Origin of the sequence: Streptomyces sp. SJL17-4, from assembly GCF_036826855.1 — a bacterium.
GTDB lineage: Bacteria > Actinomycetota > Actinomycetes > Streptomycetales > Streptomycetaceae > Streptomyces.
Genome location: NZ_CP104578.1, coordinates 2,297,247 through 2,354,917, shown reverse-complemented (window position 1 = coordinate 2,354,917; position 57,671 = coordinate 2,297,247). Strand labels below are relative to the sequence as shown.

Annotated in this window: 48 protein-coding genes (2 of these 48 cut by a window edge); 34 read left to right on the top strand and 14 right to left on the bottom strand. The window is 71.9% G+C overall.

Going from position 1 to position 57,671, the window contains the following annotated elements:
- From N5875_RS10120 to hemL, 10 genes are all read left to right on the top strand, one after another.
- Positions 1 to 880: the 3' portion of a DMT family transporter gene (locus N5875_RS10120; protein WP_338493215.1), read on the top strand. It extends 50 nt beyond the left edge of the window; 880 of the gene's 930 nt are visible here — the last part of the coding sequence; its start codon lies beyond the left edge, outside the window; the stop codon is at positions 878 to 880.
- A 105-nt stretch (positions 881 to 985) separates the two neighbouring features.
- On the top strand, positions 986 to 1,618 hold the full coding sequence (locus tag N5875_RS10115; RefSeq protein WP_338493212.1) for a LuxR C-terminal-related transcriptional regulator: 633 nt from the start codon (positions 986 to 988) through the stop codon (positions 1,616 to 1,618).
- Positions 1,619 to 1,738: 120 nt separating this feature from the next.
- A complete protein-coding gene (locus tag N5875_RS10110) occupies positions 1,739 to 2,158 on the top strand; it encodes a hypothetical protein (protein WP_318207539.1) in 420 nt (139 codons plus the stop codon).
- A 171-nt stretch (positions 2,159 to 2,329) separates the two neighbouring features.
- Positions 2,330 to 3,202 carry an arylmalonate decarboxylase gene (locus tag N5875_RS10105; RefSeq protein ID WP_338493210.1) on the top strand — a complete coding sequence of 291 codons (873 nt, stop codon included), beginning with the start codon at positions 2,330 to 2,332 and terminating at the stop codon, positions 3,200 to 3,202.
- Entirely contained in the window at positions 3,199 to 4,533 is a 1,335-nt protein-coding gene (locus N5875_RS10100) for an FAD-dependent oxidoreductase (RefSeq protein ID WP_338493207.1), read from the top strand. Before N5875_RS10105 ends, N5875_RS10100 begins: the two co-directional genes overlap by 4 nt.
- On the top strand, positions 4,502 to 5,302 hold the full coding sequence (locus tag N5875_RS10095; RefSeq protein ID WP_338493204.1) for an aspartate/glutamate racemase family protein: 801 nt from the start codon (positions 4,502 to 4,504) through the stop codon (positions 5,300 to 5,302). The genes N5875_RS10100 and N5875_RS10095 overlap by 32 nt, the downstream gene beginning before the upstream one ends.
- A gap of 163 nt (positions 5,303 to 5,465) precedes the next feature.
- Positions 5,466 to 6,485 (top strand): porphobilinogen synthase, encoded by a 1,020-nt coding sequence (hemB, locus tag N5875_RS10090; protein ID WP_318207535.1) that lies wholly within the window; start codon positions 5,466 to 5,468, stop codon positions 6,483 to 6,485.
- Positions 6,486 to 6,489: 4 nt separating this feature from the next.
- Positions 6,490 to 7,974, top strand: coding sequence for a glutamyl-tRNA reductase (gene hemA, locus N5875_RS10085; RefSeq protein ID WP_338493201.1), 1,485 nt, complete (start codon positions 6,490 to 6,492; stop codon positions 7,972 to 7,974).
- Complete coding sequence (locus tag N5875_RS10080) at positions 7,971 to 10,115, top strand: acetate--CoA ligase family protein (RefSeq protein WP_338493198.1); 2,145 nt, start codon at positions 7,971 to 7,973, stop codon at positions 10,113 to 10,115. Before hemA ends, N5875_RS10080 begins: the two co-directional genes overlap by 4 nt.
- On the top strand, positions 10,112 to 11,413 hold the full coding sequence (gene hemL, locus N5875_RS10075) for a glutamate-1-semialdehyde 2,1-aminomutase (RefSeq protein WP_338493196.1): 1,302 nt from the start codon (positions 10,112 to 10,114) through the stop codon (positions 11,411 to 11,413). The genes N5875_RS10080 and hemL overlap by 4 nt, the downstream gene beginning before the upstream one ends.
- A 90-nt stretch (positions 11,414 to 11,503) precedes the next feature.
- Here the strand turns inward: hemL and N5875_RS10070 are convergent, their stop codons facing one another.
- Positions 11,504 to 11,923, bottom strand: coding sequence for an organic hydroperoxide resistance protein (locus N5875_RS10070; protein ID WP_338493193.1), 420 nt, complete (start codon positions 11,921 to 11,923; stop codon positions 11,504 to 11,506).
- A gap of 150 nt (positions 11,924 to 12,073) precedes the next feature.
- Here N5875_RS10070 and N5875_RS10065 point away from each other — a divergent pair, with 150 nt between their 5' ends.
- Positions 12,074 to 13,183, top strand: a complete 1,110-nt coding sequence (locus N5875_RS10065) for a CaiB/BaiF CoA-transferase family protein (protein ID WP_318207530.1) — start codon at positions 12,074 to 12,076, stop codon at positions 13,181 to 13,183.
- 62 nt (positions 13,184 to 13,245) lie between these two features.
- On the opposite strand, the gene N5875_RS10060 is transcribed toward N5875_RS10065, so the two are convergent.
- The 3 genes from N5875_RS10060 to N5875_RS10050 all read right to left on the bottom strand — a co-directional run bounded on the left by N5875_RS10060 (position 13,246) and on the right by N5875_RS10050 (position 15,871).
- The gene (locus tag N5875_RS10060; RefSeq protein ID WP_318207529.1) at positions 13,246 to 13,890 is read right to left on the bottom strand and encodes a response regulator transcription factor; all 645 of its coding nucleotides are present in this window, start codon (positions 13,888 to 13,890) and stop codon (positions 13,246 to 13,248) included.
- Positions 13,854 to 15,011, bottom strand: coding sequence for a sensor histidine kinase (locus N5875_RS10055; protein ID WP_338499134.1), 1,158 nt, complete (start codon positions 15,009 to 15,011; stop codon positions 13,854 to 13,856). Before N5875_RS10055 ends, N5875_RS10060 begins: the two co-directional genes overlap by 37 nt.
- 188 nt (positions 15,012 to 15,199) lie before the next feature.
- On the bottom strand, positions 15,200 to 15,871 hold the full coding sequence (locus N5875_RS10050) for a DedA family protein (protein ID WP_318207528.1): 672 nt from the start codon (positions 15,869 to 15,871) through the stop codon (positions 15,200 to 15,202).
- 236 nt (positions 15,872 to 16,107) lie between these two features.
- Between N5875_RS10050 and miaB the strand changes: the two genes are divergently transcribed.
- The 3 genes from miaB to N5875_RS10035 all read left to right on the top strand — a co-directional run bounded on the left by miaB (position 16,108) and on the right by N5875_RS10035 (position 19,020).
- Positions 16,108 to 17,637, top strand: a complete 1,530-nt coding sequence (gene miaB / locus N5875_RS10045) for a tRNA (N6-isopentenyl adenosine(37)-C2)-methylthiotransferase MiaB (protein ID WP_318207527.1) — start codon at positions 16,108 to 16,110, stop codon at positions 17,635 to 17,637.
- 27 nt (positions 17,638 to 17,664) lie between these two features.
- Positions 17,665 to 17,943 (top strand): hypothetical protein, encoded by a 279-nt coding sequence (locus N5875_RS10040; RefSeq protein ID WP_318207526.1) that lies wholly within the window; start codon positions 17,665 to 17,667, stop codon positions 17,941 to 17,943.
- A gap of 327 nt (positions 17,944 to 18,270) precedes the next feature.
- A complete protein-coding gene (locus N5875_RS10035; protein ID WP_338493189.1) occupies positions 18,271 to 19,020 on the top strand; it encodes a class III extradiol dioxygenase subunit B-like domain-containing protein in 750 nt (249 codons plus the stop codon).
- A 99-nt stretch (positions 19,021 to 19,119) separates the two neighbouring features.
- Here N5875_RS10035 and N5875_RS10030 read toward each other — a convergent pair whose 3' ends face one another.
- Entirely contained in the window at positions 19,120 to 19,467 is a 348-nt protein-coding gene (locus N5875_RS10030; RefSeq protein ID WP_318207524.1) for an antitoxin, read from the bottom strand.
- A gap of 51 nt (positions 19,468 to 19,518) precedes the next feature.
- Positions 19,519 to 19,776 (bottom strand): gliding motility protein, encoded by a 258-nt coding sequence (locus tag N5875_RS10025; RefSeq protein ID WP_338493187.1) that lies wholly within the window; start codon positions 19,774 to 19,776, stop codon positions 19,519 to 19,521.
- A gap of 244 nt (positions 19,777 to 20,020) precedes the next feature.
- Between N5875_RS10025 and miaA the strand changes: the two genes are divergently transcribed.
- The 6 genes from miaA to hflX all read left to right on the top strand — a co-directional run bounded on the left by miaA (position 20,021) and on the right by hflX (position 28,680).
- A complete protein-coding gene (miaA, locus tag N5875_RS10020; RefSeq protein WP_338493185.1) occupies positions 20,021 to 20,959 on the top strand; it encodes a tRNA (adenosine(37)-N6)-dimethylallyltransferase MiaA in 939 nt (312 codons plus the stop codon).
- Positions 20,960 to 21,067: 108 nt separating this feature from the next.
- Positions 21,068 to 21,568 (top strand): hypothetical protein, encoded by a 501-nt coding sequence (locus tag N5875_RS10015; RefSeq protein ID WP_318207939.1) that lies wholly within the window; start codon positions 21,068 to 21,070, stop codon positions 21,566 to 21,568.
- A 147-nt stretch (positions 21,569 to 21,715) separates the two neighbouring features.
- A complete protein-coding gene (gene dapF / locus N5875_RS10010; protein WP_338493183.1) occupies positions 21,716 to 22,594 on the top strand; it encodes a diaminopimelate epimerase in 879 nt (292 codons plus the stop codon).
- Positions 22,595 to 22,799: 205 nt separating this feature from the next.
- Positions 22,800 to 25,190: an HD domain-containing protein gene (locus N5875_RS10005; protein ID WP_338493180.1), complete on the top strand. Its 2,391-nt coding sequence runs from the start codon at positions 22,800 to 22,802 to the stop codon at positions 25,188 to 25,190.
- Between the two features lie 246 nt (positions 25,191 to 25,436).
- Positions 25,437 to 26,927: a M1 family metallopeptidase gene (locus N5875_RS10000; protein WP_338493178.1), complete on the top strand. Its 1,491-nt coding sequence runs from the start codon at positions 25,437 to 25,439 to the stop codon at positions 26,925 to 26,927.
- 259 nt (positions 26,928 to 27,186) lie between these two features.
- Positions 27,187 to 28,680, top strand: coding sequence for a GTPase HflX (gene hflX, locus N5875_RS09995; RefSeq protein ID WP_073906265.1), 1,494 nt, complete (start codon positions 27,187 to 27,189; stop codon positions 28,678 to 28,680).
- 139 nt (positions 28,681 to 28,819) lie between these two features.
- Here the strand turns inward: hflX and N5875_RS09990 are convergent, their stop codons facing one another.
- A complete protein-coding gene (locus tag N5875_RS09990) occupies positions 28,820 to 30,001 on the bottom strand; it encodes a hypothetical protein (protein ID WP_318207518.1) in 1,182 nt (393 codons plus the stop codon).
- A 267-nt stretch (positions 30,002 to 30,268) separates the two neighbouring features.
- Complete coding sequence (locus N5875_RS09985; protein ID WP_318207517.1) at positions 30,269 to 31,447, bottom strand: hypothetical protein; 1,179 nt, start codon at positions 31,445 to 31,447, stop codon at positions 30,269 to 30,271.
- Positions 31,448 to 32,050: 603 nt separating this feature from the next.
- Here N5875_RS09985 and N5875_RS09980 point away from each other — a divergent pair.
- The 5 genes from N5875_RS09980 to N5875_RS09960 all read left to right on the top strand — a co-directional run bounded on the left by N5875_RS09980 (position 32,051) and on the right by N5875_RS09960 (position 40,378).
- Positions 32,051 to 33,409 carry a diaminobutyrate--2-oxoglutarate transaminase family protein gene (locus N5875_RS09980; RefSeq protein WP_338499133.1) on the top strand — a complete coding sequence of 453 codons (1,359 nt, stop codon included), beginning with the start codon at positions 32,051 to 32,053 and terminating at the stop codon, positions 33,407 to 33,409.
- Between the two features lie 38 nt (positions 33,410 to 33,447).
- Positions 33,448 to 35,679, top strand: coding sequence for an IucA/IucC family protein (locus N5875_RS09975; protein ID WP_338493172.1), 2,232 nt, complete (start codon positions 33,448 to 33,450; stop codon positions 35,677 to 35,679).
- A gap of 55 nt (positions 35,680 to 35,734) precedes the next feature.
- Positions 35,735 to 36,421: a GNAT family N-acetyltransferase gene (locus tag N5875_RS09970; RefSeq protein WP_338493169.1), complete on the top strand. Its 687-nt coding sequence runs from the start codon at positions 35,735 to 35,737 to the stop codon at positions 36,419 to 36,421.
- A gap of 178 nt (positions 36,422 to 36,599) precedes the next feature.
- Complete coding sequence (locus N5875_RS09965) at positions 36,600 to 38,354, top strand: IucA/IucC family siderophore biosynthesis protein (RefSeq protein ID WP_338499131.1); 1,755 nt, start codon at positions 36,600 to 36,602, stop codon at positions 38,352 to 38,354.
- Positions 38,355 to 38,404: 50 nt separating this feature from the next.
- Positions 38,405 to 40,378, top strand: coding sequence for an ATP-dependent DNA helicase (locus N5875_RS09960; protein ID WP_338493167.1), 1,974 nt, complete (start codon positions 38,405 to 38,407; stop codon positions 40,376 to 40,378).
- Positions 40,379 to 40,484: 106 nt separating this feature from the next.
- Here N5875_RS09960 and lexA read toward each other — a convergent pair whose 3' ends face one another.
- Complete coding sequence (lexA, locus tag N5875_RS09955) at positions 40,485 to 41,273, bottom strand: transcriptional repressor LexA (RefSeq protein WP_030325322.1); 789 nt, start codon at positions 41,271 to 41,273, stop codon at positions 40,485 to 40,487.
- 433 nt (positions 41,274 to 41,706) lie between these two features.
- Between lexA and nrdR the strand changes: the two genes are divergently transcribed.
- Together nrdR and N5875_RS09945 are read left to right on the top strand one after the other, a co-directional pair.
- Positions 41,707 to 42,216 (top strand): transcriptional regulator NrdR, encoded by a 510-nt coding sequence (gene nrdR, locus N5875_RS09950; RefSeq protein ID WP_073819696.1) that lies wholly within the window; start codon positions 41,707 to 41,709, stop codon positions 42,214 to 42,216.
- Positions 42,217 to 42,387: 171 nt separating this feature from the next.
- Positions 42,388 to 45,279 carry a vitamin B12-dependent ribonucleotide reductase gene (locus N5875_RS09945; protein WP_318207512.1) on the top strand — a complete coding sequence of 964 codons (2,892 nt, stop codon included), beginning with the start codon at positions 42,388 to 42,390 and terminating at the stop codon, positions 45,277 to 45,279.
- A 78-nt stretch (positions 45,280 to 45,357) separates the two neighbouring features.
- Here the strand turns inward: N5875_RS09945 and N5875_RS09940 are convergent, their stop codons facing one another.
- Complete coding sequence (locus N5875_RS09940) at positions 45,358 to 45,888, bottom strand: TerD family protein (protein WP_338493163.1); 531 nt, start codon at positions 45,886 to 45,888, stop codon at positions 45,358 to 45,360.
- Positions 45,889 to 46,189: 301 nt separating this feature from the next.
- On the opposite strand from N5875_RS09940, the gene N5875_RS09935 reads away from it, so the two are divergent.
- The gene (locus N5875_RS09935) at positions 46,190 to 46,795 is read left to right on the top strand and encodes a YdbC family protein (protein WP_318207510.1); all 606 of its coding nucleotides are present in this window, start codon (positions 46,190 to 46,192) and stop codon (positions 46,793 to 46,795) included.
- Between the two features lie 60 nt (positions 46,796 to 46,855).
- On the opposite strand, the gene N5875_RS09930 is transcribed toward N5875_RS09935, so the two are convergent.
- Positions 46,856 to 47,485, bottom strand: coding sequence for a TetR/AcrR family transcriptional regulator (locus tag N5875_RS09930; protein WP_318207509.1), 630 nt, complete (start codon positions 47,483 to 47,485; stop codon positions 46,856 to 46,858).
- A 92-nt stretch (positions 47,486 to 47,577) separates the two neighbouring features.
- Between N5875_RS09930 and N5875_RS09925 the strand changes: the two genes are divergently transcribed.
- Genes N5875_RS09925 through N5875_RS09915 form a run of 3 tightly spaced genes read left to right on the top strand, consistent with a single transcriptional unit; the run spans position 47,578 to position 50,802 of the window.
- On the top strand, positions 47,578 to 49,188 hold the full coding sequence (locus N5875_RS09925) for an ATP-binding cassette domain-containing protein (RefSeq protein ID WP_318207508.1): 1,611 nt from the start codon (positions 47,578 to 47,580) through the stop codon (positions 49,186 to 49,188).
- A gap of 33 nt (positions 49,189 to 49,221) precedes the next feature.
- Complete coding sequence (locus N5875_RS09920) at positions 49,222 to 49,881, top strand: histidine phosphatase family protein (protein WP_318207507.1); 660 nt, start codon at positions 49,222 to 49,224, stop codon at positions 49,879 to 49,881.
- Between the two features lie 12 nt (positions 49,882 to 49,893).
- Complete coding sequence (locus N5875_RS09915) at positions 49,894 to 50,802, top strand: ADP-ribosylglycohydrolase family protein (protein ID WP_338493158.1); 909 nt, start codon at positions 49,894 to 49,896, stop codon at positions 50,800 to 50,802.
- Between the two features lie 54 nt (positions 50,803 to 50,856).
- Here the strand turns inward: N5875_RS09915 and N5875_RS09910 are convergent, their stop codons facing one another.
- Positions 50,857 to 52,410 carry an MFS transporter gene (locus tag N5875_RS09910; RefSeq protein WP_338493156.1) on the bottom strand — a complete coding sequence of 518 codons (1,554 nt, stop codon included), beginning with the start codon at positions 52,408 to 52,410 and terminating at the stop codon, positions 50,857 to 50,859.
- Between the two features lie 133 nt (positions 52,411 to 52,543).
- On the opposite strand from N5875_RS09910, the gene N5875_RS09905 reads away from it, so the two are divergent.
- The 3 genes from N5875_RS09905 (at position 52,544) to N5875_RS09895 (ending at position 54,753) form a co-directional block, all read left to right on the top strand.
- The gene (locus N5875_RS09905) at positions 52,544 to 53,161 is read left to right on the top strand and encodes a TetR/AcrR family transcriptional regulator (protein ID WP_318207504.1); all 618 of its coding nucleotides are present in this window, start codon (positions 52,544 to 52,546) and stop codon (positions 53,159 to 53,161) included.
- Between the two features lie 126 nt (positions 53,162 to 53,287).
- Entirely contained in the window at positions 53,288 to 53,998 is a 711-nt protein-coding gene (locus N5875_RS09900; protein ID WP_318207503.1) for a ribonuclease HII, read from the top strand.
- A gap of 116 nt (positions 53,999 to 54,114) precedes the next feature.
- Complete coding sequence (locus N5875_RS09895) at positions 54,115 to 54,753, top strand: hypothetical protein (protein ID WP_338493154.1); 639 nt, start codon at positions 54,115 to 54,117, stop codon at positions 54,751 to 54,753.
- 59 nt (positions 54,754 to 54,812) lie between these two features.
- Here the strand turns inward: N5875_RS09895 and N5875_RS09890 are convergent, their stop codons facing one another.
- Together N5875_RS09890 and N5875_RS09885 are read right to left on the bottom strand one after the other, a co-directional pair.
- Positions 54,813 to 55,442 carry a hypothetical protein gene (locus N5875_RS09890; protein WP_338493152.1) on the bottom strand — a complete coding sequence of 210 codons (630 nt, stop codon included), beginning with the start codon at positions 55,440 to 55,442 and terminating at the stop codon, positions 54,813 to 54,815.
- A 228-nt stretch (positions 55,443 to 55,670) separates the two neighbouring features.
- A protein-coding gene (locus tag N5875_RS09885; RefSeq protein ID WP_338493150.1) for a RecQ family ATP-dependent DNA helicase crosses the window boundary here: on the bottom strand, positions 55,671 to 57,671 show its 3' portion. Its footprint extends 183 nt past the window's final position; only the last 2,001 of its 2,184 coding nucleotides appear in the window; its start codon lies beyond the right edge, outside the window — the gene reads right to left on this strand; its stop codon occupies positions 55,671 to 55,673.

The window sequence follows — 57,671 nt, the reverse complement described above, 5'->3', positions numbered from 1 at the left end:
CTCCGTCTTCCTGTGGATCAAGATCGCCGGGTACGGCTTCTCACCCGTGCAGATGGTGCTGATCCGGCTGGCCCTCGGGGCCGTCGTCATCCTCGCCATCGGGTACGCCAAGGGGCTGCGGCTCCCCAAGGAAGCCGCCACCTGGGGGCATCTGACCGTCGCCGCGCTGCTCGGCAACGCCATCCCGTGGACCCTCTACGCCGAGGGGGAGATCGAGGGTTCGAGCAGCGTCGCCGCGGTCGTCAACGGCAGCGCGCCGATCTGGACCCTCGCCGCCGCCCTGCTGCTCGGCCAGGAGAAGCGGGTCTCCGGCTTCAAGGCCGGCGGCGTGCTGCTCGGCCTCGGCGGCACCGCGCTCATCGCCTCGCCCTGGAACTCGTCCTCTGCCGGGACCGGTTGGAGCATCCTCTGCTTCGTCCTCGGCTCCATCAGCTTCGGTGCCAGCTTCGCGTACATGGGCAAGTACCTCGTGGGCAGGGGCATTCCGCCGCTGATGCTCGCGGGCGGCCAGCTCGGCGCCGCCACCGTCCTCCTCCTGGTCGCCTTCCCCTTCCTGGGTCTCCAGACCGTCACCTGGCGCACCGACTCGGTGATCTCCGTCCTCGTCCTCGGCGTGGTCTGCACCGGCTTCGCCGCGCTGCTCAACTTCGAGCTGATCATCAAGGACGGGCCCACCGTGGCCTCCACGGTCACCTATCTGATGACCGCCGTGGCCGTCGTCCTGGGTGCCGTGGTCCTCGACGAGCCCCTCGGCTGGACCGTCTGGCTCGGGGCGGTCGCGGTGCTCGCGGCCACGGGTCTGCTCCGGCGCAAGCCGCGGCCGGCGTCCGAACCGGCGCCCGAGGCCACCCCCGTACCGACGACGACGGCGGCCGATTAGCTGCTCCATTCCCTCAGGAAATGCCGGGCCGCCGCCCGCAACATTGTGTTCATTCATGGGGCGGGTGATGGGTGGTAGCGTCACGAGTGGAAACACCCGGCCTTTATGGGGGAGTCGTACGTGGCTTTTGTGGTCGAACTCGTTTTCCGTGGCAAAGAGACGGACCGGTTGAGTTTCGGAGAGGCCCACCGGACCTATTGGAAAAGGATGGTAGCGCGCGGCATCCTGCTCGGCGGCGGGCCCTGGCGGGACGGTACCGGGGAACTCCTGGTCTGCGAGGCCAGGGACCGCCGCACCCTCTTACGGGTTCTGTACGCCGATCCGTACGCCCAGGCGCAGGTCATCGGAGAGTTACGGGTCCGTGAATGGAACGCCGTCATGGGGCACGTGGTGCTCGCCGGTCTTGAGCGGTCCACCGGTGGCGCGGGGACCCATGAGCGAATACGCGGGGGCGTCGCGGCGCCCGCCCCGCCGGCCGTCCGTGCGGTGGCCGCCGTAGGCGCGGAGGTCGCCGCCCGCGAGGAGGGCGCCGTCCGTGAGGAACTGACCGCCCACGAGCGGCGCATCGCCACGATGATGCTCGACGGCCTGACCAACAAGCAGATCGCGGAGTCGTTCACGGTGTCGACCCGGGCCGTGGAACTGCACATCACCCGCATCTACCGCAAGCTCGACATCCGTCGGCGCGCCCAACTGGCCGCTGCCATCGACCGGTTCGAGGCGGCGCTGGCCTGCTGATCCTTCCGCCGTACCGGAGCCCGATGCCGTTCCCTTCCGGTTCCGGTTCACGTTGCTGTTCGCGTTCCCGCTCCTGTTCCCGTTCCTGTTCCCGTACTGATCCACTTGGGGGAGTTCGTCATGCCGCTTGTCGAGATAACCGTTCCCGAGGGCACCCTCTCCGAGGCCGCCGCGGAGATCCTGCGGCAGCAGGTCGCCGACTCCGTGCTGACGGCCATGGAGCTGCCCCGCACCGACTTCTTCGCCGCCGCCACCTGGGTGTACGTCCGTGAAGCCGCCAAGGGGTCCGCGGCCACGGGCGCCGGCACCGTCCCGGGCGTCCTCGTCGTGGTCACGCCGCTGGAGGGCTTCCTCACCCCCGAGCGCAACGAAGCCCTCTCGGTCGAGGTCACCCGGCACGTCCAGGAGGCGACCACGCCCGACACCGTCGTCTGGCTCGTCGTGAACGAGATCCCGGAGGGGAACTGGGCCGTGAACGGCGGGCTGACCCGACGGGCGAAGATCGACGAATTCGTCGCCGAGGCCGCCCGGGCCCGCTGAATTCCGTTTCCGTATTTCGGCTGCCACGGCGCCGCACCGTATTCACGGTGCGGCGCCGTGCTTTTGTCGGGTGGCGAATCCGGCCACGGGTGCGGAATCCCGTATCGATGTGCGGTGCGTTCCGCTCGTACGGTGATGTCAATGGCACCGACGGATGGGAGTGACTCGTTCATGGCTCTGCATTCGGCGCCGCGACTCGGTGTGGTGGTTCCTTCGGGAAACGCCGCGGCCGAACCCGAGATCGGCAGCCTCGTCAGCCCCGCATTCAATGTCCACACCGCACGCTTCCCGGTCCTTCCCGGAAAAGACCTCCGCGGTCGGCTGGAGAAGTACAACGACGTACTCCCCGACGTCCTGGGGAGTTTCGGCGGTCTGCGTCTCGACGCGGCCGTCGTCTCCTGCACCGGCTCGCACTACCTTCTGACGCCGGACGGCGACCGGCCCCTCTGCGCGGAGCTCTCCGAGCGCGTGGGAGCACCCGTACGGTCCGCGGCGCTCGCCATCCTCGACACGGCGAGGGCGGTGGGCGCCGAGCGGCTGGTCCTGATCTCGCCGTACGAGCCCTGGCTCACCGAACTGTCCCACACCTACTGGGAGTCGGCCGGACTCGCCGTCGACCGGGTGGTCAAGATCCGGGCCGGCGCCCGCTTCTCCCCCTACGACGTGACCACCGAGGAGCTCGTCACGCAGGTGCGTGAGGCGGAACTCCCGGAGGACGCCACGCTGTTGTTCACCGGAACCGGCATGTTCACCTTCGACGCGCTCGCCGAGCTCGGCCGGGACAGCGGACGCACCCTGCTCACCTCCAACCTGGCGAGCGCCTGGTGGGCCCGGGACGCCCTCGGCCTGCCGGCCGACGGACCGGACGCGCATCCCTTGCTGCGCCGGCTCGCCGAGCGGACCGGTACGAGGGCGGGTGCTCCGGGTGCCGGTCGTGATGCTGCCGTGGCAGGTCGTGATGCTGCCGTGGCCGGTCGTAGCGCCGCCGTGACCGGTCGCGACGCTGCCGCAGCCGGTCGCGATGCCGCCGTGGCCGTGTCGTGAGCGGCGATCCCGCCTCCCACGGGCCGGTCGCCGTCGTCGGCGCCGGGCCCGTGGGGCTGACCGCCGCGCTCGTCCTCGCCCGGACCGGTGTCCCCGTGACGCTCCTGGAGTCCCGGGAGACGCCGGCCACCGAGTCCCGCGCGTCCACCTTCCACCCCTCCACCCTCGACCTCCTCGACGAGCTCGGCGTCGCCGCCGCGCTGCGCCGCCAGGGCCGTACGGTCGACCGAATCCAGTGGCGCGACCTGGACGGCGTCGTCCACGCCGAGCTGGACTACTCCCTGCTCGCCGGGCACACCGGTCACCCGTACCGGCTCCATGTCGAACAGGCCCGGCTCACCCCGCTGTTGCTCGCCGAGCTGACGGCCACCGGTCTCGCCGACGTACGGTTCGGCACCACCGTCACCGAGGCCGAGCACATCGGTGGCGGGGACGGCGGCGAGCACATCGGTGGCGGGCGCAGCGGCGGCGGCGGAACCGGCGGCGGGATCGGCGGCGGCGGGGTGCGGCTGCGCACCGAGGACGCGGCGGGCCGGATCACCCTCACCCGCCACCCGTACGTCCTCGCGGCCGACGGCAGCCGCAGCCGGCTGCGCGAACTCGCCGGGCTGCCCGGCACCGCCGAGGAGTACCCGGACTACGCGCTCCGCGTGGTCACCGGGACGCCGCTCGACGAGCTGGTTCCCGGGCTCGCCCCGCTGTCCTACGTCCGCGACGCCCGGGCCTCGTACAGCGCGCTCGGCATGCCCGACCACTGGCGGCTGATCTTCCGGATCCCGCGCGGGACGGACCGCGACGCCGTCCTCGCGCCGGAAGCCGTACGGGCCAGGGTCGAGCAGGCCCTGCCGGGCGCCGCAGGGCGGGCCGTCCGGATCGCCGACGCCCACACCTACCGGCTCGCCCGGTTCCTGCTGCCCCGCTACCGGGCGGGCCGGGTGCTGTTCGCCGGGGACGCCGCCCATCTGACGTCCACCGCCGGCGGCCTGAACATGAACTGCGGGATCCACGACGCCGTGGAGACGGGCCGGGCCCTCGCCGCCGTCCTGCGGGGCGACACCCAGGGCGGGCCGGCGCTCGACGCGGTCCTGGACGCGGCCCTCGAACGGCGCCGATCGGTCGTCGAGACGGCGGTCCTCCCACGCAGCGAGGCCCGCACGGCCGGACTGGACGACGCGGCCGAACTCCCTGCCCGACTCGCCTCGTTGAGGCACACCGCCGCCGACCCCCGCTCGGCCGTCGACTACCTGCTCAAGGCATCACTTCTCGACGTCGCACCACGACCACTGAAAGGTGACGCACATGCGGATCTGGTTCCACAAGCACACCGTTGAGGGACGTCTGCCGCTGCTCGACCAGTGGTACCGCGAACACCTCGACGCGATCGCCGCACCCGGCACCACCATCGACATCAAGACCCTGCCGGCCGACACCTACCCCGACGCCACACCCTTCGGGCTCGTCGGCCACCACTCCGCCCAGGTGCTCTTCAGTCGCCACTTCTCCGAGTCCGCGCTCGTCGCGGAGCGGGAGGGCTACGACGCCTGGGTGATCGCCGCCGGCCAGGACCCCGGCCTGCGCGACGCCCGCCACCTCGCCTCCATCCCGACCCTCGGCTACGGCGAGACGGCCTTCTTCCTCTCGGCGCTCACCGGGCAGCGCTTCGGCGTCCTCGGCTTCATGCCGCCCCTGGAGGAGCCCATCCGGGCCAACATCCGGCAGTACCGCCTGGAGTCCTCGCTCAGCTCGTACGAGGTCGTACCCGGCGGCTGGGACTCCGTACACCGTTCCCTGGAAGGGGACTTCGACCAGTTCGTCGAGGTGTACTCGGCGGCCGCCGAGCGGGCCGCGCGGGCCGGGGCCGAGGTCATCATCCCCGCCGAGGGCATCCCCAACGAGATCCTCTGGCACCTCGGCATCCACGAACTCCACGGCCTGCCCGTCGTCGACCCGGCCGGGCTTGCGGTCAAGGTCGCCGAAACCCTGGTCCAGCTCGGTGAGTTGAAGCTCTTCCAGCGCAGTGAGCACGGCTACTGGTTCAGCCGTCCGGACGAGCCCGTCGCCAAGCACCTGGAGCAGGTGTTCCTCGGCGAGGCCCTCTAGGAGATGCCGTGTCCGCAGCCTCACGCGCCCTCCTCGCCCCGCACTTCGCCCCGCCTTCGCACCGCGCCCCGTCCGCGCACAGCTCCACGTCTCCGCACTGCGCCCCGCTCCCGTCCCGCTCCCCGTCTCCGTACGCCGCCACGCCCTCGAAGGAGTCACGCTCATGACGTACGACACCTACGGCCGCAACACCGCGGCCACCGACCCCGCCGCCCCCTACTACCGCCCCCGCCGGCTGCGCCGCACGCCCGCGCTGCGCCGGTTCGCCGCCGAGACCCGCGTCGGTCCCGCCAACCTCGTCCAGCCCCTCTTCCTCCGCGAGGGCCTGACCGAGGCGCGGGAGATCCCCTCGATGCCCGGCGTCTTCCAGCACACCCGTGACACCCTCCGCAAGGCCGCCGCCGAAGCGGTCGCCAACGGCGTCGGCGGACTCATCCTCTTCGGCATCCCCGAGCACAAGGACCCCACCGGCACCGGTGCGGTCGACCCGGACGGCATCCTCCAGGTCGCCCTCCGCGACGTCGTCGCCGAGGTCGGCGACTCCTCCGTGATCATCGGCGACATCAACCTCGACGAGTACACCGACCACGGCCACACCGGAGTCCTGGACGAGAACGGCGACGTCGACAACGACGCCAGCATCGAGCTGTACGCCCGGGCCGCCGTCGTCCAGGCCGACGCGGGCGCCCAGATCGTCGCCCCCAGCGGGATGATGGACGGCCAGGTCCGCCGTATCCGCGAGGCACTCGACCGGGCGGGCCACCAGTCCGTGGCGATCCTCGGCTACTCCGCCAAGTACGCCTCGCACTTCTACGGCCCCTTCCGGGACGCCGTCGAGTCCACCCTGCGCGGCGACCGCAAGGGCTACCAGCAGTTCCCCGGCAACATCCGCGAGTCCCTCCTGGAGGTCTCGCTGGACGTGGCCGAGGGCGCCGACCTGGTGATGGTGAAGCCCGCGCTCGCCTACCTCGACATCGTCCGGCTGATCGCCGACCACGTGCAGGTGCCCGTCGCCGCCTACCAGGTCTCCGGCGAGTACGCGATGGTCGAGGCGGCCGCCGCCAAGGGCTGGATCGACCGTGACCAGGTCGTCCGCGAGAGCCTGGCCTCCATCCACCGCGCGGGCGCCACGCAGATCATCACCTACTGGGCCTCCGAGTTCGCCCAGACGCTGGACCGGTGACCCGGTGAGCCCGTCCTCCACCATGCTGGTCCTCGGCATCAGCCACGCCAGCGCCCCGCTCGACCTCCTGGAGAGACTCGCCGGCACCGACCGGCCCGCCGAGGACCTCGTCTCCGACGTCACCTCCGTCGACGGCATCGACGCCGCCGTCGTCGTCTCCACCTGCAACCGCCTGGAGATCTACGCCGAGACCCGGGGCGGCTCCACCCCCTTCGGGGATACGGGAGAAACGGACCGGCCCGGCGAACTGACCGGCCTCGGACGGCTGTTCGCGGAGCACACCGGCGTCGACCACGACGAGATCGCCCCGCACCTCTACAGCCACCACGCCGACGGCGCCGTACGCCACCTGTTCGCCGTGGCCTCCGGACTCGAATCCGTCGTGGTCGGCGAGGACCAGATCCTCGGCCAGGTGAAGCTGGGCCTCGAACGGTCCCAGCGGCTCGACCGGACCGGCCGGGTCCTCGCCAAGGCCGTGCAGACCGCCCTGCGGGTCGGCAAGCGGGCCCGTAACGAGACCGGGCTCAACGAGGCGGGCCGCTCGCTCGCCACCGCCGGACTCGGCTTCTTCGAGCGCCGGGTCGGCTCCCTGCACGGCAAGACCGCCCTGGTCATCGGCGCAGGCGCCTTCGCCGGGGTCGTCGTCGCCGCGCTGCGCCGCTCCGGCCTCGAGCGGGTCCACGTCGCCAACCGCACCCCGGAGAAGGCACAGCGGCTCGCCGAGACCACCGGGGGAGTCGGGTACGACCTGACGGACCTGCCCCGGCTGCTCACCGAGGTGGACGTGGTCGTCGGCGCCACCGCCGCGACCGGCCACCTCGTCACCGCCCGGGACGTCGAGGCGGCGCTCGCCGGCCGGGACGGCCGCGAGCTGTTCCTGCTCGACCTGTCCCTGCCGCACAACATCGCGCCCGGCGCCGCCGAGCTGCCCGGCGTCACCTTCGTCGACCTCCGCCGGATCGCGGAGGAGGGCCAGGAGGACGAGATCTCGGCGGCCAGCGTCCAGGCCGCCCACGAGCTGATCGACGCGGAGGTCGAGCAGTTCCGCACCGGACTGCGGCTCGCCGGCGCCAAGCCGGTCCTCACCGCGCTGCGGAACGCCGCCACCGAGGCCGCCGATGCCGAACTCGACCGGCTCGCCCGCCGGTTGGACCGCATGGACGGCATCGACGGGTTCGACGGCACGGTACGACGGGAGATCGACCGCAGCGTACGGCGCATCGTCGACAAGGCCCTGCACCAGCCCACCGTCCTGGTACGGGAGTTGGCGGCCGACCCGGACGGCGCCCGGCACATCGCCGCCTTCACCCGCCTCTTCGCGGCGGCGGACGCAGAGGACGGCGCCGCGAGCACCACCCCGAACACCCCGAACACCCCGAACACCCCGAGCACCCGGAACACCCCGAACACCCCGAGCACCCGGAACCACCCGAACGACCCGAACGACCCGAACGCACAGAACGAGACGAAGATCGAGGCCATCGCATGAGTGACATCTCGGCTCTCTGGGAAGCCGAATCCATCGCCGTCATCGGCGCCAGCGAGCGCCCCGGGGCCCTGGGCCGCAAGCCGCTCGACTACCTCCTCCGGTACGGCTACAAGGGCCGCATCCTGCCGGTCAACCCGCGCTCCCCGGAGATCCTGGGCGTCCCCGCGTACCCCAGCGTGAAGGACGCCCCGGGCCCCGTCGACCTGGCGCTGATCATGGTCTCCGCCGAGCGGGTCGCCGGCGCCGTCGACGACTGCGTGGCCGCCGGCGTCAAGCTCGCCGTCATCGCCTCCTCCGGCTTCGCCGAGACCGGCGAGGAGGGTGCCCGACTCCAGGAGGAGATCGTCGCCAAGGCCCGCGCCGGGGGCCTGCGGATCATCGGCCCGAACTGCATCGGCGCCGTCGGCTACGAGAACCGCGTCCTCGCCACCTTCAGCCCCCTCTTCGGCGCCGAGTCCGTGCCCTTCGAGCCCGGCACCCTCGCCTTCGTCAGCCAGAGCGGCGCCCTCGGCTTCGGCGCCGCCAGCCTCGCCCTGGAGCGGGGCCTGCGCCCCGGCTGGGTCGTCAGCACCGGCAACGACGCCGACGTCACGGCCCTCGAAGTCCTCCGCGAACTCGCCGCCGTCCCCGAAGTCACCGGGCTCCTCGGCTACCTGGAGGACACCCCGGACATCGGGACCCTCCGCGAGCTTGCCGGCTCAGGCAAGCCCGTAGCCCTCCTCAAGTCGGGCCGTACGGAGGCGGGCGGCCGGGCCGCCGCCTCGCACACCGGCGCCCTCGCCACCGACGACCGCGTCCTGGACGCGGCCCTGCGCGGCCTCGGCATCGTCCGTGTCGACGACATCGACGAACTCCTCGACGTGGCACGGGTCTTCGAGTCCGAGCGGCGTCCCACCGGGAACCGCGTGGCGGTGGTCACCACCTCCGGCGGCTCCGGCATCCTCGCCGCCGACGCCGTCGAGGCCCACGGCCTGGAGCTCAGTGCCCTGGAACCGCGCAGCAAGGAGGCGCTCGCCGAGATCGTCCCCGCCTTCGGGGCCGTCGACAACCCCGTCGACATCACGGCGACCGTCCTCAGCGACCCCTCGCTGTTCGACCGCTCCCTCGACGTCCTGATCGCCGACGACACCGTCGACATCATCGTCGCCGCCTTCTGCGTGATGGCCGGACCCGACGTCGAGAAGGCCGTCAACGCGCTCTCCCGGGCCGCCGAGAAGGGCGGCAAGCCCATCCTCGTCGCCCGTACCGGCGCCGACTTCCTCGCCCCCGACGCCCCGCGCGACCTGCGCGAGGCCGGGCTCCCCGAGTACCCGACGCCGGCCCGCGCCCTGCGCGCCGCCGCCGCCCTCTGGGAGGTCAGCCGCCCCCGTACCCTGCCGGACGCCCCGCGCCCCGGGACCGTGCCCGGCCCCGGCGCCGAGGCCACCGAGCCCGAGCTGAAGCGGCTCCTCGCCGAGGCCGGGATCGCGGTGCCGAAGGGCCGGATCGCCGTGAACGCAGAGGACGCGGTACGGGCCGTGACCGAGGTCGGCGGTACGGCGGTGCTCAAGGCCGTCGTCCCGGGCCTGCTCCACAAGACGGAGGCCGGGGGAGTGGAGATCGGCGTCACCGCCGACACCGCGCCCGAGGTCCACGCGCGCCTCGCCGCGCTCGGCGGACAGGTGCTCGTCGAGGAGCTGATCGACGGGGGAGGCACGGGAGGCACGGGAGACGAAGGAGGCAAGAGAGGCGAGGGAGGCGAACGAGGCGAGGGAGTCAAGGGAGGCGCGGGAGGCGAGGGCGTCGAGCTGATCGTCGGCGTCCACACCACCGACCTGGGCCCGGTGCTCACCGCCGGTCTCGGCGGGATCTTCACCGAGGTCCTGGACGACGTCGGCCACCGGCTCCTGCCGCTCGCCCCCGGCGAGGGGGCCGCACTCCTCGCCGGGCTGCGCGGTGCGCGAATACTCGGCGGGGCGCGGGGGCGGGCCGCGGTGGACGTCGAGGCCGCCGCCGAACTCCTGCACAAGGTAGGTGAGTTGGTCCAGGACTGGCCCGCCGGCTTCGCCCTGGACCTCAACCCGGTCCGCGTCCTCCCGAAGGGCGCCGTCGTCCTGGACGCGGCCCTCGCCTTCGAGACCCCCGAGGAGGCCGGGCGATGAGCGGCGCAGGGACCGCGAGCAGGGCGCTCTTCGAGCGGGCCCGCCGGGTCACCCCCGGCGGCGTCAACTCCCCGGTGCGCGCCTTCGGGGCCGTCGGCGGCACCCCGCCCTTCATGGCCTCGGCCCAGGGCCCGTACCTCACCGACACCGACGGCAACGAGTACGTCGACCTGATCTGCTCCTGGGGCCCGATGATCCTGGGCCACCGGCACCCGGCCGTCGTCGAGGCGGTCACCGGGGCCCTGGCGCTCGGCACCTCCTTCGGTGCGCCGTCCACCGGGGAGGTCGAGCTCGCCGAGGAGATCGTCGAGCGGGTCGCCCCGGTCGAGCAGGTCCGCCTCGTCAGCTCCGGCACCGAGGCGACGATGTCGGCGATCCGCCTCGCCCGCGGCTTCACCGGACGCGGAAAGATCGTGAAGTTCGCGGGCTGCTACCACGGCCACGTGGACGCGCTCCTCGCCTCGGCCGGCTCCGGACTCGCCACCTTCGCCCTCCCCGACACACCGGGCGTCACCGGCGCGCAGGCGGCGGACACGATCGTCCTGCCCTACAACGACCTGGCCTCCGTCGAGAAGGCCTTCGCGGAGATCGGCGACGAGATCGCCGCCGTGATCACGGAGGCCGCCCCCGGCAACATGGGTGCCGTGCCGCCGCTGCCCGGCTTCAACGCCGGTCTGAAGGACGTCACTTCACGGCACGGGGCGCTCTTCGTCTCCGACGAGGTGATGACCGGCTTCCGGGCGAGTCGCTCCGGCTGGTACGGCCGGGACGGCGTCGCCCCCGACCTGCTGACCTTCGGCAAGGTCATGGGCGGCGGCTTCCCGGCGGCGGCCTTCGGGGGCCGCGCCGACGTGATGGCCCACCTGGCCCCGGCCGGGCCCGTCTACCAGGCGGGCACGCTCTCGGGGAACCCGGTCGCCACCGCCGCCGGCCTCGCCACCCTCCGGCACAGCACCGCCGAGGTGTACGAGCGGCTCGACGAGGTCTCGGCGACGCTCGGCCGTGAGGTCTCGGCGGCCCTGACCAAGGAGGGTGTGGCGCACCGGGTCCAGTACTCCGGCACGATGTTCTCGGTCTTCTTCACGGAGGACGAGGTCGTCGACTACGACGGGGTCCGCGCCACGGAGTCGTACCGCTACACGCCCTTCTTCCACGAGCTCCTGCGCCGCGGCGTCTACTTGCCGCCCTCGCCGTTCGAGGCCTGGTTCGTCTCGGCCTCGCACGACGACCGGGCGGTGGGCCGGGTGGTCGAGGCACTGCCGGCGGCGGCCGCGGCCGCCGCGGCGGCGAGGCCCTGACGTCGGGGTCGTGGACGAGAGACCAGGAAAGCCCCCGTGGCATGACCACGGGGGCTTTCCCCCGACCTTTCCGCGGGAATTCCGTATGGATTACGCGGCGGCGAGATTCACCCGCACCTCTACATTCCCCCGTATCGCCTTCGAATACGGGCAGCGCCCGTGTGCCGCGTCGGCCAGGCGGCGGGCCTCGTCGGCGTCGAGTCCGGGAAGTTCGACGGTGAGGACGACCGACAGATGGAACCCGCTCTCCTCCTTGTGGAGCGCCACCTCGGCGACGACCGTGTCGTCCGTCAGCGCGAGCCTGGACTCGCGCGCGGAGACCCGGAGCGCGCTGTGGAAGCAGGCGGCGTAGCCGGCGGCGAAGAGCTGCTCGGGGTTGGTCGCGGTGCCGGACCCTCCCACGGCCTTGGGGCTCGACAGCGGAAGGTCGAGCAGCCCGTCGGAGGAACGCACGGCGCCGTTGCGCCCGTCTCCGGTGGAGGTGACCTCGGCGGTGTAGACGACGGCCATTTCGTCATGCCTTTCGACATCGGGAAAGGGGATTCCCTCAGTCTCGGGCGCCGCCGAATTCCGGACGCTACGGATGTCCGCAGTCCCTTCCCGTACCTTCCGGAATAGCGTGGAAAGCGTCACAGACCGTTGTACACGAGGGAGTTGGCCATGGCGGGACCGCTGACCGGAGTGCGCGTACTGGAATTCGCGGGCTCGGCACCGACGGCGTTCGTCGGAACGATCCTCTCAGGCCTCGGTGCCGATGTCGTACGCGTCGACCGGGCGCCCGGCCAGGCCGCGGGCCCCGGCCAGGCCGCAGGCCCCGACGAGCCGCGTCCGGCGGAGAACCCGCTCTCCCGCGGCCGCCGCTCGGTCGCCCTGGACCTCAAGAGCCCCGAGGGCGTCGAGCAGGCCCTGTCCCTCGTCGAGCACGCGGACATCCTGGTCGAGGGCTTCCGCCCCGGCGTCGCCGAGCGGCTCGGCATCGGGCCGGAGGCGGCCCGCGCCCGTAACCCGCGCCTGGTGTACGGGCGGGTCAGCGGCTGGGGCCAGCAGGGCGAGTGGGCCGGCCGCGCCGCCCACGACCTGGCGGTCCTGGCCCTGACCGGGGCCCTGGACGTCGACCCGGCCACCGGGGACCCGGTGCCGCCGCCGACCGCGTACCTCTCCAGCTTCGCCGGCGGCGCCAACGCCCATGTGCAGGGGCTGCTCGCCGCGCTCCACGAGCGCGAGCGCTCGGGCCGCGGGCAGGTCGTCGACACCGCGCTCGCGGACGGCGCCGCCCTGATCTCCACGCTGATCCACCAGTGGCGGGAGGTCCCGGGCAACCACACCGTCACCGACGCCCCGCACTACTCGCTCTACCGAGCCGCCGACGGCCGCCACCTCGCGGTCGCCGCCATCGAACCCCGGCTCTACGAGAACCTCCTGGACCAGCTGGGCCTCACGGACACCGCCACCCTCCCGGACCGCTCCGACCAGGCGGCCTGGCCCGCGCTGCGCGAGCTGATCGCGGCCCGCTTCGCGACCCGGGACCGCGAGCACTGGGTGAAGCTCTTCGACGCCGTGGACGCGGGGGTGGCCCCGGTCCTCACGGCCGCGGAGGCCGCCGCACACCACCAACTCGCCGCCCGCCGGGCCTTCGTGGCGATCGGCGACAGCGCCACCCTCCAGCCCGCCCCGCCCTCCCGCTTCGACCGCACCCCCACCGGAACCCCGGACCGCGCACCCCTCCCCGGCGAGCACACGGAGGAGGTCCTCGCCGAGTGGCACGGATGAACCTCGACGAGCGGGGCTCACGACTCCGGTGCTCACGACTCCGCTGCTCACGACTCCGCTGCTCACGACTCCAGATAGCGGAGCACCGCGAGGATCCGCCGGCTGTAGCCGGTCGTGCGGGTCAGCTCCAGCTTGTCGAAGACGGCGTTGAGGTTCTTCTCCACCGAACTCAGCGAGAGGTGCAGCTTCTGCGCGATGGCCGCGTTGGTGTGCCCCTCCGCGAGCGCCTCCAGAACCGTCCGCTCCCGGGGCGTCAGCCGCGCGAGCGGGTCCCCGTGGGTGGTCCGGACGACCAGCTGCCGTACGACCTCCGGGTCGATCGCGGCCCCGCCCGCGTGGATCCGCTCCAGCGCGTCGAGGAACTCCTCGACCTGCGCCACCCGGTCCTTGAGGAGATAGCCGACCCGCTCCGCGTTGGCCGCGAGGAGCTGGGCCGCGTACTGACGCTCGATGTGCTGCGAGAGCACGAGCACGCTCACCTCCGGCCAGCGCTCGCGGATCTCGACGGCCGCCCGCAGCCCCTCGTCCGTATGCGTCGGGGGCATCCGGATGTCGACGACCACGACGTCCGGCCGCTGCTCCTCGACCTCCCTGAGCAGCGTCACCGCGTCCCCCAGCGCCGCCAGGACCTCGTGGCCCTCCTCGGCGAGCAGCCTGACCAGGCCCTCTCTCAGCAGGGTCGAGTCCTCGGCAAGGATGACGCGCACGGCAGCTCCGCGGTGATGGTGGTCGGTCCCCCGAGGGGGCTGTGGATGTGCAGTGCGCCGTCGAGCGCGGCCACCCGGCTGCGCAGCCCCGTCAGCCCGCTGCCGGTCTCGCTCGCGCCGCCCGTGCCGTCGTCCTCGACCCGTACGGTGAGCCGCGTCCCGTCGAGGGTCACCCGCACCGAGATCGCCGAGGCCGAGGAGTGCTTGGCCGCGTTCGTCACACACTCCGACACCACGAAGTAGGCGGCCGTCTCGACCGTCCTGGGCAGCGGTGCGTCGACCTCGAAACGGCATCGCAGCGGGATGCCGCTGCGCTCGGCGACTCCGCCGATCGCCTCTTCCAGCCCGAGGCTGTCGAGCGCCGACGGATACACCCGCCAGGCCACTTCGCGCAGTTCGGTCAGCACGCCCTGGGACTCCTCGTGCGCCTGGAGCAGCAGCGCCTCGGCCTGCTCGGGGTGACGGCCCCGGCGCGCCCGCCCGATCAGCACGGCGAGCGCCACCAGGCGCTGCTGGACCCCGTCGTGGAGATCGCGCTCGATGCGCCGCCGCTCGGCGTCCACGGCCTCGACGACGGCGGCCCGGCTGGCGGCGAGTTCGTCGACACGGCGCCGGAGCAGCTCCCGCTCGGAGGGGCCGAAACACTCGCGGGCGGTACGGGCGTCGAGCGCGGCCAGCGCGTACAGACCCTGGACGTCGAGGAAGAGGAGCACCCCGCCGAGCACGATCTGGGTGAGCAGCTCGTCCCAGCCGATCGTGCCCCGGACCACGCCGTACGCCAGGATCCCGGCCAGGACGGCGCCGAGGACGAGCAGCGCGATCACGACCGCGCAGAGCAGCCCCGTGGAGGTGCGGACGGCGAGGTGGCGCAGGATCTTCCGGTCCGAGGCCTCGTAGTGCGCGGGGAAGAGATCGCCGAAGAAGACGGAGCGGCGGAGCCGTTCGAGGGTGACCAGGCGCCGGGCGCCGGCCATCAGGATCTCCAGGGCGCCGGCGCGGGCGGGCGGCCAGAGGAGGAACGGGCCGAGGGCCGTACCGACGACGAGGAAGTAGAGGGCGCCGATCAGCGCTGTCACACAGCCGAGGAGGGTCCCGAGGCCGCGGCGCGGCCAGGAGGCGATGGTCGTACGGGTGACGGGCCCGTCCGCACCCGCGTCACTCCCGGTACTCGCCGACTCCCCGTCCCCGTGCACGGGCCCCGACACTAATGCGCCCGCACGGCCCGGGCAAGATCGCCGGGGCTGTACGGAAAGCGGTGCCGTACGAGTGGGGCGGGAGTCGGGTGTCACGAGGCGTGCCGGTGCAGGTGTCACGAGGCGCGTCGATGCGTGGCGGTCCTGCCGCGACCGCGCAGCCGGACCGCCGCGTAGGCCACGACGGCGACGACGACCAGGACGAGCACCGCCTTCGACAGGACACCCACGTACGTCTCCACCAGGTCCCACCGGTCGCCCAGCCAGTAGCCGGCCATGACGAGGACGCTGTTCCAGATGAGGCTGCCGAGGGTGGTGAGCATGATGAAGAGCGGCATCGGCATCCGTTCGACACCGGCCGGCACCGAGATCAGGCTCCGGAAGATCGGCACCATCCGGCCGAGGAAGACGGCCTTGGTGCCGTGCCGGGCGAACCACTCCTCGGTACGGATCAGGTCCGAGGCCTTCACCAGCGGCAGCTTCCGCCAGATCGCGTGCATCCGGTCCCGGCCGAAGAGCCCCCCGATCCAGTAGAGCGCCACCGCGCCGACGACCGAACCGAGCGTCGTCCAGAACAGTGCCGAGGCCAGGCTCAGCACCCCCTGACCGGCGGCGAAACCGGTCAGCGGCAGGATCACCTCGCTGGGCAGCGGTGGGAAGAGGTTCTCCAGGGCGATGGCGAGACCGGCTCCCGGACCGCCCATCGTGTCGACGAGGCCGGCGGCCCAGCCGGCGACGCCGTCGGCGGGCTGCTGGGCGATCGCCGTGGTCGTGAGGTCGAGGTTCATGAGAGGACTCCAAGCCTGCCGGAGGGCGCGGGGCGAGCGCCCCGCTCTTCTCCCTCGAACCTAGGAACCGCTGCTCAGCGCCGGTATGAGGCTTCCCGCCCCTCCGGGTGCGGTTCTCCGCAGCCCCGACCCTGCGGAAAACCGCGGGGTCGGGGCTGCGAGGCAGGGCTCCCCGGCATGCGCCCCGGCCCCCGGTCCGGCCGGAGGCCGTCCGGGGACCGCCTACCCTTGGACGCATGACGAGCAGCAGCGACCGGAGCACCGCAGTGAGCGTTGACGGCACCAAGACCTATGAGATCCGCACCTATGGGTGCCAGATGAACGTCCACGACTCCGAGCGGCTCTCCGGTCTGCTGGAAGAGGCGGGTTACGTCAAGGCGCCCAAGGGCTCCGACGGGGACGCCGACGTCGTCGTCTTCAACACCTGCGCGGTCCGTGAGAACGCCGACAACAAGCTGTACGGCAACCTCGGCCGGCTCGCCCCGATGAAGACCACCCGCCCCGGCATGCAGATCGCCGTCGGCGGCTGTCTCGCCCAGAAGGACCGCGAGACGATCGTCTCGAAGGCCCCCTGGGTCGACGTGGTCTTCGGCACGCACAACATCGGCAAGCTGCCCGTCCTCCTGGAGCGCGCCCGCGTGCAGGAGGAGGCGCAGATCGAGATCGCCGAGTCGCTCGAGGCCTTCCCCTCGACGCTGCCGACCCGCCGCGAGTCCGCGTACGCCGCCTGGGTCTCGATCTCCGTCGGCTGCAACAACACCTGCACCTTCTGCATCGTCCCCGCCCTGCGCGGCAAGGAGGAGGACCGCCGCCCCGGCGACATCCTCGCCGAGATCGAGGCGCTGGTCGCCGAGGGCGTCTCCGAGATCACCCTGCTCGGCCAGAACGTGAACGCGTACGGCTCCGACCTCGGCGACCGCGAGGCCTTCTCCAAGCTGCTGCGCGCCTGCGGTCAGATCGAGGGCCTGGAGCGGGTGCGCTTCACCTCCCCGCACCCCCGCGACTTCACCGACGACGTGATCGCGGCGATGGCCGAGACGCCGAACGTCATGCCGCAGCTGCACATGCCGCTGCAGTCCGGCTCGGACACGATCCTCCGGGCGATGCGCCGCTCCTACCGGCAGGAGCGTTTCCTCGGAATCATCGAGAAGGTCCGCGCGGCCATCCCGCACGCCGCCATCTCCACCGACATCATCGTGGGCTTCCCCGGCGAGACCGAGGAGGACTTCGAGCAGACCATGCACACCGTCCGCGAGGCCCGCTTCGCGAACGCCTTCACCTTCCAGTACTCCAAGCGCCCCGGGACCCCGGCGGCCGACATGGAGAACCAGATCCCCAAGGAGGTCGTGCAGGAGCGCTACATGCGGCTCGTCGCCCTCCAGGAGGAGATCTCCTGGGAGGAGAACAAGAAGCAGGTCGGCCGCACCCTGGAGGTCATGGTCGCCGAGGGCGAGGGCCGCAAGGACGGCGCCACGGACCGCCTTTCGGGCCGCGCCCCCGACAACCGGCTCGTCCACTTCACCAAGCCGGACGAGGACGTCCGCCCCGGTGACGTCGTGACCGTCGAGATCACGTACGCCGCCCCGCACCACCTGCTCGCCGAGGGCGCCGTCTCGGCGGTGCGCCGCACCCGCGCCGGCGACGCCTGGGAGAAGCGCACCACCGCGGCCGCGGCGAAGCCGGCGGGCGTGCTGCTCGGGCTCCCGAAGATCGGCGTCCCGGAACCGCTCCCGGCGGCCGAGGTCCCGGCCTGCGGGAGCCACTGACACGGTTCGAACCTGTGGGGGGAACGCATGGAGAAGTGGATCGTCTACGCGCAGTACAAGTCGGGTGACTCCTGCTTCACCGAGGTGGTCTCCCGGGTGACCGGCACCCGGGACGACGCCCGTGAGGCACTGACCACCGCCACCAGGACGTTCCGCGAGCCCATGCGGGAGAAGTGGCGCGAGGTCTACCGCATGCCGGGTGGCGACAGCTACCTGGTGATCGTCAAGGGCGCCGTGACACTGACCGAGATCACGATGGGCATCGCCGAAATGGTCCACGACTCGAAGACCGCGACGCCCGAGTAGCGCCCCGGCGGAGCCGCACACCGGGCGAACGCCGCGTCGTGCGCCCGCCCGCCGGAACCCGGTCGGCGGTGCGGGACTCCGGCGGTGCGGGACCCCGGCGGTGCGGGCCCCGGCGGTGCGGGACCCCGGACGTGCGGGCCCGGGACGTGCGGGACCCCCGATGTCCGGGACCCCCGATGTCCGGGACCGTCGGCTCGCCGAGCGGGGCCGACCCGCGCGCCGTGCCCGCCCCGGCATGCGGGCCCGCCCGGTCGTGCCGGGGCGGGCGGCGTGTCAGGGTGCCTGGGGAACCCGGCTCCGTGGGCGGGGCGCAGTAGGCTGCCGATCATGCTTGTCGCCGCCGCCGTCTGCCCCTGCCCGCCGCTCCTCGTGCCCGAGGTCGCGACCGGCGCCGCCCCCGAGCTGGACGCCGCGCGGGCGGCCTGTATGGACGCCGTCGGGCTGCTCGCCGCGGCGCGCCCCGACCGGCTGTACGTCATCGGGCCGGCCGACGAGGGCGCCCACGGCGTCTTCCCGGCGGGTTCGACCGGCTCCTTCGCGGGCTTCGGCGTCGACCTCTCCGTACAGCTCGGGGGCCCCGTACCGCCGGGCGGGGGAGCGGCCGACGACGGCGACGGCCTGCCGGCCGAGGACCGTCCCCTGCCCGCCTCCCTCGCCGTCGGCGCCTGGCTCCTCGGCCGGGCCGCGTGGGCGGACGCGCCCATTGAGGGCCTGGGCGTCGACCCGACGGCCACCCCGGACGTCTGCGCCGGAATCGGCCGTGGGCTCGCCGACTCGGCCGGGCGGGTCGCCCTCCTGGTGATGGGCGACGGCAGCGCCTGCCGGACCGTGAAGGCCCCCGGCTACCTCGACGAGCGGGCCGCGGACTTCGACGCGGAGGCCGCCCGTGCCCTGGGCACGGCCGACGGCGCGGCGCTGCTCGCCCTGGAGCCGGAGCTCGCGTACGAGCTGAAGGTGGCCGGCCGCGCCCCCTGGCAGGTCCTCGCGGGCGCCGCCGACGGCGCGGGCCTCGACGGCCGACTGCTCTTCGAGGACGCCCCGTACGGCGTGGGGTACTTCGTGGCCGCCTGGTCCTGAGGCCCCGCCACACCGACCTGCGGAAACGGCGGACGGCCGCGGAGCGAGATGCTCCGCGGCCGTCCGCCGTGCGAAGGGACTGTGGGGTGACGCCGGACGTCAGGCGGTCGGCGGCGGTGTCGTACCGCCGCTGCCGGGCGTGGGGCCGCTCCCAGGGGTGGGGCCGGTCCCGGGTGTCGGGCCGGTCCCCGGTGTCGGGCCGGTCCCCGGGGTGGGGCCGCTTCCCGGCGTGCCGTCGTCCTTGTGACCGATCCGGTCCAGTGCGTCCTTGGCCTTGTCCGTACCGGAATGGATCTTGTCGCTGTACTTGCCCTTGGTCTTCTCGTCGACCAGCTTCGCGGCCTTCTCGATGCCATGGTCGATCTTGTCCCCGTGCTGCTGCGCGAGGTCGGCGACTTTGTCCTTGGCCGGGGCGAGCTTTGCCTTCAGCGAATCCAGGAGACCCATGGGGCACCTTCCCTCCGCGGACCCCCGAGGAGTCCGTGTTCCGAGTCCTGCCTACTTACGGGCGCCTTCGCCGGCCTCGTTGTCCGCGGCGGCCTCGGCGGACTGCTGCTTCGGGATCTCCACGACGTCCGCGGCGACCGCTCGGGTCTCCACCTCGGCCACGTCGACACCGTCCGGTTCCACGGTCGCGGCCATCGCCCTCCCGACCCCGGACTCGGCCCCGGATTCGACCCCGGATCCGGCCGCGGCTTCCGGGGACTCCGTCCCGGTCTCCGTCCCGGCGTCCGTCCCGGCGTCCGTCCCCGTCACCGTGTCACCGTCCGCCGCCGGAACGACGGCCCCGGTCTCCGTCTCCTCCGACGAAACCGCGGCCGCATCCTTCTTCTTACGGCGAAACACTGCAAAAACGCCCATATTCACTCCATAGCGTACTCGGATGGGAGGGATTCCGTGATGATCGACGGCCGGAACCTCGCAACAGGCAACGAAGCCGGATGAGGCCCGTCACGTAGCTCATTCGGGGACGGGCCGGGAGGTTTGCGAGACTGGTGCGGTGAGAAGCGCAGCTCCCGCCCCGCGGGTCATCGCCGTTGTCGGCCCCACAGCGGCCGGAAAGTCCGATCTGGGTGTATTCCTGGCCCAGCAGCTCGGGGGCGAGGTCGTCAACGCAGACTCCATGCAGCTCTACCGGGGGATGGACATCGGGACCGCCAAACTGACGCCGGAGGAACGCGGCGGCGTTCCGCACCACCTCCTCGACATCTGGGACGTGACCGAGGCCGCGAGCGTCGCCGAGTACCAGCGGCTCGCCCGCGCCGAGATCGACCGGCTGCTCGCCGCCGGCCGTACTCCCGTCCTCGTCGGCGGTTCCGGTCTGTACGTACGGGGTGCCGTCGACGCCCTCGAGTTCCCCGGCACCGACCCCGCCGTCCGGGCGCGCCTTGAGGCCGAACTCGAGGAGCGCGGCTCCGGCGTCCTGCACGCCCGGCTCACCGAGGCGGACCCCGAGGCGGCCCGCGCGATCCTGCCCAGCAACGGGCGCCGGATCGTCCGCGCCCTCGAGGTGATCGAGATCACCGGCAAGCCCTTCACCGCCAACCTGCCGGGCCCCGACTCCGTTTACGACACCGTCCAGATCGGCGTCGACGTGGGCCGCCCCGAGCTCGACGAGCGGATCACCACGCGCGTGGACCGGATGTGGGAGGCCGGCCTCGTCGACGAGGTGCGCACCCTGGAGGCCCAGGGCCTGCGCGAGGGCCGCACCGCGGCCCGCGCCCTCGGCTACCAGCAGGTACTCGCCGCGCTCGCGGGGGAGTGCACCGAGGACGAGGCGCGCGCCGAGACCGTGCGCGCCACCAAGCGCTTCGCCCGCCGCCAGGACTCGTGGTTCCGCCGCGACCCGCGCGTCCACTGGCTCAGCGGAGCCGCCGATCACCGGGGGGAACTCCCGGGGCAGGCGCTCTCGTTGGTCGAACGAGCGGTTACAGCCTGATCACGTGATGGCATCGGGACGCCCTGCCCGTCATTTCGGCGGTCAGGAGCGTGCCATCATCGAGCATCGATCGACCAAGTGGAGTCCGAGTGGGGAGGGCGCGTGGCGATGGAGGCCGGCCCTCGCGACAGAGAACAGCACGAATCGGCGCTCGGTGACCCGACGGGTGACACGCCGGGCCGCTCGACCGACGACCTGCCGGTCGGTGCCCCGGGGCTGACCCCGGACGGCCCCGACGACGCGGTGGGAACCGCCGTCGAGGTGGACGCCGACGAGGTCGAGGTCGAGCTGCGTCCCCAGCGTCGGCTGCGGATCTGGCAGCTCGCGCCGATCGTGGGTCTGGCGGCCGTCGGTTCGCTGATGTTCGCGTTCCCGCTCGCCTTCGGTTCGGGGGACGGCGGCGCCGTCCTCGCCATGCTCGGTCTGCTGATCAGCTTCTGCGCGGCGGGCTGGGGCATGATGGCCGCCCGCAAGGTCGGCTACACCTGGCCGGGCCTCCCGCAGCGCGGCTCGGGCGAGCGCCCGAACTGGCGTTACCTCGCGCTGTACGTGATCACGATCGCGGCCCTGGTCGCCCTCGCGGTCTGGCGCGTCGCCCGCCTGCGCTGACTGGCCGGCGGGGCACACGGCCTCGTACCCGACGGCTCCGGATCGACCAGCCGGACGCCGACCGCCTCGTACCGACCGACCGCCTCGTACCGACCGCCCTGCGGACGACCGGGCGGCCTGTCGGGGCCACCCCGTACAGTTGATCTCGTGACCAGTGCGCAGACCTCACCGCTCCCGCCCCTCCGGTTCCTCAAGGGCCACGGCACGGAGAACGACTTCGTGATCGTCCCCGACGCGGAGAACGCCGTGGACCTGCCCCCGGCCGCCGTCGCGCGTCTCTGTGACCGCCGGGCCGGCATCGGTGGCGACGGGCTGCTGCACGTCGTGCGCAGCGCCGCCCACCCCGAGGCCCGGCACATGGCCGACGAGGCCGAGTGGTTCATGGACTACCGGAACGCCGACGGCTCGGTCGCCGAGATGTGCGGGAACGGAGTCCGGGTCTTCGCCCGCTACCTGGAGCACGCCGGCCACGTCACCGCCGGCGAGGTCGCCGTCGCCACCCGCGGCGGGATCAAGCGCGTCCACCTCGACAAGGACGGCTCCGTCACCGTCGCCATGGGCCGCGCGGCCCTCCCCGAGGCCGGTGTCACCGTCACCGTCGACGGCCGCAGCTGGCCCGCGCGCAACGTGAACATGGGCAATCCGCACGCGGTCGCCTTCGTCGAGGACCTCGACCACGCGGGCAACCTGTTCACCGAGCCGCCGTACGCGCCGGCCGCGGTCTACCCGGACGGCGTGAACATCGAGTTCGTCGCCGACCGAGGCCCCCGGCACGTCGCCATGCGGGTCCACGAGCGCGGTGCCGCCGAGACCCGCTCCTGCGGAACGGGCGCGTGCGCCGTCGCCGTCGCCACCGCCCGCCGGGACGGCGCCGACCCCGCCGAGAGCGGCACCCCCGTCACGTACACCGTCGACGTGCTCGGCGGGACGCTGATCATCACCGAGCACCCCGACGGGCGGATCGACATGACGGGCCCCGCCGTGATCGTCGCCGAGGGCACCGTCGACCCCGCCTGGCTCGGCTGAGGCCGAGCGCCCGCAGCGGCGCGGGAATCGAAGGAAGCGACGAAATCGAAACAGTCAACGACTGATTTGTCGCTCGAATGGGTGATCCGATTCACGCTGAGCGAGAGGGCGACTGCGCCACGTGGTGGGCTCGGTAGCATCAAGCACCGGCCCCCCGGGCACGCCTGGCCCGCCCACCGCCGGTCGACGTTGCCGGAGGTGCCCCATGAGCGCAGAGGCCACCAACCCTGTGAGCGCGGCGGACGCCGCCGTCACCGATGCGACCACCCGCAGACGCGGACGCGCCCGAATCGACCTGCGCCGGATCGGCCGCGCCGCGCTGCTCGGCGCCACCGCCGGACCGGCCCCCCGTGACCGGTTGCCCGACGCGATCAGCCATGTGGCCGAGGCGCACCGCGCCCACCATCCCGAGGCCGACCTCACGGTGCTGCGCCGGGCGTACGTACTGGCGGAGTCCTCGCACCGCGGCCAGTTCCGCAAGAGCGGCGAGCCGTACATCACCCATCCGCTCGCGGTGACCCTGATCCTCGCCGAACTCGGCGCGGAGACCACCACCCTGACCGCCTCCCTCCTCCACGACACCGTCGAGGACACCGATGTGACGCTCGATCAGGTGAGACGGGAGTTCGGCGACGAGGTCGCCTACCTCGTCGACGGCGTCACCAAGGTGGAGAAGATCGACTACGGTGCCGCCGCCGAACCCGAGACCTTCCGCAAGATGCTCGTCGCCACCGGCAACGACGTCCGGGTGATGTCGATCAAGCTAGCCGACCGGCTCCACAACATGCGCACGCTCGGCGTGATGCGGCCCGAGAAACAGGCGAGGATCGCCAAGGTCACCCGGGACGTCCTCATCCCGCTGGCCGAACGGCTCGGGGTCCAGGCCCTCAAGACCGAGCTGGAGGACCTCGTCTTCGCCATCCTCCACCCCGAGGAGTACGAGGCCACGCGCGCGCTCATCGCGGGCAACCCGCACGCGGGCGACGCGCTCGGCGCCGTCGCCGAGCAGGTCTCGGCGGTCCTGCGCGAGGCGGGCATCGGAGCCGAAGTCCTGGTCCGTCCCCGGCACTTCGTCTCCGTCCACCGCGTCCGCCTCAAGCGCGGTGAGCTGCGCGGCTGCGACTTCGGGCGGCTCCTCGTCCTGGTCTCCGAGGACGCCGACTGCTACGCGGTCCTCGGCGAGCTCCACACCTGTTTCACCCCGGTGATCTCCGAGTTCAAGGACTTCATCGCGGCCCCCAAGTTCAACCTGTACCAGTCCCTGCACACCGCCGTCGCGGCACCCGACGGCGCGGTGGCCGAGGTCCTCATCCGCACCCATCGGATGCACACGGTCGCGGAGGCGGGAGTCGTCGCCCTCGGCAACCCGAACGTGGGGCAGGAGGCGACGGGACAGCCGGGCGGCACCCCGGGAGCAGACGCCCGTACGGCCGTGGCCCCGTCGGCGGACACCGGCCGACCTGGAGCCACCACCCCACGGGACCCCGCCGCACCGGCCACGCCCGCCGCACGCGCCACATCTGCCCCGCGCGCCGCGCACGCCACATCCGCCCCGCCGGCCGCACAGGCTGCACCCGACGCACAGGCCGCACCCGCCCCGCCTCCCGCCCCGGCCGCACCCGCCGCGCCGCCCGCCGAGGACGGCGAGCGCGTCGACCCCACCCGCCCCGGCTGGCTCTCCCGGCTCCTCGACTGGCAGCAGGCCGCCCCCGACCCGGACACCTTCTGGTCCTCGCTCCGCGCCGACCTCGCCGAGGACGACGAGATCACCGTGTTCCGCGCCGACGGCACCGCCCCCGGCACGATCAGCCTCCCCGCCGGAGCCAGCTGCGTCGACGCCGCCTACGCCCAGCACGGCGAAGCCGCCCACGCCTGTCTCGGCGCCCGCGTCAACGGACGCCTCGCACCCCTGAGCACCGTCCTCGGCGACGGGGACACCGTCCAGCTGCTGCTCGCCCAGGACGCCGTCTCCGGGCCGTCCCCCGAGTGGCTCGACCACGCCCGCACCCCCGCGGCCCGGATCGCGATCACCGGCTGGCTCCGCGCCCACCCGGAGAGCGCGGCGCCGCCCGTCGCCGCGACCGGCCCCCGGCCGCAGTCCGGCGTCACCGCCGACCACCGCTCCGGCGCGGAACTCCACGCCGACCTGGAGGGCGAGCCCCGCGCCTCCGTGCGACCGGCCGGCTGCTGCACCCCCGTACCGCCGGACAAGATCACCGGCTTCCGGGTCCGCGGCGGATCCGTCACCGTCCACCGGAACGGCTGCGCGGCCGTCGACACCATGCGCCGGCTCGGCCGCGAACCCGTCGCCGTCCGCTGGGGCGACACCGCCCAGGGCCGGGTCACCCTCGTCGCCGAGTCCTTCGGGCGGCCCGGTCTCCTCGCCGACCTCACCGAGGCCATCGCCGTCGCCGGGGCCGCCGTCGTCTCCGCGACCGTCGAGCCGCCCAGCGAGCAGCGGGTCCGCCACACGTACACCCTCCACCTGCCCGACGTCGCCCGGCTCGCCGCCCTCATGCGGGCCATGCGGGACGTGCCCGGGGTGTACGACGTGAGCCGCGCCCGCCACCGCTCCCCGGAGCGCCGCCGGGCCTGACCGGCCGGGGCCGACCGTCGGGCCCGACCGTCGGGCCCGACCCGCCAGGCCCGACCAGCCGGAGCCGGGGCGGTCCGCGAGGCGAGGCCGCGGCCCGGCGTGGCACGGGATCCTGCCGTGGACCGGGCCGCGGACACGCCCTGGACCCGGCCGTGTCCCCCTTCGAGTGGCGGGCGAGCGCGCCGCCCGGGGGAGCGGGCGCGGCCCTGGTAGCCGTAGGGCCAGTCCTCCGGAAAGGCCTGGCCCATGCCGCTCGTCCGAACGCCCCTGCCCCGCGCGCGGTGGCTCCGCTCCGCCGTCCTGGTCGCCGCCTCGGCCGGTCTCGTCGCCGCCGCGCTGCCCGCCCCGGCGCCGCTCGGCATCGGGGACCCGCTCTTCCCCACCCTCGGCAATCCCGGTTACGACGTCCGCGCGTACGCCGTCGACCTCACCTACCCCGGGGTCAACACCGCACCGCTGGCCGCGGTGACCCGGATCGACGCGCTCGCCACCGACGACCTGGAGCGGCTCAACCTCGACTTCACCCACGGCACGGTCTCCGCCGTCACCGTCGACGGCCTGGCCGCCACGTACACCACCAGCGGCGAGGACCTGGTCGTCACCCCCGCCGTGCCGATCGACGAGGGCGAGTCGATCGAGATCACCGTCACCCACACCAGCGACCCGAGCGGTCCCGCCGACACCGGCGGCTGGGTCCGTACGAGCGACGGCCTCGCCATGGCCAACCAGGCCGACGCCGCCCACCGGGTCTTCCCGTCCAACGACCACCCGTCGGACAAGGCGTACTTCACCTTCCGCGTCACCGCCCCCAGCGAGCTCACCGCCGTCGCCAACGGCCTGCCCACCGGCCGGGTCACCCGCGGCGACACCACGACCTGGACGTACCGCACCAGCCATCCCATGGCCACCGAGCTCGCCCAGGTGTCCATCGGCCGCTCCACCGTCGTGCACCGGGCGGGCCCCCACGGCCTGCCCGTACGGGACGTGGTGCGCACCGCCGACCGGAAGCTGATGGAGCCCTGGCTCCGCAGGACCCCCGGCCACCTGGAGTGGATGGAGCGGCAGGTCGGCCCGTACCCCTTCGAGACGTACGGGGTGCTCGTCGCGGACGCCACCACGGGCTTCGAGCTGGAGACCCAGACCCTGTCGCTCTTCGAGCGCCGCCTCTTCACCGAGCCGGGCTATCCGGAGTGGTACGTCGACTCGGTCATGGTGCACGAGCTGGCCCACCAGTGGTTCGGCGACAGCGTCTCGCCGCGGACCTGGTCCGACCTCTGGCTCAACGAGGGGCACGCCAGCTGGTACGAGGCGCTGTACGCCGAGGAGACCGCCGGCAAGTCCCTGGAGAAGCGCATGAAGGCCGCCTACGCCGCCTCCGACGCGTGGAGGGCCGCCGGCGGCCCGCCGGCCGCCCCCGAGCCGCCCGCGCCCGGCCACAAGATCAGCCTCTTCCGGCCCGTCGTCTATGACGGCAGCGCCCTCGTCCTCTACGCGCTCCGCGAGGAGATCGGCACCGAGGCCTTCGGGCGCCTGGAGCGCCGCTGGGTCGCCGACCACCGGGACGGCACCGCCACCACCGCCGACTTCGTCGCCCTGGCCGGCGATATCGCCGGACGCGACCTCACCGCCTTCTTCCGAGGCTGGCTGTACGAGGCGAAGACCCCGGCCATGCCCGGCCACCCGGACTGGCGCAGCCGCCCGGCCGGGACCGAGCGGACGGCCCCGAAACCCGGATGACGACCCCGACAGCGGGTTGGCGGCCCCGAAACCCGGATGATGACCCCGACGCCTGGTCGACGGCCCCGAAGCCCGGAGGACCGCCCCGAAACCCGGATGACGGGCCGCGCCGGGGCGTGTCACCATCTTCAGGTCGGCGACGCGGCCGACGGCCCGGGAATCTTCTCGTGCCCTCACGCGTTGTGACGGCATAAGACTCATCGCTCCATGGCGTCGCCGATGTCGGCGCCGCCGTGGCAGCAATCGACGTAAGGATCAAATGACCTCCTCTTCTTCCCCTTCCCAGGACGAGCAGAGCTTCGCGGAGACGAGCCGTACCGAGAGCCTTCGGGCCGATGCCCTGATGGAAGAGGACGTCGCCTGGAGCCACGAGATCGACGGAGAGAGGGACGGCGACCAGTTCGACCGCTCCGAGCGCGCGGCCCTGCGCCGTGTCGTCGGCCTCTCCACCGAGCTCGAGGACGTCACCGAGGTCGAGTACCGCCAGCTGCGCCTGGAGCGCGTCGTGCTGGTCGGTGTCTGGACCTCCGGGACCGTCCAGGACGCGGAGAACTCCCTCGCGGAACTCGCGGCCCTCGCCGAGACGGCGGGCGCCCTCGTGCTCGACGGCGTGATCCAGCGCCGTGACAAGCCGGACCCGGCGACCTTCATCGGCTCCGGCAAGGCGCGCGAACTGCGCGACATCGTGGTCGAGACCGGAGCCGACACCGTCGTCTGCGACGGCGAGCTCAGCCCCGGCCAGCTCATCGCCCTCGAAGACGTCGTCAAGGTCAAGGTGGTCGACCGGACCGCCCTGATCCTCGACATCTTCGCCCAGCACGCCAAGTCCCGAGAGGGCAAGGCGCAGGTCGCGCTCGCGCAGATGCAGTACATGCTGCCGCGCCTCCGTGGCTGGGGTCAGTCGCTCTCCCGTCAGATGGGCGGCGGCGGCGGTGGCGGCATGGCCACCCGTGGTCCCGGTGAGACCAAGATCGAGACCGACCGGCGTCGTATCCGCGAGAAGATGGCGAAGATGCGCCGGGAGATCGCGGAGATGAAGACCGGCCGCGACATCAAGCGGCAGGAGCGGCGCCGTAACAAGGTGCCGTCGGTCGCCATCGCCGGATACACGAACGCCGGCAAGTCGTCCCTGCTCAACCGCCTCACCGGCGCGGGCGTGCTCGTGGAGAACGCACTGTTCGCCACCCTCGACCCGACCGTCCGCCGGGCCGAGACGCCCACCGGCCGGGTCTACACCCTGGCCGACACCGTCGGCTTCGTCCGGCACCTGCCCCACCACCTGGTCGAGGCGTTCCGCTCCACCATGGAGGAGGTCGGCGACTCCGACCTCATCCTGCACGTGGTGGACGGCTCGCACCCGGCACCCGAGGAGCAGCTGGCCGCCGTGCGCGAGGTCTTCCGGGACGTCGGCGCGGTGAACGTGCCGGAGATCGTCGTCATCAACAAGGCGGACGCCGCGGACCCGCTGGTGCTCCAGCGACTGCTGCGGATGGAGAAGCACTCCATCGTGGTCTCGGCCCGTTCGGGTCAGGGCATGCAGGAGCTGCTCGCGCTCATCGACTCCGAGCTGCCCCGCCCGCAGGTCGAGCTCGAAGCCCTCGTGCCGTACACGCAGGGCGGACTCGTCTCGCGGGTGCACGCCGAGGGCGAGGTCGAGTCCGAGGAGCACACCCCGGAGGGCACCCTGCTCAAGGCCCGGGTGCACGAGGAACTGGCGGCGATGCTCGCGCCGTACGTCCCCGCGGCGCACTGACCTGACGTACGACGAAGGCGCCGGCCTCCTCCCGCGAGGGAGGGGACCGGCGCCTTCTCTCATGCCGAGAGGTGTCGTGAGCGGGGCCGCCCTGACGACGGCCGCCATGCTGTGACGGTGGGTGTCGTGACGGGACGGGTCAGCGGGCGTACTTCTTGCTGACCATCTCGTGCGCCGCCTTCGCGCCCCGGCCCAACTGCGGTCCGGCGAGCCAGCCGTTGCTGCCGGCCGGGCCGATCGAGGTGTTCGACACGAGCGCCGTCTTCCCGTTCGGCAGCACGCGGAACCAGCCGCCGCCGGACGAACCCGCGGTCATCGTGCAGCCGATCCGGTACATCACCGGGGTGGCGGGCGCCGTGGTCATGCGCGTCGCCCGGTCCAGGCACTTGTGCATGATCACGCCGTTGTACGGGGCGGCCTGCGGGTATCCCCAGGCGCCGATCGTGCCGGCCTGCGCGGGTGCGGGAGCGGAGAAGTCGACCGGCAGCGCGGCGCCGACGGTCTCCTCCAGGGACTTGCTGCCCCGCTGCGGCTTCACGTGCAGGACGGCGTAGTCGTACGGCCAGGCCTGGTTGCTGCCACCGGACTTGATCCACTCGCCCGAGGTCACGGCCCAGTCGGCCCAGTACTGGCCGTAGGGGTAGATCTCGTGCGCCTTCGCGTTGTTGAGCGCGGAGGGGGACTTGCCCAGGTCGTTGAAGGCCGGGACGAAGGTGATGTTGCGGTACCAGCCGCCCTTCTTGCCCGCGTGGACACAGTGGCCGGCCGTCCAGACCAGGTTGGACTTACCGGGCCGGCGCGGGTCCTTCACGATGGTGCCGGAGCAGACCATGTGGCCCTGCGGCGAGTCGAAGAAGATCTTCCCGACCGGGGCCGCGTTGCGGTGGTACGGGGTCTTCTCGCGCTGTGCCTTGACGGGGCGGGGCGTCGGGTCGGTGCCGCCGCCTCCGGCCTGCGCCGTGATCGTCGGGTCGGGGCTCTTGGCGGACTGCATCCGCGCCGGGTCCCAGAGCCCGTCGATGACCGGGTTGACGAAGTCCTCGGCCTCACGCAGCCAGGTGTTCGTGTCCCAGTTCTTCCATTCGCCGTCCTTCCACTTGTCCAGGTCGACGCCGTGCTTCTTCAGCTTGTCGGCGAGGTCCTTGGTGAGGTCGGCGCCACCGTCCCCGGTGGCCGCGTCGTCGGTACCCGACGCGGAACTGCTCGATCCGGCGGCCGGCTTGTCGGCCGCCGGGGTCTCGGTGGGGCCGCAGGCCGTGGCGGTCAGCGCGAGCGCGGTGACCAGGCCGAGGGCAGCGGGCAGGAGTCGTACGGAACGCATGTGGTGAATTCCCCCTGAGATGATTCCCGCGTCCGGGGAGCGGCCTCGTTTCCGGCGCGTTCTCGCCTTGACGTTGCCATGGACGCGTCACTTGCGGTGCACAGTATGCCGGTTGGGCAAACGGTTGAGCGAAGGGGCGGGCCGGGGGTCGTCACCTGTCCAGGTGGAGCCCCGGGACACGGGGCTGCACCTGTCCGGGCAAAACCCCCCGGCCGCGGGCATAGGGGGAGGCGAGGCCCCGAGGGCCCCGCCTCCCGCCCTGCGCGCCTACTGTCCGGCGTACTTCTTGCTGACCTCGTCGAACATGGCCTTGGCCTCGGGACCGAGGCGGGGCCCCGCGAGCCAACCGGCCGTCGACGGGCCGATCGAGGTGTTCGACACCAGCGCCGGCTTGCCGTCACTGCCCTGGGCGACCCAGCCGCCACCGGACGAACCACCGGTCATCGTGCAGCCGATGCGGTACATCGTCGGCTGCTCCGCCTTCAGGGACAGCCGGCCCGGCTTGTCCTCGCACTGGAACATCCGCTGGCCGTCGAACGGCGGCGCCGCCGGGTAACCGGTCGCCTCCATGCCCGTGATCTTCGGCACCGCCGGCGCGTTGAAGTCCACCGGAAGCGCCGAACCGACGGTCTCCTCCAGGGACTTGTCCGTGCCGCCCTTCTCCGGGGTCACCTTGATGACCGCGAAGTCGTAGGGAGCACCCGCGCCACCGGTGGACGCGCCCTCGGCGATCCACTGGTCGGAGGTCTTGACCCAGTCAGCCCACCACACGCCGTACGGCGCGATCTGCTCCCGCGACGCCTTCTCCAGGTCGGCGGTCGACAGCGCGGAATCGTTGTACGAGGGCACGAAGGCGATGTTGCGGTACCAGCCGCCCTTCTTGCCCTTGTGGACGCAGTGGCCGGCCGTCCACACCATGTTCGACTTGCCGGGGTGCGCCGGGTCCTGCACGACCGTGGCCGAGCAGACCATCGAGCCCTCGGGGCCGTCGAAGAAGACCTTCCCGGACTCCGGGGCGTTGCTGTGGTACTTCGCCGGGACGGCCTTCGCCTTCACCGGGTCCGGCGTCGGGTCGGTCACGCCCTCGTCACCCGAGATGTCCTCCTCCTCGACCGGCTTGTCGGGACGCTCGGCGTCCCGCATCCGGTCCGGGTCCCAGAGGTCCTCGATGATCGGGTTGACGAAGTCCTTGGCCTCACGCAGCCACTTGTCGTGGTCCCAGTTCTTCCATTCGCCGTTCCGCCACTTGTCGACGTCGATCCCGTGCTCCTTCAGGCGATCCTTCAGGTCCTCCGGAATCTTGATCTTGTCGGCCGGGTTCTGGGCGGTCGCGGGCGCACTGGGCTTGTCTCCCGCGTTCTCCTCGCTCGGTCCGCAGGCCGTAACGGTGAGCGTCAGCGCCGCGACGGCGGAAGCCGCCGTCAGCAGCGGACGAATCGATCGCATCTCGTGATCCCCCTGGGACTACGTCAACTGGTGCATGGACAGCGGCCGTGCCGTGCGGGCAGCGGCCGACGGCCCCCACTATGCCGGTGCCGGAGGGGACGGTACGCGGCCGGTCGGCGGTTCCGGCCATCGCTCCGTCGTTGCCGTGCCGTGATCCGGGACACGCCAAGTTCTTGCCTCCGGCCCGTGATCCTGGGCAGTTCGCGTCGTTGGTACGTACGGGGGACACAACGGTGGCGTTCAGGGCGGCCCTTGCGGCGGCTCCACGACGCCCCGATGTGCAACGCAACTGTTACAGCGGGAGGACACCGAGCCGTGGCCGTGACCGAATCAGCTCCGGCCGTCCAACCGGCCGCGCGGACGCAGACCCGGACGCCCGACGGGCCCGTCACCGGACCGCCCGACGAGGCCGGCACAGGGACGCACACCCCGACGATCCGGGACACCCTGGACCGAGGCCCCACGGACCGAACGGCTTCCGTGGACCGAGCGGCTCCCGCCCAGGCGGTCCCGGACCGAGCGGCTCTGGCCCAGGGGGGCCCAGACCGAGCGACTCCCGCCAAGGATGCTTCGGACCAGGGCGGTGGCGGCGGATACGAGGGCATCCTGCGCCGCCAGTCCCTGCGCGAGTCCGCCGCCCGCACCTACGCCCGCTCCCTGCCCATCGTCCCCGTACGGGCGCGAGGGCTGACTATCGAAGGCGCCGACGGCCGGCGCTATCTGGACTGCCTGTCGGGCGCCGGGACACTCGCCCTCGGCCACAACCACCCCGTGGTCCTCGAAGCCGTCAAGAAGGTCCTCGACTCCGGAGCCCCGCTCCATGTCCTCGACCTCGCCACCCCCGTCAAGGACGCCTTCACCTCCGAGCTGTTCGCCACCCTGCCGGGCGAACTCGCCGCCAACGCCCGCATCCAGTTCTGCGGACCGGCCGGAACGGACGCCGTGGAGGCGGCCCTCAAACTGGTCCGTACCGCCACCGGCCGCAGCGGACTGCTCGCCTTCACCGGTGCCTACCACGGCATGACGTCCGGCGCCCTCGACGCCTCCGGCGGAGCGACCGACATCCGCGTCACCCGGCTGCCGTACCCCCACTCGTACCGCTGCCCCTACGGTGTCGGCGGCGCCCGCGGCGCCCAACTCGCCGCCAGCTGGACCGAGAGCCTTCTCGACGACCCCAAGAGCGGCGTCACCACCCCCGCCGGAATGATCCTCGAAGCCGTCCAGGGCGAAGGCGGGGTCATCCCCGCGCCCGACGACTGGATGCGCCGGATGCGCCGCATCACCGCCGACCGTTCCATTCCGCTCGTCGTCGACGAGGTCCAGACCGGTGTGGGCCGCACCGGCGCCTTCTGGGCCGTCGAGCACAGCGGCGTCGTGCCCGACGTGATGGTCCTCTCCAAGGCCATCGGCGGCTCCCTTCCCCTCGCCGTCATCGTCTACAGGTCCGAGCTCGACGCCTGGGAGCCCGGCGCCCACGCGGGCACCTTCCGCGGCAACCAGCTCGCCATGGCCGCGGGCACGGCCACCCTCGCGTACGTCCGGGAGAACAAGCTCGCCGAGCGAGCCGGCATCCTCGGCGCCCGCATCCTCGGCCAACTCCGGGGCCTCGCCGCAGCCCACCCCTGCGTCGGCGACGTCCGCGGCCGGGGCCTCATGATCGGCGTCGAGCTCGTCGACCCCGACGCGGCGGGACCGGACGATCCCGTGCCGCCCGCCGCCCCCGCCCTGGCCCTCGCCGTCCAACAGGAGTGCCTCGCCCGCGGACTCATCGTCGAACTCGGCGGCCGGCACTCCGCCGTGGTCCGGCTCCTGCCGCCGCTCACCCTCACCGACGAGCAGGCCACCGCCGTCCTGGACCGCTTCGCCGACGCCCTGGCCGCGGCCGAACGGGCCCACACCCCCCAGCTGCCCGCCGCCCGCAGGCCCACGGCCCCCCGGACGGCCCCCGGGCCGTCCCACTGACCCGGGCCGCCCCGGCCCCGCCCCCCAAGGAAGCCCCCGTGAACGCCACGCCCCCCTCCCCGGCGCCCAAGACCGAGGCCCCCCTCGCCGTCGAGCACCTCACCTCCCAGATCCTCTCCTCCACGGCGCTGGATGCCCCCCTGCTGACAGCCGAGGCCCTCGGCCCCGAGGTACTCACCGCCGTGGAACCCCCCTCCCAGCACCTCGCCCCCGAGCCCCGCACCATCCCCGAGCCCCGCACCACCCCCGAGCCCGGCACCGGCACCGAACCCGGCACCACACTCCCCAGCACCACTCTCTCCGGGACCACGCTCTCCGGCACCCCGCTCCCCGGAACCCCGGAGCCCGACGCGCCGGCAGCCCGCCCCGCCGACCCCACGGTCCCGCGGCAGCACGTCGGCTCGTACGACCCCCGACCGCACCGCACGGCCGTGGGAACCGACCCGCTGGGCTACCCGAACCCCCACCCCCACCCCCACCCCCGCCCCCACCGGCCGGCCGCCGTCGACCCGCAGCGGAACCCCGCCCCGGACCCGCACCACCCGGCCGGCGCCGACCCCCTGGACGACCCCGACCCGCAGCGCGCCGCCGAGGCGGCCGCCGTCGAGAACCTCCTCCGCTGCTGGGTCCGCGAGAAGAACCTGCCGACCCCCGGCTCCACCACCCTCCGCATCCCCCTCGCCGCCAGCGGCACCGCCCTCCTCGTCCCCGTCCGCTACTGGTCACCCACCGGCTGGCACCGCTTCGGCGCCCCCGCCCTCGAAGGGCTCCCGGCCACGGCTCCCACCGTCGACGCCGTGACCGTGGCCGCCCTGCTCAGCCGGGAGACCGGCCGCCCCGAGGGCACCGAACTCGTCGGCAGGGTCGCCGACTCGGCCCGCCGCACCGCCGACTTCCTCGCCGAACGCCGCCGCTCGCCTCAACCGCACCCGGACGCCGACCTCTTCCTCGCCGCCGAACAGTCCCTGCTGCTCGGCCACCCCCTCCACCCCACACCCAAGAGCCGTGAAGGCCTCTCCGACGCCGAGGCCCGGCTCTACTCACCCGAACTGCACGGCTCCTTCCCCCTCCACTGGCTCGCCGTCGACTCCTCCCTGCTGGCCTCCGACTCCGGCTGGACCGAGCAGGGCCGTCCCGTCAGCGCCGAGCAACTCGCCCTCGGCCTCGCCGAAGGGCTCGCGCTCCCCGCCGGAACCGCGCCCCTGCCCGTACACCCCTGGCAGGCCCGAGAGCTGCTGCACCGCCCCGACATCCGCGCCCTCATCGACTCCGGCCTCCTCCACGACCTCGGTCTGCACGGCAGCCCGTGGCACCCCACCTCCTCGGTCCGCACCGTGCACCGCCCCGGCGCCCGGGCCATGCTCAAGCTCTCCCTCGGCCTGCGCATCACCAACTCGCGCCGTGAGAACCTCCGCAAGGAACTCCACCGCGGCGTCGAGGTCCACCGGCTGCTCCGCACCGGCCTCGTCGACGAATGGCAGGCCGCCCACCCGGGCTTCGACATCGTCCGCGACCCCGCGTGGCTCGCCGTCGACACCCCGGACGGCGCCCCCGTCCCAGGCCTCGACCTGATGATTCGCCACAACCCCTTCGGTCCCGGCGACGACGCCGTCTGCATCGCCTCCCTCACCGCCCCCCGGCCCTGGCCCGGAACCAGTGCCATGCGCTCCCGCCTCGCCGACGTCATCGGCCGCCTCGCCGCCCGCACCGGCCGGCCCACCACGGCCGTCGCCACCGAGTGGTTCCTCCGCTACCTCGACCAGGTCGTCCGCCCCGTCCTCTGGCTCGACGGCCACGCCGGCATCGCCCTGGAGGCCCACCAGCAGAACACCCTGGTGCTCCTCGACCCCGACGGCTGGCCGGTCGGCGGCCGCTACCGCGACAATCAGGGCTACTACTTCCGCGAGTCCCACCGGAGCGAGCTGGAGAGCCGCCTCCCCGGCATCGGCGCCGAAAGCGACACCTTCGTCTCCGACCAGGTCACCGACGAGCGCTTCGCCTACTACCTCGGCATCAACAACGTCCTCGGCCTGATCGGCGCCTTCGGCGCCCAGCACCTCGCCGACGAGCGCGTCCTGCTCGCGGCCTTCCGCAGCTTCCTCACCTCCGCCACCAGCCTCGGCTCACCCCTGCCCCACCGCCTCCTGGAAGCCGCGACCCTCCGCAGCAAGGCCAACCTCCTCACCCGCCTGCACGGCCTGGACGAACTCGTCGGACCCGTCGACACCCAGTCCGTCTACGTCACCGTCACCAACCCCCTTCGCGCCTGATCCCGCCTTCGGAGAACCCACGCCCCGAGCGCGCCGCCGAGAGGAGAGCGACACCGTGTCACCCACCCGCCCACCGGCCGACCCGCCCGGTGACGACACCCTCGACCTGAGGCTCGACGAACTCGTCACCCTCCTCGAAGGCGGTCACATCGACGCCGAACTCCTCGACGGAGACCGGCTGGACTCCGTCGCCTCCTGGAACCCGGTTTACACGTCCGTAGGGGTCTTCCAGCTCGTTCCCGTGCGCCTCGAGCGAGACCTGCGGCTCGTCACCCGATGGATGAACGACCCCGCCGTCGCCGCCTTCTGGGACCTCGCCGGACCCGAGGCCGTCACCGCCGAGCACCTCCGCACCCAACTCGACGGCGACGGCCGCAGCGTCCCCTGCCTCGGAGTGCTCGACGCCACGCCCATGAGCTACTTCGAGATCTACCGCGCCGACCTCGACCCGCTCGCCCGGCACTACCCGGCGCGCCCCCACGACACCGGTATCCATCTGCTGATCGGAGGCGTCACCGACCGGGGCCGCGGCGTCGGCAGCACCCTGCTGCGCGCCGTCGCCGATCTCGTCCTCGACCACCGTCCCCGCTGTACCCGCGTCGTCGCCGAACCCGACATCCGTAACACCCCCTCCGTCTCGGCCTTCCTCAGCGGCGGCTTCCGCTACGCGGCGGAAGTCGACCTCCCTGACAAGCGAGCGGCGCTCATGATGCGTGACCGCGTCCTCCGTCACGTTCTGTGAACAACCCTCTGTCTTCTATACACCGCCCGACCCACAGTGGTTCCCACTCCGAGGAGTCCTCGTGTCGACGTCCCCTGCACCCCACGACTCCGCACAGCCCACCCACTCCGCCACAGCTCCCTCCCTCTCCTCCAGGGCCGAATCGGTGGCCGCACCCGCACTGCCCGTCCACCCTGACCTGCTCGCGCCTCCCGAGCTGAACGCCTCCGCCTGGGCCAGGGCCTCGTCCCGGCTCCTCGCCAAGGCCCTCGCCGAGTTCGCCTACGAGGAGATCGTCGAACCAGCCCCGGTGGCAGACGAACCGGACCTCCACACCCTGCGGCTCGACGACGGCGACACCCTCACCTTCCGTGCCCGCCGAGGTGCCTACGGCAGCTGGTACGTCGCCGCCGACTCGATCACCCATGAGGGCCGGCCCATGACGGACGTCCTCGACTTCCTGGTCCGCGCCCGCCGCTTCCTCCAGCTCGACGGCGCCACCCTCGGCCACCTCATCCGAGAGCTCTCCGCCACCCTTGCCGCCGATGCCCGTCTCGATCACACCGCCCTCTCCGCAGCCCGGCTCGCCGACCTCTCCTACGCCGAGCTCGAAGGGCACCAGACGGGCCACCCCTGGCTCGTCCTCAACAAGGGCCGCATCGGCTTCTCCGCCACCGACGCCGCCCGCTGGGCACCCGAGGCCCGCCGTGCCACCCGGCTGCCGTGGATCGCCGTCAGCAACCGCCTCGCGGCCTACCGTGGCGTATTCGGGCTCCGCACCCCCGACCGTCTCTACGCCCAAGAACTCGACCCCGAGGTCCACGCCGCGTTCCGCGCCGAACTGACGGCCCGCGGCCACGAACCCGATGGCTACCTCCTGCTGCCCGTCCACCCCTGGCAGTGGGACGAGATCCTGCTCCCGCTCTACGCCCCGGCCATCGCCGCAGGGACCGTCGTCCCGCTCTCCGCGGACGGCGACCTCCGGCTGCCGCAGCAGTCGGTCCGTACCTTCCTCAACACCAGCCGCCCCGAGCGGCACACCGTCAAACTCCCACTGTCCGTCCTCAACACCCTGGTCTGGCGCGGCCTGCCCACCGAACGCACCCTCGCCGCCCCGGCCGTCACCGCCTGGGTCCACGGCCTCCGCGACGCCGACCCGTTCCTGCGGGACGAGTGCGGGGTGATCCTCCTCGGGGAGGTCGCCTCCGTCACCGTCGAGCACCCTCTGTACGACCGGCTGCCCGAAGTTCCGTACCAGTACAAGGAACTCCTCGGCGCGATCTGGCGCGAGCCGCTGCGGCTGCCCCCGGGCGAGCGGGCCCGCACCCTCGCCTCTCTGCTCCACACGGACCCCGCCGGGCGGGCCTTCGTCGCCGAACTCGTCGAGCGCTCAGGACTCGCGCCGGCCGTCTGGCTCCAGCACCTCTTCGCCGCGCTGCTGCCCCCGCTGCTGCACTTCCTCTACCGGTACGGCACGGTCTTCTCCCCGCACGGCGAGAACGCCATCGTCGTCTACGACGGAGAGGACGTCCCCGTACGCCTGGCGATCAAGGACTTCGTCGACGACGTGAACATCAGCGGCCAGTCGCTGCCCGAGCACGACACGCTGCCCGACGACGTGCGCGCCGTCCTCCTGACCGAGGGGCCCGACTTCCTCGTCCAGTTCATCCATTCGGGGCTCTTCGTCGGTGTCTTCCGTTATCTCGCACCGCTCTGCGAGGAACAACTCGACGTGCCGGAAGAAGAATTCTGGTCCCTCGTCCGCGCCGAGATCCTCCGCCACCAGGCGCGCTTCCCCGAGCTGAAGGAACGGTTCGAGCTCTTCGACCTCCTCACCCCCCGGATCGAGCGGCTCTGCCTCAACCGCAACCGTCTGCACCTGGACGGCTACCGGGACCGCCCCGAGCGACCCCACGCGGCCGTCCACGGGACCGTCCCCAACCCGCTCGCGTGACACGCGCGCGTGCCTTGGGTGTCAGTGGCGCCCCGTAGGGTGGAAGGGCTATGACGAAGCCATCCCTCCCCGACCTCCTCCACGCCGCCGTCACCGCCGTCGGCGGCACGGAGCGGCCCGGCCAGGTCACCATGGCCGAGGCCGTGGCCGAGGCCATCGACGACAATTCCCACCTCCTCGTCCAGGCCGGCACCGGCACGGGCAAGTCGCTCGGCTACCTGGTGCCGGCGCTGGCCCAGGGCGAGCGGGTGGTGGTGGCCACAGCCACCCTGGCGCTCCAGCGCCAGCTCGTCGAGCGTGACCTTCCGCGCACGGTCGACGCGCTGCATCCGCAGCTGCGCCGCCGCCCCCAGTTCGCCATGCTCAAGGGCCGGTCGAACTACCTCTGTCTGCACCGGCTCCACGAAGGGGTTCCGCAGGACGAGGAGGAAGGCCTCTTCGACCCCTTCGAGGCGGCCGCGCCCAGCAGCAAGCTGGGCCAGGACCTGATGCGGCTCCGGGACTGGTCGGACGAGACGGAGACCGGCGACCGGGACGACCTGACGCCCGGCGTCTCCGACAAGGCCTGGGCCCAGGTCTCGGTCTCCTCCCGGGAGTGCCTCGGCGCGAGCAAGTGCGCGTACGGCCCGGAGTGCTTCGCCGAGTCGGCCCGTGAGCGCGCCAAGCTCGCCGACGTCGTCGTCACCAACCACGCTCTCCTCGCCATCGACGCGATCGAGGGTGCCCCGGTGCTCCCGCAGCACGAGGTGCTGATCGTCGACGAGGCCCACGAGCTGGTCTCCCGGGTCACCGGCGTCGCCACCGGCGAGCTCACCCCCGGCCAGGTCAACCGCGCCGTGCGTCGGTCCGCGAAGCTGGTCGACGAGAAGGTCGCCGACCAGTTGCAGACCGCCGCCGAGGGCTTCGAGCGCGTCATGGAGCTGGCCCTCCCGGGTCGCCTGGAGGAGCTCCCGGAAGACCTCGCGTACGCCTTGATGGCGCTGCGGGATGCCGCTCGCGCGGTGATCACCGCCCTGGGTTCCACCCGGGACAGGTCCGTGCAGGACGAGGACGCCGTACGCAAGCAGGCCATGGCCTCCGTGGAGACCGTGCACGGAGTCGCGGAGCGGATCACTCAGGGTTCGGAGTACGACGTCGTCTGGTACGAGCGTCATGACCGCTTCGGTGCGTCGGTGCGGGTCGCGCCGCTCTCCGTCTCGGGCCTGCTGAGGGAGAAGCTGTTCACGGAGCGGTCCGTCGTCCTGGCGTCGGCGACGCTCAAGCTGGGCGGCGACTTCAACGGCGTCGGTGCTTCGCTGGGTCTCGCCCCGGAGGGCACCACGGGTGACGACCTGCCCGTCTGGAAGGGAATCGATGTCGGTTCCCCGTTCGACTATCCCAGGCAGGGCATTCTCTACGTCGCCAAGCACCTCTCCGCCCCCGCCCGTGACAAGGACCGGGCCGACATGCTCGACGAGCTGACCGAGCTGATGCAGTCGGCCGGCGGGCGGACCCTCGGTCTGTTCTCCTCGATGCGTGCGGCACAGCTGGCGGCGGAGGAGCTGCGGATCCGCGTCCCGGAGCTGCCGATCCTGCTCCAGGGCGAGGACACGCTGGGCGAGCTGATCAAGAACTTCGCGGCCGACCCGAAGACCTGTCTGTTCGGCACGCTGTCGCTCTGGCAGGGCGTGGATGTCCCGGGGGCCAGCTGCCAGCTGGTCGTCATGGACAAGATCCCGTTCCCGCGCCCGGACGATCCGCTGATGAGCGCCCGGCAGAAGGCAGTCGAGGAGGCCGGGGGCAACGGCTTCATGGCGGTCGCGGCGACCCATGCCGCCCTGCTCATGGCACAGGGCGCCGGCCGACTCGTACGGGCCACGGGCGACCGGGGCGTCGTGGCGGTTCTCGACCCCCGGCTGGCGACGGCCCGGTACGGCAGCTATCTGAAGGCCTCGCTGCCCGATTTCTGGTACACGACCGACCGCAACCAGGTACGGAAGTCGCTGGCGGCCATCGATGCCGCCTCGAAGGCGGCGGAAGTCTGAGCCTCCACCCTGTCGAGCCTCGGCGCACCGGGGCTCGACAGGACACGGCAGGGCCCCGGGACCGGCGCAGTGGGTCCCGGGGCCCGGTCAGAGCCGGCGAGGTGAGTCAGACCCGCCGCAGCACCGCCACGACCTTGCCGAGGATGGTCGCCTCGTCGCCGGGGATCGGCTGGTACGCCGCGTTGTGCGGGAGCAGCCAGACGTGACCGTCCTCGCGCTTGAAGCGCTTGACCGTGGCCTCGCCGTCCAGCATGGCCGCGACGATGTCGCCGTTCTCCGCGACGGGCTGGCGGCGGACGGTGACCCAGTCGCCGTCACAGATGGCGGCCTCGATCATCGAGTCGCCGACGACCTTGAGGACGAACAGCTCGCCGTCACCGACAAGCTGCCGGGGGAGAGGGAAGACGTCCTCGACGGACTCCTCGGCGAGGATCGGGCCACCGGCCGCGATCCGGCCGACCAGGGGCACGTACGAGGCGGCGGGCTTGCCCGTGGTGTCCGTCGGCTGGGTGCTCGGCTGGTCGGAGCCGCGCACCTCGTACGCCCGGGGGCGGTGCGGGTCCCGGCGGAGGAAGCCCTTGCGCTCCAGCGCCATGAGCTGGTGCGCCACCGAGGACGTGCTGGACAGGCCGACGGCCTGCCCGATCTCGCGCATCGACGGCGGGTAGCCGCGCCGCTGGACCGAGTCGCGGATGACTTCGATGACCCTGCGCTGCCGGTCGGTGAGACCGGAGCTGTCGGCTCGGATGCCTGGAGGTCGCCCGGGGAGGGCACGGGCGGGTCGCCCGGGGTCCTCACCGTTCATGCTTGTGTCATTCATGGCGTGCACCGGCTCGAGTCGGCCCTGGGAGCGGTCCTGGGCGGTGATGGTGGCACTGTCTGCGGTGGTGGTCACGTCGTCGGCCCCTCTCGAATGGTCTCCCTGGCTGGCACAACGGTAGTGGCTTTCGAAAGGTTGCGCCAAACACACGTTCGAGTGAAAATTCGCAGATTGCCTTACGCGTGTACGCATGCGGGTGTATGAGCACTCTCGCGCGGCCGTCCCGATTCGGTCGTCACGGTAGCCTTCGCCGCTGGGCCGCGCGCGGTGCACCCTCTCAGTGTCGCACCCGGAGGGGTCGGATCGCGGGAGCGGGCGCGTCGCGACACGCGGAAGGCCCGGAATCGCCGCCAACCCAAGATCTAGTGGTTGGATGGCACCGGCCACCCAGGGGTAGTGGTCCCCGGTCTGCCGGGGGTGCCCACATCGCCTATGCTGGTGGTCGCTTCGCAGGGCCTTGACGGTCGGGCGAGGTTCACCAGTCGTGCCGTGAGGAGGGTCGGAACCAATGCACTGCCCCTTCTGCAGGCACCCCGACAGCCGTGTCGTCGACAGTCGCACCACCGACGACGGGACGTCGATCCGGCGCCGTCGCCAGTGCCCCGACTGCTCCCGTCGTTTCACGACGGTGGAGACGTGCTCGCTCATGGTGGTGAAGCGGTCCGGTGTCACCGAGCCCTTCAGCCGTACCAAGGTCATCTCCGGCGTACGCAAGGCGTGCCAGGGGCGACCGGTCACCGAGGACGCGCTCGCCAAGCTCGGCCAGCGGGTCGAGGAGGCGGTGCGCGCCACCGGCAGCGCCGAGCTGACCACCCACGACGTGGGTCTGGCCATTCTCGGCCCGTTGCAGGAGCTCGACCTCGTCGCGTACCTGCGCTTCGCGTCCGTGTACAAGGCTTTCGACAGCCTCGAAGACTTCGAGGCCGCCATCGTGGAACTCCGCGTGCGGCCTCCCGCTGAGAACCGCGGGACCGGTGCGACCCCTGAGGTCCCCGTTCCCGCCACCGCCGCCGACTGACCGGCGGTCCGGGCCGACAGTGCCCGGCGGCCGGCCGCCGAGCGGCCTGGCAGACGTGCCCCGAGCGACCTCCGTGGCGCTCGTGGCAGCAGTACAGAACGACGTACAGAAGACGGTGCCCTGGGACTATCTGGGTGCCAAAGTGTGTTTTGCCCGTATATGGGAGGCGGCATGACAGAGACGGCGAGCGGTCCGGCACGTGGTTCTCGTTCCAAGGGAGCGAAGACGACGAGCAAGGGCCTGCGTATCGAGCGCATCCACACCACCCCCGGCGTGCATCCGTACGACGAGGTGACGTGGGAGCGCCGTGACGTCGTCATGACCAATTGGCGCGACGGCTCGATCAACTTCGAGCAGCGTGGCGTCGAGTTCCCCGACTTCTGGTCGGTGAACGCGGTCAACATCGTCACCAGCAAGTACTTCCGCGGGGCCGTCGGCACCCCGCAGCGCGAGACCGGTCTCAAGCAGCTCATCGACCGGATCGTGAAGACGTACACGAAGGCCGGCGAGGAGTACGGCTACTTCGCCTCGCCCGCCGACGCCGAGATCTTCGAGCACGAGCTGGCCTACGCGCTCCTGCACCAGATCTTCAGCTTCAACTCGCCGGTCTGGTTCAACGTCGGCACCCCCCAGCCCCAGCAGGTCTCCGCCTGCTTCATCCTGTCCGTCGACGACTCCATGGAGTCCATCCTCGACTGGTACAAGGAAGAGGGCATGATCTTCAAGGGCGGCTCCGGCGCCGGCCTGAACCTCTCCCGCATCCGCTCCTCCAAGGAACTGCTCTCCTCCGGCGGCAACGCCTCCGGCCCGGTCTCGTTCATGCGCGGCGCCGACGCCTCCGCCGGAACGATCAAGTCGGGCGGCGCGACCCGCCGCGCGGCCAAGATGGTCATCCTCGACGTCGACCACCCCGACATCGAGGACTTCATCGAGACCAAGGTCAAGGAGGAGGAGAAGATCCGCGCCCTCCGTGACGCGGGCTTCGACATGGACCTGGGCGGCGACGACATCACGTCCGTCCAGTACCAGAACGCCAACAACTCCGTCCGCGTGAACGACACGTTCATGAAGGCCGTGGAGTCCGGCGGGAAGTTCGGCCTCACCTCGCGCATGACCGGCGAGGTCATCGAGGAGGTCGACGCCAAGTCGCTCTTCCGCAAGATGGCCGAGGCCGCGTGGGCCTGTGCCGACCCGGGCATCCAGTACGACGACACGATCAACCACTGGCACACCTGCCCGGAGTCCGGCCGCATCAACGGCTCGAACCCGTGCAGCGAGTACATGCACCTGGACAACACGTCCTGCAACCTCGCCTCGCTGAACCTGATGAAGTTCCTCAAGGACGACGGCAAGGGCAACCAGGCCTTCGACGTCGAGCGCTTCGCCAAGGTCGTCGAGCTCGTCATCACCGCGATGGACATCTCCATCTGCTTCGCCGACTTCCCCACCGAGAAGATCGGCGAGAACACCCGCGCCTACCGCCAGCTCGGCATCGGCTACGCCAACCTCGGCGCCCTGCTGATGGCGACCGGCCACGCGTACGACTCCGACGGCGGCCGCGCCCTCGCCGGTGCCATCACCTCCCTGATGACCGGCACCTCGTACAAGCGCTCCGCCGAGCTCGCCGCGGTCGTCGGCGCGTACGACGGCTACGCCCGCAACGCCGCGCCGCACCAGCGCGTCATGCAGCAGCACGCCGACGAGAACACCAAGGCCGTCCGCATGGACGACCTGGACTCGCCGATCTGGGCCGCCGCGACGGAGGCCTGGCAGGACGTCATCCGCCTCGGCGCCAAGAACGGCTTCCGCAACGCCCAGGCCTCGGTCATCGCCCCGACCGGCACCATCGGTCTCGCGATGTCCTGCGACACCACCGGCCTCGAGCCCGACCTCGCCCTGGTCAAGTTCAAGAAGCTCGTCGGCGGCGGCTCGATGCAGATCGTCAACGGCACCGTCCCGCAGGCCCTGCGCCGCCTGGGCTACCAGGAGGAGCAGATCGAGGCGATCGTCGCCCACATCGCCGAGAACGGCAATGTGATCGACGCCCCCGGTCTGAAGACCGAGCACTACGAGGTCTTCGACTGCGCCATGGGCGAGCGCTCCATCTCCGCGATGGGCCACGTCCGCATGATGGCCGCCATCCAGCCGTGGATCTCGGGCGCCCTGTCCAAGACCGTGAACCTGCCGGAGACGGCCACGGTCGAGGACGTCGAGGAGGTCTACTTCGAGGCCTGGAAGATGGGCGTCAAGGCGCTCGCCATCTACCGCGACAACTGCAAGGTCGGCCAGCCCCTCTCCGCCAAGAAGAAGGAAGCGGAGAAGGTCGAGGTCACCGCGAAGACCGAGGCGACGATCCGCGAGGCCGTCGAGAAGGTCGTCGAGTACCGTCCGGTCCGCAAGCGTCTGCCCAAGGGCCGCCCGGGGATCACCACCTCCTTCACCGTCGGTGGCGCCGAGGGCTACATGACCGCCAACTCCTACCCGGACGACGGTCTCGGCGAGGTCTTCCTCAAGATGTCCAAGCAGGGTTCGACGCTCGCGGGCATGATGGACGCCTTCTCCATCGCCGTCTCCGTCGGTCTGCAGTACGGCGTCCCGCTGGAGACGTACGTCTCGAAGTTCACCAACATGCGCTTCGAGCCGGCCGGCATGACGGACGACCCGGACGTGCGGATGGCGCAGTCGATCGTCGACTACATCTTCCGCCGCCTGGCGCTGGACTTCCTGCCCTTCGAGACCCGCTCCGCGCTCGGCATCCACTCGGCCGAGGAGCGTCAGCGTCACCTGGACACCGGCTCGTACGAGCAGTCCGAGGAGGACGTCGACGTCGAGGCGCTGGCCCAGTCCGCGCCCCGCGCCCAGGAGCTGAAGGCCGTCGCGGCCCCGGCCCCGAAGGCCGAGGTCCCGGCCCCGAAGCAGGCGCACACCTCGGCGGAGCTCGTCGAGATGCAGCTCGGCATCAGCGCCGACGCCCCGCTCTGCTTCTCCTGCGGTACGAAGATGCAGCGCGCCGGCTCCTGCTACATCTGCGAGGGCTGCGGCTCGACCAGCGGCTGCAGCTGACGTCGAGTAGGTGCTTCATGAAGGGGACCGGCCTCGTGCCGGTCCCCTTTGCCGTGCCCGGGTGAATGCGTCCGGGCGTCAGGCGCGTATGGACCCCATCACGGTGCCGAACACCTGGGGGTCGGTGTCGAAGCCATGGCTGATCGGGCGGTACGTCCAGCCGTCGGCGCCGTCCCGGGTGAACTCCACGACCGTCGCCGCGAGGGCGTCAGGCACGTCCGCGAAGTCGTGGACCAGCAGGTCCGTGTAGCCCTCGCGGACCCGTACGCCCGTGTTCGCCACGTCGCCGAAGGACCGCCGCCCGCCGCCCTGCTGTATGGCGACGCCCACCACCACACGCGTGTACCGCGGGGCCAGCCGGTCGAGCTCCAGGGTCATGGCCTCGTCGTAGCCGAATCCCTGGCCCGTGCGGCTGTCCCGGTGGAGTGTGATCGTGCCGTCGGGAGACCGACTGCCGAAGTGCACCAGTTGGACCGGCTCGCCGTGCGGGTCGTCCGCGTCGAAGACACCGGCGACGATGTCCAGGTCGTGGGCAGGCGCGCCGATCGGGGCAGGGTCCCACCTGAGCGTCACCTCGACCCGGCCCACCCCTTTGTTGAGTCCGCTCATGGTGCTTCCCCTCTCCGCGTACGCCCCCGCGCACGCCTCGCGTCGTACCGCTGACCCGTTCAAATGCCCGTGGTCGTGGGCCGATTACTCATGGTGTCACGGGGGTGTGACAGAGGACCCGGGGGTTGAGGGGGTGAATGGTTCGTGCAGCGATGAGGAGCTGGATCTCGACGCATATCTGGCTCGAATCGGATGCGAGGTCGAGCCGGGTGGGGAGGCGCGCGCGGATCCGGAGCGAATGCGCCCCGTGGGAGTCCGACGAGGCCTGCCGGGGCGGTCGTTGGCCCCGTACGATGGCGCGGTGCTGGTCAAGTGGATTCGCTGCACCGTGATGGACCGTCGAGGGTTCGAGCGGGGACAGCGGAAATGGGCGGGGCTGCTCGGTGAGCCGGGATTCCGGGGGCAGGGCGGCGGGTGGAGCCGGGCTCGTCCCGACGTCGCCCATGTCTTCGGGTTCTGGGAGAGCCGCGCTTTCTACGACTCGTTCATGGCGCGCTCACACGATCGCTTGGCGGCCGCGCAGGTGGGCACGTTCAAAGACAGCCAGGTCAAGCTGTTCGACCACCGCTTCGATGTGAAGACCGGGTTCGAGCCGCGGTTCTCCGACGCCGATGTGGCGAGGGTGGCGCACTGCCGTGTGCACGAGGACCGTGCCGAGCACTTCGCGCTGATGCAGGAGAAGGTGTGGAATCCGGCGATGGCCGGGTCCCCCGGCATGCTGCGGGGGCTGTTCGGCGAGGCGCCCGGCAGTGAATTCCTGGTGCTGTCGATGTGGCAGTCCGCGGCGGAGCACGGGAAGTACCGGGTGGAACGGATCGAGCGGCTCGGACTCCGGGCCAGGACCGCGGCCGATGTGGCGGCGCTTGCCGGGGACGTGGTGCAGCTCGAGTCGGCCTGGACGGTCTGAGTAGACCCAGGTCTGCCGTTCGCGGGCCTGAGAGGCCTCGCGCGTCGTGGCTGAGCGGGGCTAGACAGGGACGTACGCGCCCGATTCGACCCCGGCCAGAACCGCGCGGGCCGCCTGGTCCGCGAGCGCGCCGTCGATCGGTTCGCGGGTGATGAAGAGCCGCAGGAACAGGGGCGCGGAGACCGCCTGGACGACCGCGCCCGCGTCGGTGTCCCGCGGTGCCTCGCCGCGGGCGACGGCCCGGGTGACGACGACCTCGCACCGCCGGAAGCGCTCGCTGTAGAAGGTGTGCAGGGCCTCCGCTGCCCGCGGCGACTGGAACGCGGCGCCGATGAACGCTGTGGGGGCTGCGCCTGTCGCGGGATCGCCGAAGGCGTCGACGACCTCGTGCGCGAGTGCGCACAGATCTCCGGAGAGCGTCCCGGTGTCCGGTGGCGTCCAGGCGTCCTCGTTCGCCAGGTCGAGCGCGTCGGCGAGGAGGCCTTCGACGCTGCCCCAGCGGCGGTAGAGCGTCGTCTTGTGGACGCCCGAGTGCTCCGCGACGTACTCCACGGTCAAGGCGGGGTAGCCGTGCTCGGACAGGCCGGTCAGGACGGCGTCGCGGACGGCCGCCCGGGTACGGGCGGTACGGCCCCCGGGGCGCGTGCTGCCCGGCGCCGGGGTCGGACGCTCCTCGATCGAGTCATTCAATTGCTACTCCCGTTGCGTTAGGGATTCGAGTGTGCCACACTCGCCTTAATGCGATCGCAGTTGCATTTGATGGTCTACCCCTGGAGGCGCCCTTGCCCACGCAGATCTCACTGCACGACGTCGTCGTGTCCCGTGGTGAACGACTGCTTCTCGATCAGGTCTCGCTCTCCGTGCGTCCCGGGGAGCGGATCGGGATCGTGGGGGAGAACGGCGCGGGGAAGTCGACTCTGCTGCGTCTTCTCGCCGGAGCGGAGCAGCCCGACGAGGGCAGCGTCGTCACCGTCGCCGATGGCGGTCTGCGGATGCTCGCCCAGACGCCCGAGCTGCCTCCGGATGCCACCGTCGGGGATGCGATCGACGCCGCGCTCGCCGAGCTCCGCGCCATGGAGCGGCGGCTGCGCGCACTCGAAACAGCACTCGACACGGCGGACGGGGCGGAGCTCGACGCCTACGGGGAGCTCCTCACCGCCTACGAGCTACGGGGTGGGTACGAGGCGGACGCTCGGGTCGACAAGGCTCTATACGGACTCGGCCTCGCGGGCACCGGTCGCGAGCGGATACTCGGCAGCCTCTCCGGCGGCGAGCTGGCCCGGCTCGGCATCGCCTGCGCGGTCGCGGCCGGCCCCGAGGTGCTCCTGCTCGACGAACCCACCAACCACCTCGACGCGCAGGCGCTCGACTGGCTGGAGAGCGCCCTCCTCGCGCACCGCGGGACCGTCGTGGCCGTCTCCCATGACCGGACCTTCCTGGAGCGGGTCGCCACCGCGATCGTCGAGGTGGACGCCGACCGGTGTGCACTCGTGCGATACGGAGACGGATACGCCGGCTACCGCGCGGCACGGGCGGCCGCGCGGCGGCGCTGGGAGGAGGCCTACGAGGAGTGGTGCGAGGAGACGGCGCGACTGGAGGCGTACGCCTCGACCACGGCGCACGGGGTCGCACCCGGGAGGGAGATGAAGGACAACAACAAAATGGCCTTCGACCGGGCGGCGGGCCGTGTCCAGGCCTCCGTTTCGGGGCGCGTCCGCAACGTCCGGGAGCGACTGAGACGACTCCGTGAGGAGCCCGTGCCCCAGCCGCCTCCACCCCTCTCGTTCTCCGCCCGGCCCCTGGCGGGCGGAGCGGAGGGAGCGCTCGTCAGCCTGACCGGAGTGCGGGTCGCGGACCGTCTCGCCGTGGACGTGCTCACGGTCCGGGCGGGGGAGCGACTGCTCGTCCACGGCGGCAACGGCGCGGGGAAGTCCACGCTGCTGCGGGTCATGGCAGGGACGGTCGACCCCGACGCCGGAGACGTCCGGCGCGCGGGACGGATCGGGTACCTGGCCCAGGACGTCACCGTCCGGCGCCCGGAGGAGCGGCTGCTGGCCTGTTTCGGACGCGGGCTCGCCCTCGCCGAGGACGAGCGGGCCGAACTGCTCCTGTCGTACGGACTGTTCCGCCCGGCCGACCTGAGTGTGCCGGTCGGCGGTCTTTCCGCGGGCCAGCTCCGCCGGCTGGCGCTCGCCCGGCTGCTGGCCCGGCCCGTCGACCTGCTCCTGCTCGACGAGCCGGGCAACCACCTGGCCCTGGGGCTCGTGGAGGAGCTGGAAGAGGCGCTGGAGCAGTGGGCCGGAGCCCTTGTGGTGGTCTCGCACGACCGAGCGCTGCGCCGTCGCTTCACCGGTCACATACGCCGGATGGACTCCGGACGCCTCCTCGGTTGAGCCCGCCCAGGACCGGCGATCTAGGGTCGGGGTATGGCACGACCGCGGCGCATCGTTCTCGTACGGCACGGAGAGTCCGAGGGCAATGTCGATGACACGGTGTACGAACGGGAGCCCGACCACGCCCTACGGCTCACCGAGACGGGGTGGCGACAGGCGGAGGAGACGGGGGAGCGGCTGCGGGAACTCTTCGGGGACGAGGCGGTGAGCGTCTACGTCTCGCCGTACCGTCGCACCCACGACACCCTCCGCGCCTTCCGGCTGTCGCCGGAACAGGTCAGGGTGCGGGAGGAGCCCCGGCTGCGGGAGCAGGACTGGGGCAACTGGCAGGAGCGGGAGGACGTCCGACTGCAGAAGGCCTACCGGGACGCGTACGGGCACTTCTTCTACCGCTTCGCCCAGGGCGAGTCGGGGGCGGACGTGTACGACCGGGTCGGGGCCTTCCTGGAGAGTCTCTACCGCAGCTTCGAGGCGCCCGACCATCCGCCCAACGTCCTGATCGTCACCCACGGGCTGACCATGCGGCTGTTCTGCATGCGCTGGTTCCACTGGACCGTCGCGGACTTCGAGTCGCTGTCGAACCCCGGCAACGCCGAGACCCGCATGCTCCTGCTCGACGCGGACGGGCGATACCGTCTGGACAGGCCGTTCGAACGCTGGCGTACCCCGGAACCGTACGGCCCCACCGGATAGAGTGGCAGACCGATGACCGCTGACTCCTCATTCGACCGGCGCTTCGACCGCGCCCTGGCCAGCCTGCGCGGGCTGTCCGTGGGAGACGCCCTGGGCTCCCAGTTCTTCGTACCCGCCAACTATCCCCTGCTGAAGCGGCGCGAGCTGCCCGACGGCCCCTGGCAGTGGACCGACGACACCGAGATGGCCTGCTCCGTCCTGGCCGTCCTCGCCCGCCATGAACGGATCGACCAGGACGCCCTGGCCATGTCCTTCGCTCAGCACCACGACTTCGACCGGGGCTACGGTCCCGCGGTCAACCGCATGCTCCGGCTCATCCGGGAGGGTGGCGACTGGCGGGAGCTGGCCGCTGCGCTCTTCCAGGGGCAGGGCTCCTGGGGCAACGGTGCCGCGATGCGGATCGCACCGCTCGGAGCCTGGTACGCGGACGACCCGGAGCAGGCGACGCACCAGGCCGAGATCTCCGCGTACACGACCCACCAGCACCGTGAGGCCGTGGTGGGTGCCATGGCCGTCGCCGCCGCGGCCGCCCTGGCCGCCGACCCGGCCGGGCCGCCCACTCCGGAGGCGCTGCTCGACGGAGTCGTCGCCCTGGTGCCGCGCAGTGCGGTCGGGGCGGGCCTGCGCCGGGCGCGCGACATGCTCGACTACGGCGACGCGGGCACGGTCGCCGCGGTCCTCGGCAGCGGTCGGCGGACAAGCGCACACGACACGGTTCCGTTCGCGCTCTGGTCGGCGGCCCGCGGCCTCGGCGATTTCGAGCGGGTGTTCTGGACGACCGCGCAGGTCGGTGGCGATGTCGACACGACCTGCGCCATCGCCGGGGGTGTGGTGGCCGCGGCGGCGACCGGAGCGCCGCCGGCGGACTGGCTTCGCCAGACCGAGGACCTGCCGGAGTGGGTTCCGGTCGCGACGGCCTGAAACGGCGCGAGGGCCCCTGAACCCCGGAAGGGATTCAGGGGCCCATCGGCCATTTCAGGCCACGGGGCCGGCGGCCTCCGCCCGGCCGCTGAGCGCTTCCAGGTCGCTCTTGCGGACCCGGATCACCAGGACGGCCGTCACCAGCGCGATCAGCACCATCACGACGGCGGCCGTGAAGGCCGAGGAGATGCCCGAGGTGAGCACCTCGTGGCCCCAGGGCGGGGGCAGCTCCTTCGTCTTCATCGCCTCGGCCTGCTGCTCAGGCGTGGAATTCGCGAGGAAACCGGGCATCTGCCGCTCGCCCTCCTCGCGGCTCGCCGTTCCGAAGATCGTGACCAGGATGGACAGGCCCAGCGAACCGCCGACCTGCTGGGTGGCGTTGAGCAGGCCCGACGCGGCTCCCGCCTCGTGCTGGGCCACTCCGGAGACGGCCGTGAGCGTGAGCGTCACGAAATTCAGGCCCATACCGAAGCCGAACAGGATCATCGGGCCGAGGACGCCGCTCGCGTAGCTGCTGTCCGAGCTGATGAACGTCAGCCAGAGCAGACCCGCTCCGGTGATCGCCGCACCGCTCACCATGAACGGCTTGGGACCGAGTACCGGCAGCAGCCGCTGGGCGAGCGCCGCTCCGGCGCCGATCGCGAAGGTGACGGGAAGGAAGGCCAGTCCGGACTGGATCGGGCTGTACCCCAGGACGTCCTGCACCCACAGCACGATGAAGAAGAACATGCCGAACATGGCGGCCGCCAGGCTCAGCATGATGACGTACGTGCCCGAGCGGTTGCGGTCCGCGAACATCCGCAGCGGGGTGATCGGTTCCTTCGCACGTGACTCCACGACCGCGAAGGCGACGAGCAGGATGGCCGCCGAGACGAAGGAACCGATGGTCAGCGCGTCTTCCCAGCCCTTCTCGGAGGCCCGGATGAACCCGTAGACCAGCGCCGCCATACCGAGTGTCGAGGTCGCGGCGCCCGCGATGTCGAACCGTCCGGGGTGCCGCTCGGACTCGGCGATGTAGCGCGGGGTCAGGAAGGCGATCAACAGACCGATCGGGACGTTCACGAAGAGGACCCAGCGCCAGTCCAGCCACTCCGTGAGCAAGCCGCCGGCGAGCAGACCGATCGCGCCACCACCGGCGGAGACGGCGGCGAACACGCCGAACGCCCGGTTGCGCTCCGGCCCCTCGGGGAATGTCGTGGTGATCAGCGCGAGTGAGGTGGGCGAGGCGATGGCGCCACCAACACCCTGCAGAGCCCGCGCGGCGAGCAGGTGCCAGGGCTCCTGGGCGAAGCCGCCGAGCAGCGAGGCGAAGGTGAAGAGCAGGATGCCGACCATGAACACCCGGCGGCGCCCCAGGATGTCCCCGGCCCGTCCGCCGAGGAGCAGCAGACCACCGAAGGTGAGCGTGTAGGCGCTGAGCACCCACGACAGATCGGTGGTCGAGAAGGAGAGCGCGTCCTGGATGTGCGGCAGGGCGATGTTCACGATGGTGGCGTCGAGGACGACCATCAGCTGGCAGGCGGCGATGACCGTCAAGGCGATACCCGGCCGTCCTCCGGCGCGAGCTGGTCCGTCCTTGGCCTGTGTGTCGACCGGAGAAGTTGTCACTATGGATCCCCCACGGAAGAATTAGTGAACGCACCCGTTCACTGTCCACCACGGTAGTGAGTCCCCCTCAGTGAACGCAACCGTTCACTGAGCGCCGCCGACGACATGACGCTGTCTCAACGGAGAGATCCTGATGGTTACTTCGCGCTCCACGGCCGCCGCCCGGCCGGAGGGGGTGGCACTGCGACGCCGCGGCCCCGTACTCGAACGGGCCATCCTGGAGGCCACGCTCGAGCAGCTGGGCAGCGTCGGCTGGAACGGCCTGACGATGGAAGGTGTCGCGGTCGGCGCACAGACGGGCAAAGCCGCGGTGTACCGGCGATGGCCTTCGAAGGAAGACCTCGTCGCGGACGCGCTCCAGGCCGGACTTCCGGCCCTCGATGAGGTCCCGGACCTGGGAAGCGTGCGCGAGGAGCTGTACGAGCTGTGCCGCCGCGTCCGCGACGTCATGTACTCCAAGCCCGGCTTCGCCCTGCGTGCAGTCCTTCACGAATGCGATGTCGATGCCGCCGAGAGGTTCCGCGGCCTGATCGTCACGGGGGTGGTCGAGCCCTCGGCCCGACTCTTCCGGGATGTGCTGCGCCGTGGAATCGCGCGGGGCGAGGTGCGCGCGGACGCGAACAACGACCTGGTGGTCGACGTCGTTCCGGCGATGATGATGTATCGCTCGAAGGTGTGCGGAAGCGAATGGCCGGACGGTGAGATCGCCGATCTGATCGACCGGATCATGGTGCCGCTGCTGCGTGCCTGACCTGGGCGGGTGGCTTCCGAGGGGCGAGGCGCGCGGGCCCGGGGGTGTGCTGCGACGGCCCCTCGGGCGCCCGAGGGGAATCCGGGTATCGCACCCGGCATCAAGCGGCGTAACCTGTCAGGCGCCATGCCGTACGAACCACCCACCCACACCGTCGAGCGATCGCTCCGAGCCACCACCGGCGTCAAGATCGTTGCCGGAGTCGACGAGGTCGGACGCGGGGCGTGGGCCGGCCCCGTCACCGTGTGCGCCGCCGTCACCGGACTGCGCCGGGCGCCCGAGGGGCTCACCGACTCCAAACTGCTCACCCCCAAGCGCCGTACCGTGCTCGCCGCGGAGCTGGAGCACTGGGTCACGGCGTACGCACTGGGCGACGCCTCTCCGCAGGAGATAGACGAGCTCGGTATGACCGCCGCGCTGCGACTCGCGGCCGTCCGGGCCCTGGAAGGCCTCCCCGTCCGCCCCGAGGCGGTGATCCTCGACGGCAAGCACGACTATCTCGGCAGCCCCTGGCAGGTTCGTACGGTGATCAAGGGCGACCAGTCCTGTATCGCCGTGGCCGCCGCCTCCGTCATCGCCAAGGTCCGGCGGGACGCCGCCATGGCGGAGCTGGGCGTGGGCGGTGACGAGTACGCGGCGTACGCCTTCGGTGCCAACGCGGGCTACCCTTCGCCGGTCCACAAAGCGGCGCTCGAAGAGCTGGGGCCCACCCCGCATCACCGTCTCTCCTGGTCGTACCTGGACGCGATGCCCAGGTGGCGCCACCTCAAAAAGGTCCGCCTCTCCGCCGAGGCGGTCGCGCTGGAAAGCGGGGGCCAACTCGGCTTCGACTTCTGAACTTCCGGTCGCGGGACCCCGGCCCTGTCGAAGGGTCGGTCTTCCACGCGGCCGGGGTGCACATGTGTGCCCACCCGCCGGTGCCTCGCGCAGCGGCGTTTGATAGACATCCACTCATGCCTCTCATCCCCGAGGAGCCTCAGATTCACGAGAGCGCCCAGGGTCCCCGCGGCACCACTGCCGCCGGCCGCCCCGCGTCGACCCCCCGTCCCGTACCCGGCCCGCGTACCGCGGCCTCACCGCGTCCCGGACGCCCCGTTCCCGGCCCTGCCAGGCCCGCGGCGCCGACGCCGCGCCCGCACCCCGGTGCCGGGCCGTCTCCGGCGAACACCCCGGAGAATCGTTTCGATCAGCGATCCACGCCGCAGCTCCAGCTGATCCCGGCCCCCGTCGACGGCGCACTCGACGCCGCCGAAGAGGCCCTGGACCTGCTTCTGGAGAGCGGACGGGCGCCGGGCGAGGTCCTGGTGCTCACCACCGGCGACCCGCACCCGTGGGCCACGCACGAGCTGTCCTTCGGCGAGGCCGCCTACTGGGCCCAGCAGGACACCGGTGACGACGTGTTCTTCGCGCACGCCGCCGCCGTGGAACGGGCGGCCGCCCGCCCCGTGGTGATCGTCGCCGTCAACGGCGGAGACGACGAGACGACCGCCAAGGCCCTGCCGTCCGCCATGGCCCGCGCCGGAGCCCTGCTCGTCGTCTGTGGTGACCCGCAGCGCGTCACGACGCTCCTCGGAGCGGACGCCGAAGTCTGACCGACTGCCCCTCCGCCGGACCGCACCGGGTCCGGCGGGGGCCGACGTCGTCCGCGCGATCAGCGTGCGGCGGCCCGGCGCAGGGGCTCGGTCGCTCCGCCGGCGGTTCTCGGCGTCAGCCGGCCGAGCTCGGCCGGCCCCTCGCCGAGCGGCAGGGGAAGCGAATCGGAGCTCGGACGACGGCCGCCACGGCCTTCACCGAGCACCTGCCAGCCCGCTCGGGTCAGCGTGATGTACGCGCCGCAGCGGAGTCCGTGCAGGGTGCAGGCGTCCCGGAGCCCCCACATCCAGGCACCGTCCTCCTCGGTCCAGCGTTCGTCGCCCTCACGGCAGTACATCAGCACCGCGGTCCGTACGGGCGTGCGCCTGCGGAGGTCGTGCGGAATGACCCGCCGCAGATGCGCGAGCAGCGCGTTGCGGAATTCCCAGCCGTCCGCAGGGGTGGGGCGACGGACGAACGAGGCGCTGGCGGCGATCCGTTCCTCGTGGTCCAGGATCGCGAGGACCGCCGTCGAGGTCGTGGGCGCGTGGCGCGAGTGCAGTCCGCCGACGACCTCACGCGGATTGCTCAACAGGGGGATCCCCGCCGAGGCCCACTCGGCCGGTTCGAGTATCCGAGCGAGGCGGTTGGCGGACTCGGACGACGATCTGAGCGAGGCGGCTGTGGGCGGAGCGAATCCGAGGGTCACGGTCCTCCCTTCGGATACGCGCCCGCGAGGCGGGCAAGGTCGGGTGAGGGCGCACCACAGCACAGCCCGTCCGGACCGCTGGCGGGGCGTGCGAGGCGGTTTCCCAATTCTTGCTGGCCCGTGGGCGAGCGGCAACGAGCAATTGAGGCCGCTGACGGGATTGCGTCGGTATGCCTTTCATATCCCTGCCCAGTTGCCCATTGTTCACTCCCCGTTCCCCCTCCCGTTTCACCCCTGGACGGCAAGTACCAGCGGAAAAACTCCTTCCGCTCCGGCCCGCCGAAGGAGCCGGGCCGCCACCGCCAAAGTCCAACCGCTGTCGGACAGATCGTCGACGAGGAGTATCGGCCCGCCTGCCGCGGCCAGCCGCTCGCCCAGCTCCGCGGAGACCGCCAGGGTGCGCTGCAGTCCCACCACCCGCTGGGCGCTGTTGGTCCGGGACAGCCGTACGTCCTCGGCCTCGGGCGCGTACTCCACCGCTCCGAGCAGAGGCATTCTGCCGATCTCGGCGATCCGTTGGCCGAGTGAACCCACCAGTCGAGGCCTTCGGTGGGAGGCGACCGTGACCACACCGGCCGGCCGGACAGGCGCGTCGGGCGCCCCGGAGGCCCAACCGCCGGGCCCCTTGGCCCAGTCGGCGAGGACATGCACCACCGCCTGCACGACATCGTCCGGAACCGGCCCATCGGTGGCGGTGTCGGCCAGCAGCGGACGCAGCCGGTTGCCCCAGCCGATGTCCGAGAGCCGTCCCAGCGCCCGGCCGCCGAAAGCCTGCTCACTCGCCGGGATACGACCCTTCAGATCGACCCCGACGGCCGCGAGTCCGGTCGGCCACATCTTCCGCGGCTCGACCTCCACACCAGGCCGGCCCAGCTCGCCCTTGGCCGCGTCCAGCGCCGCGTCGGAGACCTTCGGATCGAAGCGGCTCCCCGCGCAGTTGTCGCAGCGACCGCACGGTGAGGCCTCCTCGTCGTCCAACTGACGGCGCAGGAACTCCATCCGGCACCCCGACGACGCCGCGTAGTCACGCATCGCCTGCTGCTCGGCCGCCCGCTGCTGTGCCACCCAGGCGTACCGCTCGGTGTCGTACACCCAGGGGCGGCCCGTGCTCTCCCAGCCGCCCTTCACCCGACGCACCGCGCCGTCCACGTCGAGGACCTTGAGCATCGTCTCCAGACGGGTCCTGCGCAGCTCCACCAAGGGCTCCAGCGCGGGCAGCGACAAGGGCCTGCCCGCCTGGGCGAGCACGTCGATCGTGCGGCGCACCTGCTCCTCGGGCGGGAAGGCGACCGAGGCGAAGTAGCGCCAGATCGCCTCGTCCTCCTGCCCGGGCAGCAGCAGCACCTCGGCGTGCTCCACACCTCGCCCGGCACGTCCGACCTGCTGGTAGTACGCGATCGGGGAGGAGGGCGACCCGAGATGCACGACGAAGCCCAGGTCCGGCTTGTCGAAGCCCATGCCGAGCGCGGAGGTCGCCACGAGCGCCTTGACCCGGTTGGCCTGGAGATCGTCCTCCGCCTGCTGGCGGTCGGCGTTCTCCGTGCGGCCCGTGTACGAGGAGACCGTGTGCCCGCACTGGCGCAGATAGGCCGTGACCTCGTCCGCCGCGGCGACCGTCAGCGTGTAGATGATGCCGGAACCGGGCAGTTCGCCGAGGTGGTCGGCCAGCCAGGCCAGCCGGTGGGCCGCGTCCGGCAGCCGGACCACGCCCAGGCTCAGGCTCTCCCGGTCCAGCGGGCCGCGCAGCACCAGGGCGTCCGTGCCGGCGCCCGTCCCGAGCTGCTCGGCCACGTCCGCCGTCACCCGGGCGTTCGCCGTGGCCGTGGTGGCGAGCACCGGAACCCCGGACGGCAGGTCCGCCAGCATCGTGCGCAGCCGGCGGTAGTCGGGACGGAAGTCGTGCCCCCAGTCCGAGATGCAGTGTGCCTCGTCGACCACGAGCAGCCCGGTGGCGGCAGCGAGCCGGGGAAGCACCTGGTCACGGAAATCCGGATTGTTGAGCCGCTCGGGGCTCACCAGGAGCACATCCACCTCACCGGCGGACACCTCCTCCTGGACCGTGTCCCACTCCTCCGTGTTCGACGAGTTGATCGTCCGGGCGCGGATGCCCGCCCGAGCGGCCGCCTCCACCTGGTTGCGCATCAGCGCGAGCAGCGGGGAGACGATCACGGTCGGGCCGCTGCCGCGCTCGCGGAGCAGCGAAGTGGCCACGAAGTACACGGCCGACTT

What these genes read in the sequence shown, in the direction of transcription:
- N5875_RS09940 (WP_338493163.1), bottom strand. Translation starts at nt 45,888, where the DNA reads ATGAGCGGACTCAACAAAGGGGTGGGCCGGGTCGAGGTGACGCTCAGG.
- N5875_RS09895 (WP_338493154.1), top strand. Translation starts at nt 54,115, where the DNA reads ATGCCTCTCATCCCCGAGGAGCCTCAGATTCACGAGAGCGCCCAGGGT.
- N5875_RS10030 (WP_318207524.1), bottom strand. Translation starts at nt 19,467, where the DNA reads ATGGGTCTCCTGGATTCGCTGAAGGCAAAGCTCGCCCCGGCCAAGGAC.
- N5875_RS10035 (WP_338493189.1), top strand. Translation starts at nt 18,271, where the DNA reads ATGCTTGTCGCCGCCGCCGTCTGCCCCTGCCCGCCGCTCCTCGTGCCC.
- N5875_RS10015 (WP_318207939.1), top strand. Translation starts at nt 21,068, where the DNA reads ATGGAGGCCGGCCCTCGCGACAGAGAACAGCACGAATCGGCGCTCGGT.
- N5875_RS09915 (WP_338493158.1), top strand. Translation starts at nt 49,894, where the DNA reads ATGACCGCTGACTCCTCATTCGACCGGCGCTTCGACCGCGCCCTGGCC.
- N5875_RS10105 (WP_338493210.1), top strand. Translation starts at nt 2,330, where the DNA reads ATGGCTCTGCATTCGGCGCCGCGACTCGGTGTGGTGGTTCCTTCGGGA.
- miaB (WP_318207527.1), top strand. Translation starts at nt 16,108, where the DNA reads ATGACGAGCAGCAGCGACCGGAGCACCGCAGTGAGCGTTGACGGCACC.
- N5875_RS10050 (WP_318207528.1), bottom strand. Translation starts at nt 15,871, where the DNA reads ATGAACCTCGACCTCACGACCACGGCGATCGCCCAGCAGCCCGCCGAC.
- N5875_RS10005 (WP_338493180.1), top strand. Translation starts at nt 22,800, where the DNA reads ATGAGCGCAGAGGCCACCAACCCTGTGAGCGCGGCGGACGCCGCCGTC.
- N5875_RS10000 (WP_338493178.1), top strand. Translation starts at nt 25,437, where the DNA reads ATGCCGCTCGTCCGAACGCCCCTGCCCCGCGCGCGGTGGCTCCGCTCC.
- N5875_RS10080 (WP_338493198.1), top strand. Translation starts at nt 7,971, where the DNA reads ATGAGTGACATCTCGGCTCTCTGGGAAGCCGAATCCATCGCCGTCATC.
- N5875_RS10070 (WP_338493193.1), bottom strand. Translation starts at nt 11,923, where the DNA reads ATGGCCGTCGTCTACACCGCCGAGGTCACCTCCACCGGAGACGGGCGC.
- N5875_RS10115 (WP_338493212.1), top strand. Translation starts at nt 986, where the DNA reads ATGGGGGAGTCGTACGTGGCTTTTGTGGTCGAACTCGTTTTCCGTGGC.
- N5875_RS09960 (WP_338493167.1), top strand. Translation starts at nt 38,405, where the DNA reads ATGACGAAGCCATCCCTCCCCGACCTCCTCCACGCCGCCGTCACCGCC.
- N5875_RS09985 (WP_318207517.1), bottom strand. Translation starts at nt 31,447, where the DNA reads ATGCGATCGATTCGTCCGCTGCTGACGGCGGCTTCCGCCGTCGCGGCG.
- N5875_RS09945 (WP_318207512.1), top strand. Translation starts at nt 42,388, where the DNA reads ATGACAGAGACGGCGAGCGGTCCGGCACGTGGTTCTCGTTCCAAGGGA.
- N5875_RS09900 (WP_318207503.1), top strand. Translation starts at nt 53,288, where the DNA reads ATGCCGTACGAACCACCCACCCACACCGTCGAGCGATCGCTCCGAGCC.
- hemB (WP_318207535.1), top strand. Translation starts at nt 5,466, where the DNA reads ATGACGTACGACACCTACGGCCGCAACACCGCGGCCACCGACCCCGCC.
- N5875_RS09990 (WP_318207518.1), bottom strand. Translation starts at nt 30,001, where the DNA reads ATGCGTTCCGTACGACTCCTGCCCGCTGCCCTCGGCCTGGTCACCGCG.
- nrdR (WP_073819696.1), top strand. Translation starts at nt 41,707, where the DNA reads ATGCACTGCCCCTTCTGCAGGCACCCCGACAGCCGTGTCGTCGACAGT.
- hemL (WP_338493196.1), top strand. Translation starts at nt 10,112, where the DNA reads ATGAGCGGCGCAGGGACCGCGAGCAGGGCGCTCTTCGAGCGGGCCCGC.
- N5875_RS10065 (WP_318207530.1), top strand. Translation starts at nt 12,074, where the DNA reads ATGGCGGGACCGCTGACCGGAGTGCGCGTACTGGAATTCGCGGGCTCG.
- N5875_RS10040 (WP_318207526.1), top strand. Translation starts at nt 17,665, where the DNA reads ATGGAGAAGTGGATCGTCTACGCGCAGTACAAGTCGGGTGACTCCTGC.
- N5875_RS10095 (WP_338493204.1), top strand. Translation starts at nt 4,502, where the DNA reads ATGCGGATCTGGTTCCACAAGCACACCGTTGAGGGACGTCTGCCGCTG.
- N5875_RS09920 (WP_318207507.1), top strand. Translation starts at nt 49,222, where the DNA reads ATGGCACGACCGCGGCGCATCGTTCTCGTACGGCACGGAGAGTCCGAG.
- hflX (WP_073906265.1), top strand. Translation starts at nt 27,187, where the DNA reads ATGACCTCCTCTTCTTCCCCTTCCCAGGACGAGCAGAGCTTCGCGGAG.
- N5875_RS09905 (WP_318207504.1), top strand. Translation starts at nt 52,544, where the DNA reads ATGGTTACTTCGCGCTCCACGGCCGCCGCCCGGCCGGAGGGGGTGGCA.
- N5875_RS10110 (WP_318207539.1), top strand. Translation starts at nt 1,739, where the DNA reads ATGCCGCTTGTCGAGATAACCGTTCCCGAGGGCACCCTCTCCGAGGCC.